Genomic DNA, 57,516 nt, shown 5'->3' on the forward strand with positions numbered 1-57,516 from the left:
GCGTGGGCGTCGTGGCCGCACATGTGGGCGGTGTTCCCCTGGGAGGCGAAGTCCAGGCCGGTGGTCTCCTCCATGGGCAGGCCGTCCATGTCCGCCCGCAGGAGGATGCAGGGGCCGCCCCTGCCGATGACGCCCACCACGCCGGTGGAGGTGGGGGCGTCGGGGTAGCCGGCGAACACCATCTTCTCCCGGTCCTCGGCGGAGTGGACGCCGCAGTCCCGGTGGTCGATGCCCAGCTCCGTCAGGCGCTTCTTCACGTACTCCGCCGTCTTGGGGGTGTACACGCCCACCTCGGGGATCTGGTGGAGGCAGCGGCGGTCGGCCACGATCTGCTCCTGGAGTGCCCTGGCCTTTTCCAGCATCTCTTTCATATCAAAAACGCTCCTTTCCCGCGTTCACGCGCGTTCCGGCGCGCCCTCAGGCGCGATATACCGTCCTGCCGTTGAGGACGGTCTCCAGCACCTTCACCTGGGGGAAGGTGTCCGGGTCGATGGCGAACAGGTCCTGGTCCAGCACCACCAGGTCGGCCTGCTTGCCGGTCTCCAGGGTGCCCCGGACGGCCTCATCCCGGCTGGGCCAAGCTGCATCGGAGGTGAAGAGTCGGACGGCCTGTTCCACGGTGAGAGCCTGCTCCGGCAGATAGGTCTTGGTGCCTGTCCGGTTCTGCCGGGTAATGGCGGAGCGCATATTGTCCAGCACGTTGAAGGGCTCCACCGGGCAGTCGGAGCCGCCGCTGACATGCAGGCCCAGGTCCAGCATGGCCTTCCAGTTGTAGCAGTCCTTGGCGTGCTCCTCGCCCACTCGCTCGGCAATGATGTTCATGTCGGCGTCGATGAAGATGGGCTGGATATAGGCCTGGAGGCCCAGCGCCTTCATCCGCTCCAGCAGCGCGGGGGTGGTGGTCTGGGCGTGAACGATGCCGTGGCGGTGGTCCGCCCAGGGGTTGGCCCCCTCCGCCTGCTCCATGGCGTCGCACACCTTTTTCAGCGCCAGATCGCCGATAGCATGGACCGCCACGTCCATATGGATGACGTGGGCTGCCTGGATGCGGCGGCACAGCTCTTCCTCTGTATAAATAGGAATGCCGTGGTTGTCCCGCTCGTCCACATAGCCGTCGATCATCTCGGCAGACTTGGCACCCAGGGAGCCATCCTGGAGCAGCTTGCGGGGGCCGGTGCGGAACAGGCTGGTGCGGTCGGCCGGGTCGCTGCGCACATCTTTCAACCTCTCAAAGTCCTCCGGCTCCACCAGGCACTGCTCGTAAACCCGCACGGTCAGCTCTCCGTCGGCCTCCATCTCCCGGTAAATGCCGATAAGCCGGATGGGGTCCATGCCGGCAATGGCCATCAGATCGTCGGAGTGGACGCAGGTAATGCCGGCGGCATTCAGTTCCTTCTGGCCCTCCCGGATCAGCTGCTTTACATAGGCGTCGTCTGCCTGGGGCAGCACATCCATATAGAGCCGGGCAGCGTTTTCGCGGAGGATACCATTCTCGAAGTCCACCAGAGCCATGACCTCCGGCTCCACGTTCTTCAGGGCACGGATTTTCTCCAGCATCACCGTGTTGCAGGCGGCGATGTGGATGCAGGTACGCAGCATGCACACCGGGATCTCAGTGGAGATCCGGTCCATATCCTCTTTTGTCAGCAGCCGTCCCTCCTCCATGGTCTCCTGGTTCCAGCCCATGCCAATAAGGTAGTCGGGGTGCTCCGCGTCCATGCGGGCCTTGCAGCGCTCCACCACCTCGTCGATGGTCTTTACCCCGAACAGAGGCACATTCCGCCGGAACATGGCGTAGTGGAGCAGGTGCATGTGGGTATCGTTGAAGCCGGGCAGCACCGCGGCCCCCTTCAGGTCCACTTTTTCGTCCCACTGCTGGTTCAGGGCCTCCTGGTTCGTTCCCAGAAACACGATCTTGCCGTCCTGGGTGCCGATGGCCTCGTAGCGGTTCATGGATCCATCCATAGATGTAACTGCGCCGTTGTAGCGAAGTTTTCTCATATCCATCTTCCTTTCTTGCCGTTGCTTTGTTTTGCCCACTTAACATGCAAGCCCAATACCAACTTGATCAGAGGGCATAAAAAAAGCCGTTCTGTCCGTCTTTTGTGCCGGAATCAGGGGGTTTTTTCCCTCTTCCCAAGACGAACAGAACGGTTTTCTATGAACTGTTTCAGCCTTATCACTGCGCAAGATTTTTTGCGGCGCAAAATTTTTTACAGGTCAAATTTTTGCAGTCTATATTTCAGATTCTGCCGGGACACCCCCAGCAGGCGGGCGGCCTGGGAGATGGAGGTGGACTGGGCCATGGCCTTGCGCACCAGCTCCCGCTCATACTGCTCCAGAGCCTGGGGCAGAGAAAAGCCCTCCCCGATGGCATCACCGTCAGCAGGCCCCTCTTCCAGGTCCATCAGCCCCTGGTCCAGAGTGTCCGCCATGTGGTCCACCATCAGCATCTCAGACCGGGCAGAGACATAGGCCCCCTCCACCACGTTCTGCAGCTCCCGCACATTGCCCGGCCAGCTGTACTGCTCCAGGCGGCGCAGGGCCTGTTCGCTGATGCCCCGGATATCCCGCTTCATCTTCTGATTGTAGCGCTCAATGAAATGGCGGGTCAGCAGGGCAATGTCTCCCTTCCGCTTGCGCAGGGGCGGCAGGGTGATGCGCACCACCCCCAGCCGGTAGTAGAGGTCCTCCCGCAGGCGGTGCTCCTTGATGAGCTGGGCGGGCTCCTCGTTGACCGCCGCCACAATGCGCACGTCGAAGGGAATGTCCCGGCTGCCGCCCAGGCGACGCACCTTCTTCTCCTCCAATACCTTTAATAATTTAGCCTGGAGACTGATCTCCATGGAGTTGATCTCGTCCAGAAAGAGGGTGCCGCCGTCGGCCTCCTCCAGCAGGCCCTTCCGGGTAAGTGCCCCGGTGTAGCTGCCCTTTTCCGTGCCGAAAAAGATGCTCTCCAGCAGATTGGAGGGGATGGCGGCGCAGTTTTGGGAGACAAAGGGTTTGCCCGAGCGGCGTCCCTCACTGTGGAGGGACTCGGCAACCAGCTCCTTGCCGGTGCCCGTCTCGCCGTAGATGAGCACCGAGGAGTCCAGGGGCGCCACGTCCCGGACCCGCTCCTTCAGAGCCAGCATGGCCGGGTCCTGGGTGATGATCCGGTCCAGGGTGGAGATGCCCCCCTTTCCCCGGATGATCCGCTGGTCGATGGAGTGGAACTTGGAGGAGTCCACCACACAGGCCACCCGGCCGTCCACCACAATAGGGATGGTGGTGGACTCCAGCAGCACCCGCTCGCCCCGCCGGTTGTTGATGTCCTGGAGGACATTATAGGTGGCCTTCCCCGTCCTCAGGGCCTGGACAATGGTGCTGCTCTCCTCGTCCAGCTCGGGGTACAGCTCAAAAATGTGCAGCCCCACCGTCTCCCCCGATTTCCACAGGTTGTCCACAAAAACCCGCTGGAATTCCACAATGCCGTCCTGGTTGGCGATAAGCAGCCCGTCGGTATCCTCACACAGGCGGATCACCTCGGCAATCTGTTCTGTAATCGGTTTCTCGTCCATCCCATGCCCCCCTGTTCCCGGCCCCATTCCTTGCTTAGATATGAAAAAAATCTGGATTTCTCCAGATTCTTATCAGACAACCGTTGACTTTTCCAGTGATTCCATGGTATACTAAAACGCTCTTAACTTCCTGACTGCGTTTACCCATTCCACCCCACTGTGTGGTCAGTTTAACACAGCAGGGCGGAAAGCGCAAGAGGAAATCATCGTGTTTTTATCCACGCACCCGGGTGTTCACTCCCGGTGCTCCACCGCCCTTTTTGTATGGTTTGACGGAAAGCAGCAGCATGAGCCGGGGCCGCTCCCCCTGGGCGGCGGCTCCAGACAATGAAATCGAGGTGTTTTTTCTACGATGGTCAAGGACGTCTACTTCGGCAAGACCCTCCGCAAAAGCTTTGCCCGCCATGAAGAGATCCTCCAGATGCCCAACCTGCTGGAGGTGCAGAAGAACTCCTACAAGTGGTTCCTGGAGACAGGCCTGCGGGAGGTCTTCAAGGATGTGGCCTCCATTACCGACTATGCCGGCAATCTGGAGCTCTCCTTCATCGACTACTCCATGGATGAGCCTCCCAAGTACAACGTGGAGGAATGCAAGGCCCGGGACGCCACGTATGCCGCCCCCATCAAGGTGTGGGTGCGCCTGCGCAACAAAGAGACCGGCGAGATGAAGGAGCAGGAGATCTTCATGGGAGATTTCCCCCTGATGACCAAGGCCGGTACCTTCGTCATCAACGGCGCCGAGCGCGTCATCGTCTCCCAGATCGTCCGTTCCCCCGGCATCTACTACTCCCGTACCGAGGACAAGGCGGGCAACGTGGTGTACGCCACCACCGTGATCCCCTACCGCGGCGCCTGGCTGGAGTATGAGACCGATCTCAGCGACATCTTCTATGTCCGCATCGACAAGAACCGCAAGCTCCCCATCACCTGCCTGATCCGGGCCGTGGGTCCCAAGACCGACCAGGAGATCCTGGATCTCTTCGGCGACGATCCCCGCATCGTGGCCACGCTGGAGAAGGACGCCTGCAAGACCTATGAGGAGGCCCTGCTGGAGATCTACCGCAAGCTCCGTCCCGGCGAGCCCCCCACGGTGGACTCCGCCGAGAGCCTGCTCAACGCCCTCTTCTTCGACCCCCGCCGGTACGACCTGTCCGCCGTGGGCCGCTATAAGTTCAATAAGAAGCTGTCCATCTGGACCCGTCTGTCCGGCCAGAAGCTGGCCATGCCGGTGGTGGACCCCATGACCGGCGAGATCCTGGCCGAGCCCGGCGAAGTGCTCACCCGTGAGCGGGCCCGTGAGCTGGAGGCCAAGGGCGTCAACGAGGCCATCCTTGACCTGGACGGCGGCGTGCAGCTGAAGGTGTTCTCCAACAACATGGTGGACATGGCCGGCTTTGTGGACTTCGATCCCGCCGAGTGCGGCGTCACCGAGAAGGTGCGCTTCACCGTTCTGCAGGAGCTGCTGCAGAACTACTCCGGCGAGGAGCTGAAGGACGCCATCAAGGACCGCATGGACGACCTGATCCCCAAGCACATCATTGTGGACGACATCATGGCGTCCATCAATTACCTCAACTGCCTGGCCCACGGCGTGGGCAATGCCGACGACATTGACCACCTGGGCAACCGTCGTCTGCGCTGCGTGGGCGAGCTGCTGCAGAACCAGTTCCGCATCGGCTTCTCCCGCATGGAGCGTGTCATCCGTGAGCGCATGACCATTCAGGATCTGGACATCGTCACCCCCCAGTCCCTGATCAACATCCGCCCTGTCACCGCCGCCATCAAGGAGTTCTTCGGCTCCTCCCCCCTGAGCCAGTTCATGGACCAGACCAACCCCCTGGCCGAGCTGACCCACAAGCGCCGTATGTCCGCTCTGGGCCCCGGCGGTCTGTCCCGTGACCGTGCCTCCTTCGACGTGCGAGACGTTCACTACTCTCACTATGGCCGTCTGTGCCCCATTGAGACCCCCGAAGGTCCCAACATCGGCCTGATCTCCTACCTGGCCTCCTACGCCCGCATCAACCGGTACGGCTTCATCGAGGCCCCCTACCGCAAGGTTGATAAGGCCACCGGCAAGGTCACCGATCAGGTGGAGTATATGACCGCCGATATGGAGGACGAATTCACCATCGCCCAGGCTACCGAGCCTCTGGACGAGAACGGCTGCCTGAAGAACGCCCGTATCACCTGCCGTCACCGCAACGAGATCATCGACGTGGATCGCGAGCAGGTGGACTACGTGGACGTGTCCCCCAAGATGATGTTCTCCATCGCTACCGCCATGATCCCCTTCCTGGAGAACGACGACGCCAACCGTGCTCTGATGGGCGCCAACATGCAGCGTCAGGCCGTGCCCCTGCTGACCACCGAGGCCCCCATCGTGGCCACCGGCCAGGAGCACAAGAACTGTGTGGACTCCGAGGTCGCCATCCTGGCAGAGGAGGACGGCGTGGTCACCAAGGTGTCCGCTCAGTACGTCACCGTCCGCTACGACAGCGGCCGGGTGGAGGAGTACAAGCTGACCAAGTACCTGCGCTCCAACCATGGCACCTGCATCAACCAGCGGCCCATCGTGTCCGCCGGCCAGCGGGTGGAGAAGGGCGAGGTCATCGTGGACGGTCCCTCCACCTCCAACGGCGAGATCGCCCTGGGCAAGAACATCCTCATGGGCTTCATGACCTGGGAAGGCTACAACTACGAGGACGCCATCCTGCTCAACGAGCGCATGGTCAAGGAGGACGTGTTCACCTCCATCCACATCGAGGAGTATGAGACCGAGTCCCGGGATACCAAGCTGGGTCCCGAGGAGATCACCCGCGACATCCCCAACGTGGGCGACGACGCCCTGAAGGATCTGGACGAGCGGGGCATCATCCGCGTGGGCGCCGAGGTCCGTGCCGGCGATATCCTGGTGGGCAAGGTCACCCCCAAGGGCGAGACCGACCTCACCGCTGAGGAGCGTCTGCTCCGCGCCATCTTTGGTGAGAAGGCCCGCGAGGTCCGCGACACCTCCCTGAAGGTGCCTCACGGCGAGAGCGGCATCATCGTGGACGTGAAGGTCTTCACCCGCGAGGCCGGCGACGAGCTGTCCCCCGGCGTCAACATGGTGGTCCGTGTCTATATTGCCCAGAAGCGTAAGATCAGCGTGGGCGACAAGATGGCCGGCCGTCACGGTAACAAGGGTGTTGTGTCCCGCATTCTGCCCCAGGAGGATATGCCCTTCCTGCCCGACGGCACCCCCCTGGACATCGTGCTGAACCCCCTGGGCGTGCCTTCCCGTATGAACATCGGTCAGGTGCTGGAGGTCCATCTGGGCTACGCCGCCAAGACCCTGGGCTGGAAGGTTGCCACCCCCGTCTTCAACGGCGCCGACGAGAAGGACATCGCCGAGACCCTGAAGATGGCCGGCCTGCGCCCCGACGGCAAGAGCTGGCTGTACGACGGCCGTACCGGCGAGCGGTTCGACAACCCCGTCACCGTGGGCTACGTCTACTTCCTCAAGCTGCACCACCTGGTTGACGATAAGATCCACGCCCGTTCCACCGGCCCCTACTCCCTGGTCACCCAGCAGCCTCTGGGCGGCAAGGCCCAGTTCGGCGGCCAGCGCTTCGGCGAGATGGAGGTGTGGGCCCTGGAGGCTTACGGCGCAGCCTACACCCTGCAGGAGATCCTCACCGTCAAGTCCGACGACGTCACCGGCCGTGTGCGCACCTACGAGTCCATCGTCAAGGGCCACAACGTGCCCAAGCCCGGCGTGCCTGAGTCCTTCAAGGTTCTGGTCAAGGAACTGCAGTCCCTGTGCCTGGATATGAAGGTGCTGGACGACCAGGGCAACGAGATCGAGCTGAAGGACGACGAAGAGGATACCTATCAGCCCGGCAGGTTCCGCGACGATGACGACGACTTCTACGGCTACAACGCCGGCGGGGAGTCCGACTTTGCCGCCGCGGGCTACACCCTCAAGGAGGGCAGCGACGATGACGACCTGGCTGTGGAGATCGAGGACGACAGCGACGATTACGACGAGTCGGACGACTACTCCGACGGCGACGATATGGAATAACTGAGGGAGGTCGAGCAGAAATATGAGTTACGCTGAGTTTGACGCCATTAAAATCGGCATCGCCTCCCCGGAGCAGATCCGCGAGTGGTCTTACGGCGAGGTCAAAAAGCCTGAGACCATCAACTACCGCACCCTGAAGCCTGAGCGGGACGGCCTGTTCTGCGAGCGCATCTTCGGGCCCACCAAGGACTGGGAGTGCCACTGCGGCAAGTACAAGAAGATCCGCTACAAGGGCAAGGTCTGTGACCGCTGCGGCGTTGAGGTCACCCGGGCCAAGGTGCGCCGTGAGCGCATGGGCCACATCGAGCTGGCCGCCCCCGTGTCCCACATCTGGTACTTCAAGGGTATCCCCTCCCGGATGGGCCTGCTGCTGGACATCAGCCCCCGTATCCTGGAGAAGGTGCTCTACTTCGCCAGCTATATCGTGACCGATCCCGGCTTCTCCCCCCTGGCCAAGAACCAGATCCTCTCCGAGAAGGAGTACCGCGACATGCGGGAGAAGTACGAGGACGACTTTGAGGCCGGCATGGGCGCCGAGGCCGTGAAGAAGCTGCTCCAGGACATCAATCTGGAGGAACTCTCCGTCCAGCTCCGCGCCGAACTGAAGGACGCCTCCGGCCAGAAGAAGGCCCGCATCGTCAAGCGTCTGGAAGTGGTGGATGCCTTCCGTATCTCCGGCAACAAGCCCGAGTGGATGATCATCGACGTGCTGCCCGTCATTCCCCCCGAGCTGCGCCCCATGGTGCAGCTGGACGGCGGCCGCTTCGCCACCTCCGACCTGAATGACCTGTATCGCCGGGTCATCAACCGCAACAACCGTCTGAAGCGCCTGATCCAGCTCAACGCCCCCGACATCATCGTGCGCAACGAGAAGCGCATGCTGCAGGAGGCTGTGGACGCCCTGATCGACAACGGCCGCCGCGGCCGCGCCGTCACCGGCGCCAACAACCGCGCCCTGAAGTCTCTATCCGACATGCTGAAGGGCAAGCAGGGCCGTTTCCGTCAGAACCTGCTGGGCAAGCGTGTTGACTACTCCGGCCGTTCCGTTATCGTGGTCGGCCCTGAGCTGAAGATCTATCAGTGCGGCCTGCCCAAGGAGATGGCCATCGAGCTGTTCCGTCCCTTCGTCATGAAGAAGCTGGTGGAGGACGGTCTGGCCAACAACATCAAGTCCGCCAAGAAGATGGTGGACAAGGGCAAGGCCGAGGTGTGGGACGCCCTGGAGTTTGTCATCAAGGACCACCCCGTCATGCTCAACCGCGCCCCCACCCTGCACCGCCTGGGCATCCAGGCCTTCGAGCCCGTGCTGGTGGAGGGCCGCGCCATCAAGCTGCACCCCCTGGTGTGTACCGCCTTCAACGCCGACTTCGACGGCGACCAGATGGCCGTCCACGTGCCTCTGTCCGCCGAGGCTCAGACCGAGGCCCGGGTGCTGATGCTCTCCGCCAACAACCTGCTGCGTCCTCAGGACGGCGGCCCCGTCACTGTGCCTACTCAGGACATGGTGCTGGGCTCCTACTACCTGACCTATGAGAAGTACGCCGAGCATACCGCCGAGGAGACCTATGACGACGTCGCCGCCGTCAAGGCCGCCCTGGACGCCGGCACCCTGACGCCCGGCGATCTGGTTTGGGTGAAGAACCCCGGTGCTCTGGACGACATCCCCACCTACGCCGGTATCTGCGCCGAGACCGAGGACGGCCAGCTGCCCCGTGAGGTGCTCCACGTCTTCGGCAGCGATACCGAGGCCCGTCTGGCCTACGACGAGGGTGAGCTGGAGCTCCATGTGCCCATCCTGGTCCGCCGCTCCGCCGAGGTGGACGGCGAGACCCGCTACAAGCTGGTGCGCACCACTGTGGGCCGCCTGATCTTCAACGAGGGTATTCCCCAGGATCTGGGCTTCGTGGACCGCAATGATCCCGAGCAGATGTTTGAGCCCGAGATCAACTTCGTTACCGGCAAAAAGCAGCTGGGCAAGATCATCGACAAGTGTATCGTCAAGCACGGTTTCACCGTTTCCGCCGGCGTGCTGGACACCATCAAGGCCAAGGGCTACAAGTTCTCCACCCGCGGCTCTCTGACCGTCTCCATCTACGACATGACCATCCCCGAGAAGAAGTACGGCCTCATCGAGGCTACTGAGAAGGAGATCGTCAAGATCGAGCGCCAGTACAAGCGCGGCTTCCTGACCAACGACGAGCGCTATCGTCTGGTAGTTGAGGCCTGGGAGAAGACCACCAAGGACGTAACCGACGCCCTGATGGCCGGCCTGGACCGCTACAACCCCATCTGGATGATGGCCGACTCCGGCGCCCGTGGTAGCTCCGCTCAGATCCGTCAGCTGGCCGGCATGCGCGGCCTGATGGCCGACACCTCCGGCCGCACCATCGAGATCCCCATCAAGTCCAACTTCCGTGAGGGTCTGTCCGTGCTGGAGTACTTCATCTCCTCCCGAGGCGCCCGAAAGGGTATGGCTGATACCGCTCTGCGTACCGCCGACTCCGGTTACCTGACCCGCCGTCTGGTGGACGTGTCCCAGGAGGTCATCATCCGTGAGGACGACTGCGGCACCGACGACGGCATCATGGTCAGCGAGATCGTGGAGAACGGCCAGGTCATCGAAACCTTCGGCGAGCGCCTGAAGGGCCGCTATCCGGTGGAGGACATCTGCGATCCTCAGACCGGCGAGGTCCTCTTCGATCACCACACCATGCTGAAGGCGGAGGACGCCGCTGTGCTGGAGGCCCATGGCATCCACCAGGTGAAGATCCGCTCCGTGCTGACCTGCCGTGCCCGCAGCGGGGTATGTTCCAAGTGCTACGGCATCAACCTGGCCATCGGCGAGCCCGTGGGCGCCGGCGAGGCCGTTGGTATCATCGCCGCCCAGTCCATCGGTGAGCCCGGTACTCAGCTGACCATGCGTACCTTCCACACCGGCGGCGTGGCCGGCGGCGACATCACCCAGGGTCTTCCCCGTGTTGAGGAGCTGTTCGAGTCCCGTAAGCCCAAGAAGATGGCTCAGCTGGCCGAGGTTGGCGGCAAGGTCACCCTGGAGGAGGCCAAGCGCAACTCCATGTGCAACCTGACCATCACCGCCGACGACGGCGAGACCGTCACCTATATGCTGCCCTATGCCGGCCTGCGGGTGAAGAACGGCGACGTGGTGGAGAAGGGCTTCGCCCTCACCGAAGGCGCCCTCTATCCCCAGGACGTGCTCCGTGTCCGCGGCATCCACGCCGTGTACGACTACCTGATCCAGGAAGTGCAGAAGCCCTACCGTCAGCAGGGCGTTGATATCAACGACAAGCACATCGAGGTCATCTGCCGCCAGATGATGCGCAAGGTCCGGGTGGAGGACGCCGGCGACTCCGATCTGCTCTCCGGCTCCACCATCGAGCTCATTGAGTTCGAGGACGCCAAGGCGGCCGTCCAGGCCCGCATTGACGCCGGCGAGACCAACGACGGCATCGAGCTGCGCCTGCCCACCTGCACCCGCCTGCTGATGGGTATCACCAAGGCCTCTCTGGCCACCGACTCCTTCCTGTCCGCCGCCTCCTTCCAGGAGACCACCAAGGTCCTCACCGAGGCCGCCATCAAGGGCAAGGTGGACCACCTGCTGGGCCTGAAGGAGAACGTCATCATCGGTAAGCTGATCCCCGCCGGCTCCGGTCTGTCCATGTACCGCAAGTACGACCAGATGGACGACGAGGGCACCGCCCAGAGCGGTGAGACCGCAGAGGAGAGCGCCGAGGTGACCGACGTTGCTCCTGAGGTGGAGGAGACCATTCTGACCGACAGCGCGGATTTCTGATCCCAAGGCTTTTTGGGGGGCGTTGCACCATGCAGCGCCCCCCTTTTTCTATGGTCATCCCCCTTCCATCCATCGACCCCTGAGTGAGGTGACTTCATGCGATCTGCTTCCCCCCTGTCTCTGGCCGCCGGTGCCGGCGGCGCTGCCCTGCTGATAGGTTCCTTCTTTCCCATTGCCGCCCTGCCCCAGGGCGGCACCGGCGCCAAGGCGGCGGTCTTTCTCCTGCTGGTGGCCGTCGCCCTGCTGGCACTTTGGCTGGTCCACCGGGCAGGCTACGCCTCCAGCCCCTTCTGGACCGCGCTGCTCCCCGTAGGCCTGTCCTTTTTCCTGCGGTCTGTCCTGCTGTACTATGTAGCGGACGACTACACCATCTTCCTGTCCCAGTGGGTGGCCACCTTCCGGGACAACGGCGGCTTTGGGGCCATCAAGCTGTCCATCGGCAACTACAATGTGCCCTACCTCTATTTTCTGGCCGCCATCTCCTATCTGCCTGTCCCCGACCTGTATCTCATCAAGCTGTTCTCCATCCTCTTTGATGTGATTCTGGCCTGGGGCGGCCTGCGGCTGGTGCGGCATTTCACTGGCCCCCGCAGCACCCGCCCCCTGATCTGCTTCTGTGCTCTGCTGCTCCTCCCCACCGTGGTGCTCAACGGCTCCCTCTGGGGACAGTGCGACGCCCTGTATGGCGCGCTCACCCTCCATGCCCTGGCCTCCGCCCTGGAGAGCCGACCCAAGACTTCCGCCGCTCTGCTGGGCGTGGCCTTCTCCTTTAAACTCCAGACGGTATTCATCCTCCCCCTGTGGGCAGTACTGTGGATCGCCCGGCGCACCCGGTTCCGGGATCTGCTCCTCTTCCCCGCCGCCTACGCCCTCACCTGCGTTCCCGCCCTGCTGCTGGGCAAGCCTCTGGGCGACATTTTGGGTGTCTACGTGGGTCAGACCCAGGAGGGTGCGGGGGCGCTGAACTACAACTGTGCCTCCATCTTTTCCATGGTCCCCTACGGCACCCAGCTGGACGAGGCCCTGAGCGCCCGGCTGGGCATTCTGGCCGCCTTTGCCCTGGTACTCCTGCTGCTGGTGCTGGCCGCCCTCTTCCGGGACCGGCTGAACGACAGGGCCCTGCTGCTGTGCGGCGTGGTCCTCACGGTGGGTGTTCCCTTCCTGCTGCCCTATATGCACGATCGCTACTACTTCCTGGCCGACGTGCTGACGGCGGCCTGCGCCTGCATTCTGCCCCGCAGCCTTCCGGCGGCGGTACTGGTCCAGCTGTCCTCTTTCAGCGCCTACCTGACCTACCTGCGGATGAAATATACCCTGGTGATCTCCCTGGGGGGACATCTGTTTACCATGCTGCTGGAGAGTCTGATGATCCTTGGGGTGCTGGCTGCCGCTATCTTCCTTTTTACCCGTCAGTTAACCGTAATGCCCCGCTCTTCCGGCGAAAAAAACAAGAAATCCCGGAAAAGCGGTTGACGACTTGGAAACAATGTGTTACAATTTGGTTACAGTTTTTAAAAAGCAGTAACAAATCTATGAAGGAGGCCAAAATGGCTACGCAAACCATCCCTCTGACCTACAAGGGCCATCCGCTTCGCCGTAAGGACAGTCTGATCTACTACGGCAGCATGGCCGAGAAATATATCATCATGCTTCAGATCCTGGACCAGAAGAAGGATCAGGATCTGGATATGGCCACCCGGGTTTCCGTTCAGCTCCAGCTTACCGATCCCGACCTGAAGAGCCGCGACCGCGTGGTGAAAAAGACCGAAAAGGACAGCCTGTACGCCGCCATGGACGTGGCGTCCGTCTGGCTGGACCGGGCTCTGTCCGGCAAGTAAGTACCGATCCACCCAACGAACAGAACGGAGGAATTCTACCAATGATAAAGCCTGCCAAGCTGCTGCGCACCGCACTTCTGACCGTCGCCGTCTCCGCCGCCTGCATGATCGGCGCTTCCGCCGCCAGCGGCGTGGGCACCGTCAACACCGACGCTCTGCGTCTCCGTGACGAGGCCAACACCACTTCCACCATCCTGGCCACCGCTTCCAAGGGCGACACCGTCGTCATCCTGGAGGACGCCGGCAACGGCTGGTACAAGGTGGACTACAACACCGTGGAGGGCTACATGTCCGGCGAGTACCTGACGGTCTCCGCCAAGTCCGACGTGACCATCGGCTACGGCCTGGTCCAGGCCGGCGGTTCCACCCTGAATGTGCGCAGCGGGCCTGGCACCAGCTACAGCAAGGTGACCTCTCTCAGCGACAACACCGTGGTCACCATCGTGGGCATTGACAACGGCTGGTACAAGATCAAGACCGCCGGCGGCACCGTGGGCTACGTCAGCAGCGAGTACATGGTGACCTGCAAGGACTCCGCCGGTTCCCGGGGCGACGGCACCACCGCTGTGGCGGTCAGCTCCAACAGCAGCATGGGCAGCCAGATCGTGGCCTATGCCAAGCAGTTCCTGGGCGTGCCTTACGTCTACGGCGGCAATGGCCCCAGCTGCTTTGACTGCTCCGGCTTCACCAGCTACATGTACCGTCACTTCGGCTACACCCTGAACCGCACCGCCTCCACTCAGCTCTCCAACGGCGTGGCCGTTTCCAAGAGCGAGCTGCAGCCCGGCGATCTGGTGTTCTTCCGTTACAACACTTCTTATCCCGCCTCTCACGTGGGTATCTACATCGGCAACGGTCAGTTCATCCACGCCTCCACCAACAAGTACATGGTGCAGATCGATCAGCTGACCACCGGCCACTACGCCAACGTGTACATCGCCGCCCGCCGCATCCTCTGATTTTTGCTTGGCAGGTAAAAATCATACGACATAATGACAGCCCCGCTTGCAAATGCAAGCGGGGCTGTTTTTTTGCAAAGCATCGCCGCATCGCGGCAGCGTCCTTTTGTCAGTCACTCACCATATTAAGCACAATCCGCTCCACCCGGTCTTCCCGGAAAAAGAACAGGATTGCGGCTCCCCATCCGTCATCCTTATTGTACCAGAGATAATCACCCTCTTCTTCACCCCAGTAGTAGGTATCGTGAAGATGGTCAGGGTAGGCCTCCTCTACCTCCATCCGGGTGGAACCCACCCGAATTCCCCGTGCGGTAAAAAGATCGGTGCGAGTGGTCTCCAGACGATTGACGGCATATCCGCCGCCGGCATTGCAGTAGCACCGGACGGAAAGTCCCTCCCACTCCATCTGCTGCCACCAGTCTCCCTGTTGATAGATGGGTTCGGCCCCCTCCAAAATGGTGACCACAGGCTCCTCCCGGAAAAAGCCCACCTCGCTCCCCGGTCCCGCCGGGTTGGGGTACCCGTCCCGCCACAGGGCCACCTCTGCATCTGCCAGGTGATATCCCTGCTCCAGCGCCGCCTGCTCCACAGTTTCCCTGGGCATGCTCTCACCCAGGACATTGGTGATGTCTCCCCCCTGGCCCAACCGGAACACCAACCACGTGGGAGAAGCGTAGGGATACCAGCTCCCATCTTCGTAGCCGCTGCACACCAGTTGGTAGACTACGCCGTAGGTCTCGTTCAGCCGGGCCAGTCCCAGGTAGTCCGCTTGGTCGATGCGCATGCTGTTCTCAGCCGGCTGCACAGGTGCTTGATCGGCAAAGAAGACAGATACATCTGCGGGTCTGTTGCTGTAAAAATAGGCTGCTGCGGCACTCCGGGCTGCCAGCGGCATCGGTGCATCTCTCAGCATGGCATCCGCTTCCGGGAACGCGGCAAGGATGCCCTGCTCCAGCATCCAATACATGATCCGGTAATTATAGGTACCTACGGCGGCCAGCCGGGTAGGCTCCACCTGTTCAGAAAAATACTCTCCCAATGATCCGATGAAAATACGCTGCTCGCCCTTACGGAAAAAGAGGAGATCTTCACCCATAATGGTACCATTGGCGCCATAGTCAATTCCATAGCACTCCAGAGCTTCCGCACCCCGCCATTCTTCCGCCAGGTCCAGCCGGCTCAAATCATCAAAGCTGGTACGAAGGATCAGCTCCATAGGCGGTTCAGAATAGCCCACATGTTCTGCCATATACTGCAGGACTTGCTCCTCCACCTGGGGAGGAATCTGCTCCATTGCAAAGCCCCCTTCCGGCTCCCCGCCGGACGGTCCCCACTGATACCACAGGGGCTGTCCAAAGGATGCCAGCTCTTCCGCCGGGATGAGCAGCTCCTCCTCCAAAAGGAGGGACGCCTTACAGTGATAGTGACGGTAGCTGCCATCGGCATACACCAGCAGATGCTGCCATCCATCCACAGCATCTGTGGCCGGATCGGCATCGTCTGCCATACAGGTGAAATAGAACTCCACCTCGCCATCGGCACGGATACGAAATCCGGTCACCGCTGCCTCCCGGGCGGTCAGGGCAACCTCCGTGCCTGTCAGTTCCTCGTCCAGGTACCGCTCTGCCCCCCGACAGAGCTCATCTTCCGTGACCCTCGCCAATTCCAACGCCTCCGCCAGAGGGACCACCCGATCCTCCTGCCGGTCATAAACAAGCGTATAAATCTCTCCGTCATTTCCGGAACTGGTAGAATCCAGATAAAAGACCAGATTGTCATATCGACCAGTGATGGCCGGATAGAAGATGCACCGTTTGTCTCCCACCTTATTCATAGGGGCTGCCATGGTGCTCTGATATCGGCTTCGGAGGACCGACAGGGCCTGATTGACCTCCCGGGCGCCCTCACCCACTGCCTCCTGCTTGGGAATCTCAATATAGTTACCCATAACATCATAGTACTGGGCCTCCATGGTCAGCCCACCACGCCCTGCCGCGCTTCGGCAGGCCACCAGACCGCCGCACAGGCAAATACACAGTGTCACCGCCGCCGCCAGGACCAGAGCGGGCCGCTTATGCCTGACAAAAAGGTTGCGCAGCCGCCGCTCCGTCTCTTTGGCCGATCCGCTCATATGGGTGGACAGCCGGGTATGGGGCATGTTCATACAGCTCCTCCTTTTCCATTACCAGCTCAGCTGCCTGTAGCTGATTTGCTCCAGCTTCCCGTCGGCAGTCCAGACATATACCGCTTCTTCCCTACGGCCCACGTCCCCCCGGATGTGCTCTACCACCTGTTGGTTCGCCTCATTCAACGTGGGATCGGAAAACAGGCAGGTAGAGAAGACAAATCTGCTCTCGGCTTCATTCCACAAAAACCATGCGTAAGGCAGGTTGTAGGGAAAGGGATAAACCGCCAGTATCCCCAGGTCGGACGACCCGTCAAAATTCAGGTCCCGTACGTCCAGGCCACCCACAGACCCATTCCGAATCATAAACATCCCTTCGTTCAGATAGAAGCTCTCAATACTCCACACTGCCTTTGGTTCGAAGGTCTGGAGCAGGGTTCCGTTTTCATAGACCCGGATCTGTTCTACGGCCAGATAATTGGGTTCCTGGTACAGAGGCTCCATCTCCAGCTCCACCGACAGCTTTCGTCCAGAGGCAGTAGTCAGGGAAAGGGTCTCCGTCTGCCGGTTTTCCTCTGCCAGAAAATCTTCCACCTCTTCCCGGCTTCCTGTGGCGATCCGGAGCATGCAGGGCACATTGTACGTCCCATCATCATCGCTAACGATATCCAGCAGCACCTCCATCCCCAGCCAGTCAGCCTCATTCCAGACAGAGGTGGCCAGCAGGGTGTACCGCCGGCCGCACAGGGTGTCCTCTCCCGGCGTCACCTGGGCGATCTGCCACTGGGCGGAGGTATTGTTCGCCCGCCATGGGTTGTTCTGATCTCTGGTCGCATCCTCCAGAATATTCCGGAGCCTATCCATAATCTCATCCGGTACGGCCGGCTCCTCTTGGGTAAAGCGGATACGCTGGGAAAAATACCACTGCTTGTCGCCCGGAGACATGGGTACAAAGTGCTCCGACTGCTGGAAGAGCTCCACACCGCCGGGACACAGCAGGGCCAGCTTGTCCTCCCAATAGGCCTGATAGTCAGCCCAGGCCTGGGAGTCCTGCTGCCGCAGGTCCCCCTCCACCGGCCAGACCCAGGTAAAATCGGCTCCGTCAAAGGCAATCAGCCCCGCCTCACCGTAGGTACTGCCCTGGTGGCCCCCGTTGACTGTGTAGAGGAGATAATCCACACCATCCTTTTGAAATGTGGAAATATGCGGCATCCCGCCGGAGGAGCCAGTGGAATACACCGGCCCCAGCAGCTGCGCATTCTCACCCTCTACACCGATGACCAGGGTATAGCGGGGGTAATCGTCGTAATAGTGTCCGGCAACCAGAGTGCCGTTCTCGCCATCGATACAGGTCAGCAGCTCCTGCTGGACATCCTCCCCCAAAGAGGTGCCGGTGGGGTCGTACAGCTCCTCCAACCGGATCTCATCATTCACCGGAAGCATCTTACAGGCCACCAGGCCGCCGCACAGGCAAATACACAACGTCACCGCCGCCGCCAGGACCAGAGCGGGCCGCTTATGCCTGACAAAAAGGTTGCGCAGCCGCCGCTCCGTCTCTTTGGACGATCCACTCATATGGGTGGACAGACGGGTCTCGGGAAAGCTCATGACTTCTCCTTTCTCACCGCCACCACAGCCTGCAAAATGGCTCTGCCGTAGGCGGCGTGTTCCTCCGGGGGCAGGCGCTTCAAGGCGCCCTCGTCACAGGCCAGCTCGGTATCCCGCTCCACCGCCCGCACCATCAGCCACACCAGGGGGTTGAACCAGTGGACGGCATTGACCCACAGCACCAGGGTTTTGAGCCAGATATCCCGGCGACGGTAGTGGATCAGCTCATGGAGCAGGGCGTAGCCCAAGCCGTCGCTCCCGGCGGCATCCTCCGGCAGCAGCAGCACCGGCCGGAACAGTCCCGCCAGCATGGGCACCGCCAGACCGGGGCACACCCGCAGCCTGGGACGGCAGTGGAGAGACAGACTGTCGCACAGCCCGTTGAACAGACGTATGGTGTCCCCCTCCTCCACCGGGCGGCACCACCGGGCCAGATAGCGCCGGAACCGCAGGTGGGCGACCAGGTTATACCCCAGCACCACCGCGCCGCCCAACAGCCACAGGGCCATCAGCAGGTTCCCCGCCGTAATGGTGGGACCGGTCTGCTGAATATAAGCCGGTGTCTGCTCTTCCGGAGCATCGGTGCTTTGGGAGGCTGCCGGGGAGGTCGCCGCCGTCTGCACCGGCTGCGAGGGGGCAGGCCCAGAGGGCCGCGGGGCGGCAGTAGCGTGATAGAGCACCCTGTCCGGGGGCACCTGGATCTGAATGGGGGCGGAGGCATTTCCCTCCGGCAGCAGAGGCAGCGGGACAGCCAGCCGCAGGGCCAGCAGCAGCCAGGCCCAGCACCGCCAGCGGGCTCCGTACCGCCCCCGGGTTACCCGGCCCAGCACCAGCAGCAGGACCACCACCGCCCCGCCGCCCAGGCTCACCCCCGCCATGCGGGTCAGAACATCCGTCATACCTTCTTCTCCCCGCTCAGCTGATCCAGCAGGTCCCGCAGGTCGTCCAGTTCCCGCTCCTCCAGCCCGTTCTTGGCCAGGGCCGCCAGAAAATTGCGGGGGGAACTGCCGTACAGCTTGGAGAGCACTGTCCGGCTGTCAAAGGCCAGGTAGTCTTCCCGGCTCACCAGGGGAGTGTAGAGATTATTCTTTCCCTCCCGGCGGACGGCCACAAAGCCCTTTTCCGCCAGGCGGGTCAGATAGGTATTTACCGTATTGGAGGCCCAGTGGAAGGACTCCAGGGATTGCTCCAGGGCAGCCCGGGGGGTATCCGGCCCGGTAGCCCACAGGGCCTTCATCACTTCCAGCTCGGTATCAGGCAGTCGTTTCATTGCTATCACCAACTTCATTTGTAGTGGATAATATTATACTACATTTGAAGTGGATCTTTGTCCAGTTACAAATCGTTACAGGGCATAAAAAAGCGCCCCGCCGTTCGGCGGGGCGCCTCTGTGATTATTCCTCAGTGTGGTCGATGTGCTCGGCCTGGCTGGTGGCCTGGAACACATCCTCATCGGTGAGCACGCCGTCCTGCTTGAGCTGGGCGATGCGGGCCTTGTTCTCCTCAATGTTGATCTTGGCGGTGGTGATCCGCTGGCAGAGGGCGGCATAGGCGGGGTCGGGGGCGCTGCCCTGCTCGGCGTAGTAGAGTTTGCCGATCTCCATATAGGCCTTGCGGATGGCGTCCTCCTCACCGGAGTTGTTCAGGGACAGCTTGGTGATCTCCATCATCTGCTTGGACTTGGCCATACCTACCCGGCCCAGGTCCGCAGCCTTGTCTCTCAAATCGTCAAAAAAAGCCATGGTTTCTGCCTCCTTGCGGTGTGTTGTCTGAAATACTGGCCTTATTCTAATCCCTTTTCCCAGTATGTGCAAGGGGAGGCCGTCGGATTTCACACAAATTTAACCTGTGGGCTTGTCCTATCTTTTTTGGAAGGCAAAGAAGCGCTGGCCGAAATAGTTGAGGATGGTATACAGGGCCATGCCCCCCAGCTTGGTAAGCCGCTCCTGCCACACCGGGTCCATGCCGGTGTTCCCCAGCACCCAGCCAGCAATGGGCTGAGCCAGGGCGTAGGCAATCACATAGCACACCGCCACATTGACGGCGAATTTCACCGCCGAGCGCAGGAAGGTCTCCTGGCTGTGGAAGGTAAAATGGCGGTTGAGGAAAAAGCTCATGACCGCGCCGGCCACATAGGCGATGGCGGTGGATGGCCAGTAGCCCAGACCCTCCAGCAGGAACATAAGCACCATGGACAGCAGGGTGTTGCCCACGCCCACCAGCAGGAACTTGGGGATGCTTTTATCGATCAGCTTTGCCATGCTCGTCCTCCAGTACCTCCCGGATCAGAAAGCGGGGCCGTTCCTTGGTCTCCAGGTAGATCTTTCCGATATACTCGCCGATGACCCCCAGGGACAGGAGGATCAGGCCGCCGATGGCCCACACGGAGCAGATCAGGCTGGCCCAACCCAGGATGGTCTCCCCCATGGCCCAGCGGACAATGGACCAGATCAGCATGAGGATGCTGATGATAAACACCAGGAAGCCCAGACCGGTGATGAAGCGGATGGGCTTCACCGACAGGGAGGTGATGCCCTCCATGGCGAAGGACAGCATCTTCTTCAGGGGGTACTTGCTCTCGCCGGCAAACCGCTCCCCCCGCTCGTACTCCACGGTGCCGGTGCGGTAGCCGATCATGGGCACGATGCCTCGGAGGAACAAATTGACTTCCCGGAACTGGGCCAAACCCTCCAGCGCCCGCTTGGACATCAGGCGGTAGTCGGCGTGGTTGAAGACGGTCTCCGCCCCCATGGCGTTCATCAGCCGGTAAAAGCCCTCGGCAGTAAATCGCTTGAAGAAAGTGTCCTTCTTCCGGGAGGAGCGCACACCGTACACAATGTCGCAGCCCGCATGATACTGCTCTACCATGGCGTCCACCGCGTCAATGTCGTCCTGCAGGTCGGCGTCCATGGAGATGGCCATGTCACACCGGTCCTTGGCAGTCATCAGCCCCGCCAGCAGGGCATTCTGGTGGCCCCGGTTACGGGTCAGATCCACGCCGGAGAAAATCGGACAGCTCTGGTGGAACTCCTCAATGATCTGCCAGGTCCTGTCTTTGGAACCGTCGTTGACGAAGAGCACCCGGCTCTCCCGGGAAATAGCACCTGCCGCCATCAGGGCCTCCAGCTTTTCTTTCAGCCGCCGGGAGGTCTCGGGGAGTACCTCTTCCTCGTTGTAGCAGGGAACCACAATATAGAGAATCTCTTCCATATTACTCCAACTTCCTTGCGCATTTGTTCTTTCTGGTCATTATACTCCCTTTGGACGAGAAAAACCACCATTAAGTTTCCTCTTATCCAAACAAAGTCATGCTCAGTGCAGAACAAATACACGTCGCCGCCTCCGCATGCCCTCGGTTGCCCTCACTCCTCCAGCTTTTTCCGCAATCGTTCCACCGCCCGGCGCTCGATGCGGGACACCTGGACCTGGCTTACCCCCAGCACCCGGGCCGCCCGCTCCTGGGTCATACCCCGGTAGTAGCGCAGCAGGATCACCTGTCGCTCCCGGTCGGGCAGGGCGGCAATGGCGTCCCGCAGGGATTCCCGCTCCACCACCGCCTCCTCCATGCCGTCGGTACCCAGTACGCTCTCCAGAGTCAGGCCGTCCCCCGTCTCCATCTGGAGGGAGGCCACCGGCAGTCCTGCCTCCTCGGCGGCGGCAATTTCCTCCGGCTCCAGCCCGGTGGCCTCGGACAGTTGTGACAGGGTGGGTTCCCGGCCCAGGGCGGCGGTCAGCTTCTCCCGGACCGCCCGGATGGCCATGCCCCGCTCCTTCAAACCGCGGCTGACCTTGATAGCCCCGTCGTCCCGCAGGTAGCGGCGGATCTCACCGGCGATCTTGGGCACAGCGTAGGTGGAGAACTGGCAGCCGAAAGCGGGGTCAAACCCCCGGACTGCCTTCACAAAACCCAGGCACCCCAGCTGGTATAAATCCTCAGGCTCCACCCCCCGGCCGTAGTAGCGGCGCACGATGGACCAGATGAGTCCGCCGTTCTCCTCAATGAGCCGGGCGCAGGCCTCGTTGTCCCCCTGGCGGGCCTCCTCCAGCAGGGCGGGGGTGTCCGCCACGCTCATCCGGCCCCTCCCATCCGGCGGGAGATCCTGCGGCGCATGGTGACCGTGGTACCCTTCTCCGGTGTGGAGCGCACCTTCAGCAGGTCCATAAAGCTCTCCATGATGGTAAATCCCATACCGCTGCGCTCCTCCCCGCCGGTGGTGTACATGGGTTTTCGGGCCTGCTCCACATCGGGTATGCCCACCCCCTTATCCTTGATCTGGATTTCCAGAGTATGATCCTCAAAGAGCCGCAGCCGCATCTGGATCAGCCCCAGGCTGTCAGGGTATGCGTGGACGATACAGTTGGTCACCGCCTCGCTAACCGCCGTCTTGATATCGTTGACCTCCTCCAAAGTAGGGTCCAACTGGGCCGCAAAGCAGGCCGCCGTGGTGCGGGCAAAACTCTCATTGGCCGACCGGCTGAGAAAGGCCACCGTGGCCTCGTTCATCGCTTTCATTATGTACATCCTCCGTCATTCAAATTTGATCAGCCGGTCCAGACCAGCCGCCCGCAGGACCTTTCCCGCCTGCTCCGGCACATGGATCACCTCCATGGCCCCCTCCAGCTCGCCCATCCGGCGGCTGGCCCGCAGCAGAATGGCGATCCCCGAGCTATCCATAAACGTGACGCCACCCAGGTCCACCGTCAGCTGCCGGGGCATGGTGGTATCGATCTGCCGCACCAGCTCTCCCATGATCTGTCTGGCCCGATGGTGATCCACCTCGCCGTCAATCGCCGCGTACAGCGTCCGGTCCTTTGCTTTACAGAGCACTGCCATGGCTTGTCCCCCCTGTACAAAAAAATCGCAGTATACCAGAATTTGGTATACTGCGATCCTATCATAAATGTACGATATATTTTGTCGAAGAGGTCAACGGACCAGGGAAAAATCGGTGAAGATCCACTTCTCGCCCACTTTTTCGTAGGGGAAGTCAAAGGTCAGGGTGTTCACCACCGCATTGTCCTGCTCCGGGTCCACCACCTCCACCGTCACCCGGACGGTGCAGCGGTCGGGATCTCCGTCCCGCAGGACCTGGACGGTCTCGGCTCCCCGGGTGATATCGGTACCGCGACCGCCGTCCAGACCGTAGAGAACGCCGTCGATGTCGATATACTGGGTGCCGTCATAGGGCAGCAGCATCTCCACCAGATCGTCGGAGAACAGGCTCTTCAAGTAGCCTCGCAGGTTGGCGGTACTGTCGATGCCGGGGTAATCCACCCGATAATATACCTGCCCATTCAGCTCCCGGCTGTCCGCCCGGTCCAGAGGAAGGGTCTCCACCTGGAACCACCAGAAGGCCTCCACCGCCGCCCGGTAGGCGGTCAGTACCTCCTCGTCATTGGGTCCGTCGTAAGACGCGGGGGTGGCTGTGGGCTCCACAGAGGGTGAAGGGTCCGCGCTCTCCACAGGGTCGGGAGTGGGCTCAACCGTGGGGCTGGACGTGGGCACAGCGGAGGGGGATGGGACGGCGCTCTCCTGCGTCTCCGGCGGAGTGGCCCCTCCAGGCGTGGAGGTAGCTACCGCCTCCCCACTGCTGCAGGAACTGGTACATCCACCCAACAACAACAGCAGCGCCAATAGCGGGATTAGCCGCTTCATGCTCCAGCCTCCTTTCTGCCCGATACCCCGGGCTCAATTATACTCCCGTACATTTTATCCGATTCTCGCCGGGAGCACAACCACAGTTGTGTAACAAAGTATGACAAAACAGGCACAGAAACGCCGCCATCCGCATTCGATGGCGGCGTTTCGCAGTTTTTCGTTCTTTATCAGGCCAGAGCGGCGGCAGATTCTTCCAGCTTTACCAGCAGAGCCTTCAGCTTGTTGGCCCGCTCCCGCTCGGCCTCCACCACCTGGGCGGGGGCCTTGTTCACAAATCCGGGATTGTTCAGCTTGGTCTCCAGCTTGTCCAGCTCCTTGCGATTCTTGCCCAGCTCCTTCTGGATGCGGGCCTTCTCCTTTTCCAGATCCACCAGCTCAGCCAGGGGCAGATACAGCCGTGCGGCGTGGGTGGTTACCACCACCATGCCCTGGGCGTCCACCGTATCGGTGGCCTCCACCACCTTTACGTCGCTGGCGTAAGCCAGCCGCTTCAGGAAGGGGATGCCCTGATGGAATACGGCCTGCTCCAGGGTGGAGATGGTAAGCTGGGCCTTCTTGGAGGGGGGCACGTTCATCTCGGCACGTCTCGCACGGATGGCGCGGATGGCGTCCATGATGAGCTCCATGGCCTTCTCCTCCTCGGGGAAGTCCAGGCTGACGTGGTGCTCCGGCCACTGCTGGAGCATCAGGTAGTCGCCCTCGTGGGGCAGGGCCTGCCAGATCTCCTCGGTGATGAAAGGCATGAAGGGATGGAGCAGCTTCAGGATCTGGGTGAGCACGTAGCACAGCACCTGCTGGGCCCGGATCTTGCTGTCCTCGTCGTCTCCCTGGAGGCGGGTCTTGGTCAGCTCGATATACCAGTCACAGTAGGAGTCCCAGATGAAGTCGTACACCTTCTGGGCGGCCACGCCCAGCTCGTACCGCTCCATGTTCTCGGTGATCTCGGGAATGACGCTGTTGAGCTTGGACAGGATCCACTTGTCCTCCAGCTCCAGCTTCTCGGGCAACTCACACTTGTCGATGGTCAGATTCATCATCAGGAAGCGGGAGGCGTTCCAGATCTTGTTGGCAAAGTTGCGCATGGCCTCGCACCGCTCGGTGTAGAAACGCATGTCGTTTCCGGGGGAGTTGCCGGTGACCAGGTTGAAGCGCAGGGCGTCGGCGCCGTACTGGTTGGCCATCTCCAGAGGATCGATGCCGTTGCCCAGAGACTTGGACATCTTGCGGCCCTTGTCATCCCGCACCAGGCCGTGGATAAATACGGTGTGGAAGGGAGGCTTGCCGGTGTGCTCGCAGCCGGAGAAGATCATGCGGGCCACCCAGAAGAAGATGATGTCGTAGCCGGTGACCAGCACGTCGGTGGGATAGAAGTACTTCAGATCCTCGGTCTCCTGAGGCCAGCCCAGGGTGGAGAAGGGCCACAGAGCGGAGGAGAACCAGGTATCCAGCACGTCCTCCTCCTGCTTGATGTTGTGGGAGTGGCAGTGCTCGCACTCGGTGGGATCATCCTCGGACACGGTGATGTGGCCGCACTCCTGGCAGGTCCAGGCGGGGATCTGGTGACCCCACCACAGCTGGCGGGAGATACACCAGTCGTGGACGTTCTCCATCCAGTTGGTGTAGATCTTGGAGAAGCGGTCGGGCACAAACTTGACCTCGCCCTCGTTGACCACCCGCAGGGCCTCCTCGGCTAGGGGCTTCATCTTCACGAACCACTGGGCGGAGATCAGGGGCTCCACGTCGTTGTGGCAGCGGTAGCAGGTGCCCACGTTGTGCTGGTGGGGCTCCACCTTCACCAGCCAGCCGCCGGCCTCCAGGTCCTCCACGATGGCCTTCCGGGCCTCGTAGCGGTCCATGCCGGAGTAGCGGCCGTAGCCCTCCACCACGCGGCCATTGTCGTCCAGCACACGGATGGTCTCCAGGTTCTGCCGCAGGCCCACCTCAAAGTCGTTGGGGTCGTGGGCGGGGGTCATCTTCACGCAGCCGGTACCGAACTCCATGTCCACGTACTCGTCGGCCACAATGGGCATCTCACGGCCCACCAGGGGCAGGATGCATTTCTTGCCCACGATGTCCTTGTACCGCTCGTCGTTGGGGTTGACCGCCACACCGGTGTCGCCCAGCATGGTCTCGGGCCGGGTGGTGGCCACGATGACATAGCGGCCCTCCTCCCCCTGGATGGGGTAGCGGATGTGCCAGAAGGAACCGGGCTTGTCCTGATATTCCACCTCGGCGTCAGACAGAGCGGTGACGCAGTGGGGGCACCAGTTGATGATGCGGCTGCCCTTGTAAATGAGGCCCTTCTTGTACAGGGAGACAAACACATGGCGGACGGCCTTGCTGAGGCCCTCATCCATGGTGAACCGGGCACGGGACCAGTCACAGGAGGCGCCCAGCTTCTTCTGCTGCTCCACGATGCGGTTGCCGTACTTGTGCTTCCAGTCCCACACCCGCTCCAGGAATTTCTCCCGGCCCAGGTCGTAGCGGGACAGGCCCTCGTTCTTGCGCAGCTCCTCCTCCACCTTGATCTGGGTGGCGATGCCGGCGTGGTCGGTGCCAGGCACCCACAGGGCGGCGTAGCCCTGCATCCGCTTGAAGCGGATCAGGATATCCTGGAGGGTGGAGTCCATGGCGTGGCCCATGTGGAGCTGGCCGGTAACGTTGGGGGGCGGCATGACGATGGTAAAGGGCTTCTTGTCGGGATCACGGTGACCCTCAAAGCAGCCGTTCTTTTCCCACATCTCGTAGACGCGGCCCTCCACCTCCTGGGGTTCATAGACCTTGGGAAGTTCTTTTTTCATCTGTTACACTCCTTTTCGGGGCAAAAAAGGTTCGCCCCAAGCCTTTGCTCAGGGCGAACCGAAATCAGTCCGCGGTACCACCTGAATTTCCCTTGCGGGACACTCATTGCCTCTGTAACGGGAGAACCCGCCGCCCCTTACTGTCATTCGGGGACAGAGCTCCGGGACGACCTTCCCCCCACCACCGGAGAGCCTTGCACCAAACCGGCTCCTCTCTGTACCTTTTGCGGGGGTACTCCTTCCCTTCCAAGCTGTTTACCATGACAGTATAGGCGAATACAGGCAAATTGTCAAGAAAAACGTAGCTCACGAGGCAGAAAGCAGCTCATCCAGCTCCTCTTGAAGCTGCTCCATACCAGCGTTGAACCACGGCAGTTCCACAATGCCCCGCCACATCTCCTCCCGGAACTGCTGGGCATCCAACTGAGCCATGGCAGAAACCTCACCACACTGCAGTGCCAGGCACACTTCTTCCTGATTGACCCACACCTCTGCATACCCAAGTTCCTCCGGCGTGCCTCCCACAATCAGATAGGCCGGCAGGCCGGCGTTCTTTCCTGCATAGAGATAGGGTGTGTCCTGATCGATCTGATCGGTGATATCGACCTCTTCCCTGCCAACAGTAAGCAGCACCCGTCCATTTTGTGTCCGGACCGGAGCCGAAACCGTGCTGAAGTCCACCGAAAAATGTTGGTCATTCTGTATTACGCCAGCCCCGATCCAAAGCCGGAAATGTTGCAGGATCCCCGCCGCTCCCATCAGACACAGAGCCGCGGCAACAACAGCCGCCAAAAGAAGCACCCGCTTGCTTGGCGCAACACCATGCCCTCCGGGCCGATCCGCCGCCTCCACCAGTGCCGGGTCCAGACAGTTCGGCGCCTCCTGCACCGTGTGTTCATCCATTCCAAAGCCCCTCCTGTCTCAAAAACTCCCGCAGCTTGTTCCGAGTTCGAAAAAGGACTGTTTTTGTCTTGCTGACGCTCCAGCCCATGTGGGCCGCCGCCTGCTCCACACTGTCGGCATACCAGTAGCGGCGGAGAAACACATTGCGTACCGGCAGCTTCTGCGACCAGAGAAACCGGGAAATCGCCTGGCCCAGCTCCCTGGCCTCCGCCTGTCCGTGGGGGGATCCCCTTCCGGCAGGCATGGAGCCAGCTCCAGCGCGGTCTCCTCCACCGTAGGCGGGCGGCGGCCGTTCTCCCGGCCAATGGCCAGGGCCCGGTTGCGGACGATGGCCCCCAGCCAGCCCTTGAAATGCTCCGGATAGGCGGGAGGGATGGCGCTCCAGACCGCCATGGCACAGTCGCTGAGGCATTCCTCCACATCCCGGTCATCTGAAAGCAGTCGGCGGGCGATAGCGGCGCAGTAGGCCCCATATCTGGCTTTGGTCTCCTCCACCGCACGGGGGTCTCTGGCCTGATAAAGCCGGATCAGTTCCTCGTCCGTCATGGGTCTCCCCCTCTCCTGTTTTTGAAAGGCCCTTCTGTCTCTATAGAGTGCGCCGGCAGTCAGTTGGTTGCAAAAAGAGTCTGACTTTTACGCACAGCATAAAAAAGCCGGGCGGCCTCCGGCCGTCCGGCTTTCCATTCTGTTTAGTGCAGTTCCTTGTCGCAGTAGGCGCAGCAGTCCACGCCGTTCGCTTTAGCAAGGATATAAATAGCGTTCAGTCCAGATCACGCGGCTGCTCAAGCAGCACGTTACGGATATCAGCATCAAGTTTTCGGATATCCTTCAACGATCCTCTGGGGGCCTCCGGCCACTCATCTACCGCCGGTCCCCAGTAGGCACGCGGGGTATCAGGGTAGCGGGCCACCACATGCGCATGGAGATGATCCACTCCTTCGCCTATGAAAAAGGCGTATACATGCGCCGCTCCCAGCACCTGCTTCATGGCCCGGCTCAGTCGGCGCAGCATTACACCAACGGCTGCCATCTCTTCCTCTGTGGCATCATACATTCCCTTGACATGCCGACGGGTTTCCAGCATGTAATAGCCCAAGTAATTGTCCGTCCCATCCGGATGACGTACCATGTGGCTGATGGAAACCAACTCATCCTGCCACACAATATCAGGGCTGTTGGCCTGCTTTGCGCAGATGATACAAGTATTTTCCATCATGGCTCCTTTCTATTTGCAAGGCGTCTATCTTACTATAAGAAAGGGAATCTTCCATACGGGGAAAACAACGAGTGGCCACAGTCTGTCCCTACATCAGGATATGATGTTTGACCATCATTACCTATCTCAGTGCAGTTCCTTGTCGCAGTAAGCGCAGCAGTCCACGCCGCCGTTCTTCTTCACCAGAGGGGGCAGATAGTGGTCCGTCTGGGTAATGCAGTTGGGGTTGGAGCACACCGGCTTGGTGCCGATCTCCACCGCATCAGGACGCATACGCTCCTGGTTGGCCAGGTCGGTGAGCAACGCCATACGGGCGAACATGCCGTAGCGGGCCTGCTCAAAATAGACCGCCCGGGGATCGTCGTCCACGTCGATGGCGATCTCGTCCACACGGGGCAGGGGATGCATCACCAGCAGGTCCTTCCGGGCCCGATCCAGCTTGCGGCGGGTGAGCACGTAGATGCCCTTGCAGCGCTCGTACTCCAGAGGATCCACAAAGCGCTCCCGCTGGATACGGGTCATGTAGAGCACGTCCAGCTGGGGGATGACGGCTTCCAGGCCGGTGACCTCGGTAAACCACATGTTGTTCTCCCGCATGAAGGCCCGCATATACTCGGGCACCGCCAGCTCACGGGGGGCGATGAGGAAGAACTTGATGCCGTTGAACTTAGCCAGCGCCTTAATGAGAGAGTGGACGGTACGGCCATTCTTCAGGTCGCCGCACAGACCCACAGACAGGCCGTCCACACCGCCCCGCAGGCGGGTGATGGTGGTCAGGTCGGCGGTGGTCTGGGTGGGATGCATATGGCCGCCGTCGCCGGCGTTGATCACCGGCACGTCGGAGTAGAGGGAGGCCGCCTTGGCAGCGCCCTCTCTGGGATTGCGCATGACCACCACATCCGCATAGCCGGACACCATCTTGATGGTGTCCTTCAGGGTCTCGCCCTTGGCGGTGGAGGTGGACTTGGGATCAGCAAAGCCAAACACCGTGCCGCCTACCCGCAGCATGGCAGTCTGGAAGGAAAAGTTGGTTCGGGTGGAGGGCTCATAGAACAGGCTGGCCATCACCCGCCCCCGGCAGGCGTCCATAAAATCGGCGGGGTGGTCCATAATATCACTGCACCGCTGGTACAGGGACTCCCACTCCGCCCTTGACAGGTCTCCAAAGTCGATCAAATGCCGCATGACGCTTCATTTCCCCTTTTGAATTTTTTCTATCGTATCATATTTTCCCCTCTCACAGCAAGAGCAGAATGGACAAATTTCTCGCTTTTTTCACATGCCTCCTTGACACCTCTTATTCCGAGGCATATAATGCCTCTGAACAAGAGGTGTATTTATGAAGCTGAACAAAGAATTATCCAAGGGCAGCCACAGCCTGATCCTGCTGAAACTGCTCTCTGTGCGGGATATGTACGGCTATGAACTGATCCAGGAAATGGCTCGCCGTTCCGAGGGTGTTTTCGCCATGAGTCAAGGCAGTCTGTACCCCCTCCTCCACACGCTGGAGAGCCATGGGGAGATCTCCTCCTACCTCCAGTCGGATACCGGCCGGGAGCGGCGCTTTTACCATCTGACCGATACCGGGCGGGCCGTGCTGGCAGAGCAGGAGCAGGAGTGGGCCCGCTATACCCGGGCCATGGGGCTGATTCTGGAAGGAGGAAAGGCATGAACTGGATGGAGGAGCATGCGGAGCTTATTGTGGAGCCGCTGCGTAACCGCCGCTATCAGGCCCGGGTACGGGCCGAACTGCTGGACCATATGGGCAGCCTCTATCAAAGCTGTCTGGAGGAAGGGATGTCGGAGTCGGAGGCCCGGGGAGAGACCCTGTCTCAGCTGGGCAGCGTCCGTCAGCTCCGCCGGGAGTACCGGCAGGCGGAGCTTGTCCTGCGCAGCCAGAGCCTGGGCTTCTGCGTGAGCCGGGTCTGGCTGGGGGCCTGCCTGATGGGAATTCTGTATATCCTGGTCACCCTTATATTGGGACAGATCGTCAGCCGGATTGCCGGTCCCCTTGCTAACGACGGGCTTTCTCATTTGGGCGGACTGGTCCCACATGCACTGTCCGGTACTCCCGCCTATTGGCAGGAATATGACAAAATGATTGCCCTCACCGGTCTCATTTATCAAATTCCTTTTCCCATCGGCGCTCTGTTCCTTCGCTGGCTCTTCCGGCGGACCCAGCATCCCCTGCGTCCCATTGCCGCCGGGATGCTGCTGGCCTGGGCAGGAGAAAAGCTGGCCATCCTCTCCATCAGTGCCCTGATCTATGGGATGCCTCTTTGGAATCTGCCTCCTCTTCTCCAGCGCATCCACACCGGCGGAGATACTACCGCAGGCTTCTTTACCGCTCCCTACATTGTCTGGACCCTCTTTTTCACGCTGGTTTTAGCTCTGCTGGCCTCACTCATCCCCACCAGCGCGCAAAAAAAGCAGCTTTGTTAAAACCTGCATCGTATGAACCGCCCCCCTTCGTCCCATGATAGAAAAAACGGACGAGGCGGGGCGATTTTTTGACTTGGTTCTGGTACTTTCTCATTTACAGTTTTATCGGCTTTCTCATTGAGGTCTGCTATGTCCGCGTGATCGGAGAGACCAAGCGGGACCGGAAGTGCCGGCTGTTCCTGCCCATCTGCCCCGTCTATGGCCTGGGGGCCCTGGGGCTGCTCCTTCTGCCGAAAGAAATTCAGCAGACGCCCTGGCTGCTCTTTCCCGCCGCGGTGGTTATCTGCACGGGGGTGGAGTGGCTCACCGGACTCTTTTACGAAAAGGTCTTTCGGGTCTGCTTCTGGGACTACTCCCACCTGCCCCTGCATCTGGGCCGGCACGCCTGCCTGCGCTTTGCTCTGTACTGGGGAGTGCTGGCCCTGCTGATCTACTACCTGCTCCACCCCTGGGTGACCTGGCTGGTCATGCACATCCCCGTCTGGCTGGCGCCGCCGGTAGCAGCACTCCTGCTGGTGGACACCCTTCTCACCGCCGCCCTTCTGCGGCGTACCCGGGATACCGGCGTTCTGCGATGGTATCTATGCCTGGCCCGCCGCAGAACCGCATAGAAAAGTACCCCCGCTTAAACTTCCTGCGCTTGAGCGGGGGCATGTTTACGCCCGTCTCAGGTCATTGAGGGTCTCATCGATCTTCTTTTGCGGTACGTAGGCCTGGGCCACCGCCAGAATCTGCTCCAGGGTAATGGAGCGGGCCGCGCCCAAAATGGGGTGCTTGAAGAGCATGGGAAACCGGCGCTGAAGCACGGCCCGGCTGCCCGGATGGTCCAGCAGTTCCCCCACGGTGATCTGGTTGCGTTTGAGTTCCATGGGTCTCACCTCCACCCCATTCTATGCTGCCGCTCCACAGATTTGACTTGTGGTTTGTGTACAGGCGGGCTATAATGGTGTGAAGATTCCAGATTCTCATATAGGAGGAGGAACTTTTTCCCATGGTACGACCCTTTGAGTCCTCATTTCCCCGCCTCCATCCGGAGTCCTGGCTGGCAGAGAACGCCACTGTGGTGGGGGATGTTCTGGTGGAACGGCAGGCCAGCATCTGGTACGGCGCGGTACTCCGGGGCGACGAGTGCCCCATCCGGATCGGCCAGGGCTCCAACCTCCAGGATCAGGCGGTGGTTCACGGAGATCCCGGCTTTCCCTCCATCATCGGCCGGGACGTAACGGTGGGCCACGGGGCCATTCTTCACGGCTGCACGGTAGAGGACGGTTCCCTCATCGGCATGGGGGCCATCCTGCTCAACGGCTGCGTCATCGGCGCAGGCAGTCTGGTGGCCGCCGGCGCCCTGGTCACCCAAAACATGGTGGTTCCTCCCGGCAGTCTGGTGGTGGGCTCCCCTGCCAAGGTGGTCCGCTCTCTCACTGAGGAGGAAGCCGCCTCCCTTCCCCGCTCCGCTCAAACATACCGGGATCTGGCCAGGGCCCAGCTGCCCCACGCCGCTCCCCAGGAGGTACAGCAATGAAAAAGCACGAACATGAACGGGGGCAGCGCAGACGCGCCCTGAAGGCACAGATCAAGGCCAAGCCCGGCCTTACCGCCGTCTATCTCATTCTGCGCGCTCTGGTGATCGTGGCCCTGGTGGCCCAGGTGTTCAACCGCAACTTTGAAAACGTGTTCCTCTGCGTCCTTACCCTGTTTCTTTTCACCCTGCCCTCCTTCATTGAGCGCACCATCCGCATTGAGATCCCGGACACCCTGGAGGTCATCATCCTGCTGTTCATCTTCGCGGCGGAGATTTTGGGTGAGATCCAGGCCTACTATGTCCAGTTCCCCTACTGGGACACCATGCTCCACACCCTCAACGGCTTCCTGTGCGCCGCTATCGGCTTCTCCCTGCTGGACATTATCAACCGCAATGAGAAGCTGAAGTTCAGCCTGTCCCCTGTTTATCTGTCTGTCGTGGCGTTCTGCTTCTCCATGACCATCGGCGTACTGTGGGAGTTTTTTGAATTTTCCATGGATCAGCTGTTTCTGCTGGACATGCAGAAGGACACCATTGTACATACCATCGGCTCGGTAATGCTGGACCCCACCGGCGGCAACACCCCCACCGCCATCAAGCACATCACCGACGTCATTGTGGTCACCGCCGACGGGGCCCAGCAGTCTCTGGGATTGGGCGGCTATCTGGACATCGGTATCGTGGATACCATGCAGGACCTCTTCGTCAATTTCATCGGTGCCGTGCTCTTCTCCTTTATCGGCTTTTTCTATGTGAAAAATCGCGGCAAGGGCAAATTTGCTCCCCGGTTTATCCCCACAGTGGTGGAGGATGGGGAAAACTCCACTGCTGAGGAAGGCTCTTCCGGAGAATAACAGATCGTTGGCATCTGTTATTCCACATCAAATTTTTGTGAACAGACACGCATAGTTTCCTCCCTTCCGGCCATACTAGGAGCGTACCACGGTAACAAGGAGGAAATTGCGATGAACCAGACCCCTAACAACAGCATCAAGTGCACCGTGTCCAACTGTGCCCATCACTGCAGCGGCCAGAACTACTGCACCCTGAACGAGATCAAGGTGGGTTGCTGCGAGCCCAACGCTACCAAGTGCGCCTCCACCGAGTGCGCCTCCTTCCAGCTGGGCCAGCACTAAGCACCTGAAGGGCAAAAAAACAGGACCTGCTTTCGCAGGTCCTGTTTTTTTGCATTTGGAATTACTCCTTGGGCTCGGCGGGCGCCTCGGCCTTGGGAGCCTCCGCCTTGGGGGCGGCGGCAGCCGCGGGCGCGGCAGCGGGAGCAGCCTTGGGAGCCGCAGGCTTCACCTCGGGCACCTTGCCGTCCACGGTGATCAGCTTGCGGGGGCACTTCTGAGCGCAGATGCCGCAGCCGATGCACTTCTCGTAGTCGATGACAGCCAGGTTGTTGACCATGGTGATGGCTTCCTTGGGGCAGTTCTTGGCACACAGGGAGCAGCCGATACAGCCGTTGTCGCACACCTTCCGGGCATCCACACCCTTGTCGTGGGAGGAGCAGGGAATGGTGACGTGACGCTTGGTCTTGTAGGGCTCCAGGGCGATGATGTGGCGGGGGCAGATGTCCACGCACTTGCCGCAGGCCTTGCACTTCTCCTCGTCCACCTTGGCCACGCCGTCGATGACGTGGATGGCGTCGAAGGGGCAGGCCTTCTCACAGGAGCCCAGGCCCAGGCAGCCGTAGGCGCAGGACAGCGCGCCGCCGCCGGGCACCTTGGAGGCCGCCACGCAGTCGTGGAGGCCCACGTACTCATACTGCTTGTAGTTCTGGCCGCAGCCGGTGCAGTGCACCTGGGCCAGCTGCTTGACCATGGCGCCGGCGGACACGCCCATGATCTCGGCGATCTGGGCGGCAACCGCCTCGCCGCCGGCGGCGCAGGCGTTGACCGGGGCAGCGCCCTTGGCCACGGCGGCGGCATAGCCGGAGCAGCCGGCGAAGCCGCAGCCGCCGCAGTTGGCGCCGGGCAGGCAGCCCAGCACGGCCTCTTCCTTGGGATCCACCTCAACGGCGAAGACCTTGGCGGCGAAGCCCAGCACCAGTCCGAACAGGGCGCCCAGGGCAGCCAGGATCACCACCGCGATGATAACAATCTGAAAATTCATATTCTTCCGCCCTCCTTAAAAGACCTTCAGGCCGGAGAAGCCCATGAAGGACAGAGCCACCAGGCCGGCGGTCATCAGAGCGATGGGGAAGCCCTCGAAGGCCTTGGGGCACTCGGAGAAGGTCAGACGCTCCCGGATGCTGGCGAAGATCACGATGGCCAGCATGAAGCCCAGGCCGCCGGTGATGCCGTACACCACGCTGGTGATGAAGTCGTAGCCGTTCTGGGTGTTCTGGAGCACCACGCCCAGCACCGCGCAGTTGGTGGTGATCAGAGGCAGGTAGATGCCCAGGGCCTCATACAGGGAGGGCATGGACTTCTTCAGGAACATCTCGATGAACTGCACCAGGGCGGCGATGACCAGGATGAAGACCACGGTCTGCATGAAGGCCAGATTGGGGCCGCCCTCGCCGTAGATGGCGGGGTTCACCAGCAGGAACTGGTTGATGGGCCAGCAGATGGCGGAGGCCAGACCCATGACGAAGGTCACGGCGATGCCCATGCCGGCGGCGGTGTCGATCTTCTTGGACACGCCCATGAAGGGGCAGATGCCCAGGAACTGGGAGAAAATGAAGTTGTTGACCAGAATGGCGCCCAGGGCCACGCTGAACAGGTTAGCAAGATCAAATCCCATTACTTGGCCACCTCCTCAGTCTTTTTGTCCTTCTTGGGCTTGTTCAGGATGTACTGCATGGCGGCGATCAGGCAGGCCAGGGTGAGGAAGCCGCCCACCGGCAGGATCATGCCCAGGGCGGGGAAGGCCTCAGGCAGGATGCGGATGCCGGCGGCAGTGCCCAGGCCGAAGACCAGCTGGCCGTTCTCGCCGATCTCCAGCAGGCCGCCCATGATGGTGCCGGCGCCCAGGAACTCACGGATGGCGCACATGATCACCAGGATGATGGTGTAGCCCAGGCCCTGGAAGATACCGTCCAGGGTGGAGGCGGCGATGGTGTTCTTGTAGGAGAACGCCTCGGCGCGGCCCAGGATGATACAGTTCACCACGATCAGGGGGATGAACAGGCCCAGGCTCTTGGACAGGGCCGGGATGAAGGCCTGAAGCATCAGATCCACGATGGTCACGAAGCCGGCGATCACCACGATGAAGCAGGCGATACGGATGTTGTTGGGGATGATCTTCCGCAGCGCGGCGATCAGGATGTTGGACAGGGTCAGGATAATCAGCACGGACACGCCCATGCCAAGGCCGTTGAACAGGGTGGTGGTGATGGCCATGGTGGAGCACATGCCCAGCAGCTGGACGGTAACCGGGTTCTGGAAGAACAGGCCGTCCATCAATTGCTTTTTCGGATTCACGTTCTTACCTCCTTAACCCATGCTCTCGGCCACGGCGATGGCGGAGTTGACCGCCTCGCACACGCCGCGGGAGGTGATGGTGGCGCCGGTGATGGCGTTGATGTCGCCGCCGTCCTTGGTGACGGCCACGGTGCCGGTCTTGCCGATGAACTGATCGGCGAAGGAGGGCCGGCTGGCATTGGAGCCCAGACCGGAGGTCTCACCGGTGCTGGTGACGGAAATGCCGGTGCAGGCGTAGCTGGAGTCCACACCCACCATGATGGTCAGGTTGCCGCTGAAGGAGGTGGGCGGGGAGACCTGCACCACATAGCCGGCGTCGCCGGCCTGATAGACGGCCTCCACCGTGGCGTCGCCGCCGGCGTAGTCGGCGGTCACGTCGGTGTACTCGTCGGCGGGCAGAACAGCGTTCATGGCCTCCTGGGTGGTCTTCCAGTTATTCGCCTCGATAAAGGGTGCGGTCACCTCGTTGGTCAGGCCCAGCAGCAGAGAGGTCACCAGGCAGATGAGGAACAGGACCACCACGAGAGTGGCAGTGCCGGGATCTTTTTTCGTCTCAGTCATGGTTAACCCTCCTTCCCGGCTTTTTTGGCCGCCTTCTCGGCGGCGCGCATCTCTTTGGTCACGCCGTAGCGGTTGGGCTTGCCCACCTTGTCGATGAGCCACACGCAGCAGTTCATGATCAGGATGGAGTAGCTCACGCCCTCGGGGTAGCCGCCGAAGTAGCGGATGAACACGGTCAGCAGGCCGCAGCCGATGCCGTAGATAATCTCGCCCTTCTTGGTGACGGGGCTGGTGACATAGTCGGTGGCCATGAAGAAGGCGCCCAGGAACAGGCCGCCGGTGAACAGCTGATACAGCATCCAGGCCAGACGGTCAACGTCGCCCTTGGGGAAGATGAAGGTGAGCACCGCCACGGTGGCAATGTAGGCCACGGGGATGCGGGCGCGGATCACGCCCCGGGCGATCAGGTACACCCCGCCCAGCAGCAGAGCCAGGGCGGAAATCTCACCGATGCAGCCGCCCACGTTGCCCACAAAGGCGTCCAGCAGAGACGCATCGGGCAGCAGGCCAGAGTGCATGAAGTCCACACTCAGGGGGGTGGCGCCGGTGACAATGTCGGCGCCGGCCATGGTGGTGGTGTTGCCCAGCACATTGGCCCACTTGTCCGCGCCGATGCCGGGCACAATCCAGGTGGTCATGGCCACGGGGTAGCACAGCATCAGGAAGGCGCGGCCCGCCAGGGCGGGGTTCAGGAAGTTCTGGCCCAGGCCGCCGAAGAGCTGCTTGACCACCACGATGGCGAAGAAATCGCCGATGATCAGCATCCAGTAGGGCAGGGTGGGCGCGCACACGAAGGCCAGCAGCACGCCGGTGACGGCGGCGGACAGATCCTTGTTGGCGCAGGATTTCTTCATAATCTTGCGGTAGGCCCACTCAAAGAACTCGCAGGCCAGCACAGAGATGATGGTGGCCACCAGAGCACGGGGGCCGAAGAACACCACGCCCATGACCATGGCGGGCACCAGGGCGATGAGCACGTCCCGCATCAGGTTCTGGGTGTCAATGGGAGAGGCCACGTGGGGGGACGAAGCCACCGTGAGTCTCAGGTTCTTTTCCTCGTTCATGCTTTGGCCGCCTCCTTCGCCGCTTTTTCCTTGGCCGCCAGAGCCCGCAGCTCACCCTTGGTCACACGGAAGGACTGAACCAGGTGGATACGGGCGGGGCAGATGTAGTTGCAGGAGCCGCACTCGATGCAGTCCATGACGTTGAGGGCCTCGGCCTCCTTCCACATGCCCTTCTCGGCGTACAGGTGCATGTACACCGGGGTCAGGTGCATGGGGCAGACGTTGACGCAGCGGGCGCAGCGCAGGCAGGTCTCCTCCTCCACCACGGGGGCGGCTTCCTTCTTGGTCAGGCAGAGCACGGCGTTGGTGCCCTTGATGCAGGTAACGTTCAGGTCGTACTGGGCGATACCCATCATGGGGCCGCCGGTGAGGATGCGCTCAGGCTCCTCCTTGAAGCCCTTGCCCTCGTCGATGAGCTGCTGGAAGGACACACCCAGAGGCACCATCAGGTTCTTGGGCTCCTGGATGGCATCGCCGGTGACGGTGATCACACGGTGGGTGACGGGCTTGCCCTCCACCACGGCGTCATACACGGCAGCGGCAGTACCCACGTTGAACACCGCGCAGCCCACATGGGCAGGCAGGCCTCCGGGGGGCACCTCACGGCCGGTGATGCGCTGGATCAGCTGCTTCTCAGCGCCCTGGGGGTACCGGGTGCGCAGAGACTCCACCGTAATGTCGTTGCGGCCGCCCACCAGAGCACGCAGATGCTCAATGGCATCCTCCTTGTTGGCCTCAACGCCGATGACGCCGGTCTGCAGACCGAAGGCCTGCAGCAGGATGCGCAGACCGCCGATGACCTTCTCGCCCTGCTCCAGCATGAGGCGATGGTCGGCAGTGATGTAGGGCTCACACTCGGCGCCGTTGAGGATGACGGTGTCCACCTTGCCGATACCGGAGCTGATCTTCACATGGGTGGGGAAGCCGGCGCCGCCCATACCGGTAATGCCAGCCTCCTTGACGATGTTGACGATCTCATCCGTGCTCAGCTTGCTGTAGTCGGGATGGGGGGTGAGCTCAGATCCCCAGGTGTCCTGGAAATCGTTCTCAATGACCACAGACATTGCCTTGCCGCCGCCCACGTAGGGACGGGGCTCCACCGCCTTGACCTCGCCGGAGACAGAGGCATGGATGGGAGCGCCCAGTCCGGCGATCTCACCGATCTTCTGTCCCACCTTGACGTGGTCGCCCACTGCAACAATGGGCTTACAGGGCGCACCGATATGCATGGACATAGCGATGACAACCTGCTTGGGAGCAGCGCTCAGCGGCGCTATCTCCTTGTGGCGTGCCAGCTCCTTCCGGTCATGGGGGTGCACGCCGCCGTAAAAGCTTTGCTTCATAGGTCCACCTCGCAAATCTGGCCCACACACGGGCCATTTTTCTGAGTTGTTTGACCGGTATCTCAAACAGATTTATCATATCGCAAAGCACACAAATTGTCCAGTTAAAACCGTCAAATTTCTCCCCATTTTTTATGCTAAACTTACAAGTTTTATCAAAAACCAGTATTCTTATGTCCTTTTTGAACTCGAAAGTAAGGTTATACCCATCAGTTCGCTTCTTGACAGAACTGTGGATTTCCTTTGCCCGCCCCAATACTTTACTTGTTTAAAATGCAGAAGTTTGAAAACGGTAATTGACAAAGCAGTGCGGGAAAGTTATGATAATACCCAACAACTTACCCGTTCCCCAGCCGCCCCGCGGCAGGTGCGGGTACAGAGAAATGCGATGACCGGGACAGTACGGGCGGCGTATCAGCGCAGAGAGGGAGCGGTTGGTGTAAGCTCCTGTGAGACCGCTTCGGAAGGTCACCCGGGAGCGGCCCTGCCGAACAAAGTAGGCGGGGACGGTCACCCTCCGTTACCGGGGCGAGAGTGCGCGGGCATGCCCGCGAAATTAGGTGGTACCACGGAGTGTCATGGCGGCTTCGTCCTATGGGACGAAGCCGCCATGTTGTTTTTCTTCCATACCAGCCAAAGGAGGTCTTTTCCACCATGAGAATGAAAACAGCCCAGATCCTGATGGAATGTCTGCTGGAGCAGGGGGTGGATACCGTATTCGGTTACCCCGGCGGCACCATCCTAAACGTATATGACGAATTTGAGCTGCACGGCTATAAGAATAAGATCCGCCATATTCTGACCGCCCACGAGCAGGGCGCATCGCACGCCGCCGACGGCTATGCCCGGGCCACCGGCAAGGTGGGCGTGTGCTTCGCCACCTCCGGCCCCGGCGCCACCAACCTGACCACCGGCATCGCCACCGCCTACTATGACTCCTCCCCCGTGGTGTTCATCACCTGCAACGTCAGTGAGAACCTCATCGGCAAGGACTCCTTCCAGGAGGTGGATATCACCGGCATCTCCATGCCCATCACCAAGTGCAACTACCTGGTGAAGGACCCCAACCAGCTGGCCGACGTGATCCGTGAGGCCTTTGCCATTGCCCGCACCGGCCGCCCCGGCCCCGTGCTGGTGGACATCGCCAAGAATGTCACTGCCGCGGAGGCGGAGTACGAGCCTCTCCCCCTGGCCGAGCACCCCAACCACGGCCGTCTGGCCGCCATGCTCCGCCGGGCCAGCCACGAGCTCAAGGCCCCCGAGCCCGACGCCGGCGACATCCAGACTCTGCTGGACATGATCGAGGAGGCCCGCCGGCCTCTGGTGCTGGTGGGTGGCGGCGTGATCCGCTCCCGCGGGGCAGTGCCTCAGTTCCGCAAGTTCATTGAGATCCTCAACGCCCCGGTAGCCTCCACCATTATGGGCGGCGGCGCCTGCCCCGGCAACCATCCCCTGTTCACCGGCATGATCGGCATGCACGGCTCCCACGCCTCCAATATGGCCAGCGACCAGTGCGACCTGCTCATCGCCATCGGCTGCCGCTTCTCCGACCGGGTGGCCACCGACCCCGCCACCTTCGCACCCAACGCCAAGATCGTCCACATTGACATCGACCGGGCCGAGATCGACAAGAATGTGGTCACCGACCACCACATCATCGGCGACGCCCGCCGGGTGCTGGAGCTGCTCAACGCCAGGCTGCCCGCCCATGACTATCCCGAGTGGAAGGAATGGGTCTTCTCCCACAAGGAGGTCCCCCTGAAGAAGGACGATATCCTTCACCCCCACGAGATCCTGGAGACCATCCAGGCCGTCACCGACGGGGACGCTATCATTGCCACCGACGTGGGCCAGCACCAGATGTGGTGCGCCCAGTACTACCATTTCTCCCGCCCCGGCCAGCTCATCACCTCCGGCGGCTTCGGCACCATGGGTTTCGGCCTGGGAGCCGCCATGGGCGCTGCCGTGGGCAACCCCGGCAAGGTGGTGGTCCAGTGTACCGGCGACGGCTGCTTCCGCATGAACTGCCATGAGCTGTGCACCGTGGAGCACTACAACATCCCGGTGATCACGGTCATCTTCAACAACCGTACTCTGGGCATGGTGCGCCAGTGGCAGAACCTGATCTATCAGAAACGCTTCTCCCAGACCGACCTGGATCGCGGTCCCGACTTTGTCAAGCTGGCGGAGGCCTACGGCATCCAGGGTGAGCGGGCCGCCACCCAGCAGGAATTTGAGGCAGCCTTCCGCCGGGCCGTAGCCACCGGCCGCCCCTATCTGATCGAGTGCGCCATTGACAAGGACGCCATGGTCCACCCCATGGTGTCCGCGGGTACTCCCGTCACCGACTTTATCCTGGACTGAGGAGGGTGTGGAATGATGAATGAAATGAATGCCACCCGCCGCACCCTTTCGGTGCTGGTGGAAAATGCCGCCGGCGTCCTGTCCCAGGTCTCCCGGCTGTTCTCCCGCAAGGGCTACAACATTGAGTCCCTGGCCGTGGGCACCACCGACGACCCCTCGGTGTCCCGTATCACCATTGAAGTATGGGCCGACGGCCCCATGATCGAGCAGATCATGAACCAGCTGCGCAAGCAGTACCCCGTCTACTCCGTCCAGGAGCTGAAGCCGGAGCGCTCCATCCGCCGTGAGCTGGTCATGTTCAAGGTCAAGGCGGAGACCCACGACATCCGCAACGAGGTCATCCAGATCGCCAATATCTTCCGGGCCTCCATCATCGACGTGTCCCTGAAGTCCCTGACTCTGGCCCTCATTGGCGATGAGAGCAAGGCGGAGGCCATGCAGAAGCTGCTGGAGGCCTTCGGCATCCTGGAGCTGGTACGTACCGGCATGGTGGCCCTGGAGCGGGGCGCTTACACCATCGGCGACGAGACCAAGGAGCAGACCGAATTTAACTTGGGCAAGAACATTCTGTAAGGACTACCGCCCTCTCCGAAATCTTTCTGGAGATTGTATCATGCTTATCATTCTTTTGGTCCCTACTGTGTTACTATGGGTCCATCAAACATATCCGACAAAGGAGTGCAAAGACTATGGCTAAGATGTATTATGAGAAGGACTGCGACCTGTCCTACCTGAACGGCAAGAAGATCGCCATCATCGGCTTCGGTTCTCAGGGCCACGCCCACGCCATGAATCTGAAGGATTCCGGCTGCGACGTCTGCGTGGGTCTGCGCCAGGGCTCCAAGAGCTGGGCCAAGGCCGAGCAGGCCGGTCTTCAGGTCAAGACCGTGTCCGAGGCTGCCCAGTGGGGCGACATCGTGATGATGCTGGTCAACGATGAGGTCCAGGCCGACGTCTATAAGAAGGATATCGCCCCCTACATGACCGAGGGCAAGGCCCTGGCCTTCGCCCACGGCTTCAACATCCGCTACCAGCAGATCGTCCCCCCCGCCGGCGTGGACGTCTTCATGGCCGCCCCCAAGGGCCCCGGCCACACCGTCCGTTCCACCTATGTCAACGGCAAGGGCGTGCCCTGCCTGGTGGCCGTGGAGCAGAACGCCACCGGCAACGCCTATAAGATCGCCCTGGCCTACATCGCCGGCATCGGCGGTGCCCGTGCCGGCGTCATGGAGACCACCTTCCATGACGAGACCGAGACCGACCTCTTCGGTGAGCAGACCGTCCTGTGCGGCGGCGTGGTGGACCTGATGCGCTGCGGCTTCGAGGTGCTGGTGGAGGCCGGTTATGAGCCGGAGAACGCCTACTTCGAGTGCATCCACGAGATGAAGCTCATCATCGACCTGATCAACAAGGGCGGCGTGGCGGCCATGAACTACTCCATCTCCGACACTGCCGAGTACGGCGAGTATGTCTCCGGTCCCCGGGTCATCCCCCACGAGGAGACCAAGGCCAACATGCGCAAGGTCCTCGCCGACATCCAGGACGGCACCTTCGCCGGCAAGTGGATCGCCGAGAACAAGAACGGCCGCACCTTCTTCAACTCCAAGCGTGCTCAGCTCAAGAAGCACCAGATGGAGATCGTGGGTGAGGAGCTGCGCAAGAACATGATCTGGGGCGGCGACAACGACCTGGACACCGCCTCCAACTGATACCGACAAAAAGCGGCGCTGCATAAGCAGCGCCGCTTTTTTTATTCCTTTTGAATTCCTTTCTGCACACGCTCCAGTCCCCGGTGGAGTAAAATGCCCAGCACCAGATTGATGGGATAGGCAATGAGATAATAGGTAATATGGAGGGGATCGTGGTCCAGCCAAGGGGCCAGCAGATCAAATTCCCGGGTGACAATCACATTGAGGAGGTAGATCTCCAGGCTACTGCTCCCCACTGCCCGCAAAAAGCTGTGGAGCCACCGGCCAGGCAGCCGGTCCAGCAGTCTGCCCAAAATGAGGCACACCGGAACCACCCCTGCGGTAATGGCAAGGGTCAACGGAAAAATAGTTGGTTGGCCCCGCCAGCAGGGCACAACAGTCAGACCCAAAACCACCGCTGTACTCCATACTGCCAGGTGCCTGGCACTGAGCTTTTTACCCTCTATCACATAGAAAGCCACCAAAAACCCCATGGCAAAATCCGGGATACGCAACAGAAAATCCGGCAGGTGCAGCACCCCGGCGCTCCAGGTCACCCGGTAGAGCCAGTAGCCCGCCAGATACATGCCCAGGGTCAGCAGCTCCTTATATGGGCAGCGACGAAACAGCTTGTAGTACAGCGGAGCCGCCAAGTAAAACACCAGGATGGCGGAAATATACCAGTTGAATCCGCCGGGCACATTCAGCCAGTAATACAGAGTGGATAAATTCCAGAAGATCACATCCGGGGTAATCCGCCCCACCGCAGCCAGGACCACACTGTAAACCCCTACCACCAGCCAGAACGCGGGCAGCAGCCGTTTCAGCCGCCGGCCCAGGTAGCGCCCATAGGGCTCTTGCTCCCGACGGGTCAGGGAGCAGCAGATCCCCATGCCGGAGAGCAGCAGGAAAATATCCACACCAGAAAACCCCATAGCCCGAAACAATTTGAAGGGCAGAAATTCCACATTCAGCTCATAGGCGTGGAAGAGCATGACATACAGCATGGCAATTCCCATCAGTTCGCCCCGATAGCGGCTCAGCAGCTCATAGCCGCCGCGGCTTTGCTCTGTCATCTCTCCACCTCCTGTCCGCAGCATCGTAATGATGCTATTATACGTTTCCCCCTCCGCTCCGTCAATCCCGGCAAAAGGCGGGCCTGTCCTCTTCCGGACAGGCCCGCCTTTTGGTCCTTTACTCCTCCAGCCCCATCACATCCATGCTGTGGCGCATGTGGATGGCCATGGCATAGCCGGCACCCTCCCCGTCACGCTTGCGGAAGAACTCCATCAGCAGAGCGTGGTCCCGGCGGGTGTCCTCGGCCAGCTGCTCCTGATGCTCTCCCGCCGTCAGGGCGGAGGCCACCGCCTGATCGATGAGGGGGAGCAGCCGCACCAGAAATTCGTTGTGGGCCCCCCGGACGATGGCGGCATGGAACGCCCGGTCAGCCTGGGTCCGGTCCCGCCCGACCCGAATGCACTCCTCCACCTCCATGCCCCGGCGGAGGATCTCCTCCAGCTCCTCCGCCGTGGCCCGCCGGCAGGCCAGCTCCGCCGCCCTGGGCTCAAAGATGGAGCGCAGCTCAAACAGGTCCCGCAGCTGGCCTCGGATCTGCTCCAGACTGGAGAAGCCGAAGTCGTCCATCTCCGCCACCTGCTGGGCCACAAAGGTACCCTTGCCTCGGCGCACCTCCAGCACTCCCTGGGCGGTCAGGGTGCGAATGGCCTCCCGCAGGGTTGCCCGGCTTACCCCCAGCTCCCGGGCCAGCTCCACCTCGTTGGGCAGCTTCTCTCCCGCATTCAGCCCCTTCTCCAACACAATACGGCTGTACAGCCGTTCCGCCGTCTGCTGGGCCAGATTTTTCCTTTCCATACCCTACTTCCCTTCTGGTCAGTCCTTGACAGTTCTCCTACTATCATATAATATATAGTCAGACAATGCAAGCGTCATCATACAACGCAAGCGATAGATAGAAGGAGGTCATTCCCCATGCGCAGCGACAATGTTACCAAGGGCGTGGAACGCGCCCCCAACCGCTCCCTGTTTTACGCTCTGGGCTACACCAAGGAGGAGCTGGAGCGTCCCCTCATCGGCGTGGTGTGCTCCTACAATGAGATCGTGCCCGGCCACATGAATCTGGACAAGATCGCCGAGGCCGTGAAGGCGGGTGTCCGCGCCGCCGGCGGCACTCCGGTGGAGTTCCCCGCCATTGCCGTGTGCGACGGCATCGCCATGGGCCACATCGGCATGAAGTACTCCCTGGTCACCCGTGACCTGATCGCCGACTCCACCGAGGCCATGGCCATCGCCCACCAGTTTGACGGCCTGGTCATGATCCCCAACTGCGACAAGAACGTGCCCGGCCTGCTGATGGCTGCCGCCCGTGTCAACATCCCCACCATCTTCTGCTCCGGCGGTCCCATGCTGGCCGGCCGACTCAACGACGGCCGCCGCTCCTGCCTGAGCCATATGTTTGAGGCGGTGGGCGCCTACAAGGCGGGCAAGCTGGACGAGGCCGGCGTGGAGGACTACGAGAACAACGCCTGCCCCTCCTGCGGCTCCTGCTCCGGCATGTACACCGCCAACTCCATGAACTGCCTCACCGAGGCCATCGGCATGGGCCTGCGGGGCAACGGCACCATTCCCGCCGTGTGGTCCGCCCGTCTGCGGCTGGCCAAGCACGCCGGCATGCAGATCATAGAGCTGGTAAAGAAGGACATCAAGCCCCGGGATATCATGACCCCCGCCGCCTTCCACAACGCCGAGGCCGTGGACATGGCCCTGGGCTGCTCCACCAACACCATGCTCCACCTGCCTGCCATCGCCCACGAGTGCGGCATTGAGCTGGATCTGGACATGAGCAACGAGATCTCCTCCAAGACCCCCAACCTGTGCCACCTGGCCCCCGCCGGCGACACCTACATGGAGGATCTGGAGGGCGCCGGCGGCGTGTACGCCGTCATGAAGGAGCTGACCAAAAAGGGCCTGCTGGACACCAGCGTCATGACCTGCACCGGCAAGACCCTGGAGGAAAATCTGGAGGGCGTTGTCAACCGCAACCCGGAGATTATCCGTCCTGTGGAGAATCCCTACTCCGCCGACGGCGGCATCGCCGTGCTCAAGGGCAACCTGGCCCCCGAGGGCTGCGTGGTGAAGCGCTCCGCCGTGGCCCCCGAGATGATGGCCCACACCGGCCCCGCCCGTGTCTTTGACTCCGAGGAGGAGGCCATCACCGCCATCTACGCCGGCAAGATCGTCCCCGGCGACGTGGTGGTCATCCGCTACGAGGGCCCCAAGGGCGGCCCCGGCATGCGTGAGATGCTCAACCCCACCTCCGCCATCGTGGGCATGGGCCTGGGCGAGAGCGTGGCTCTCATCACCGACGGCCGCTTCTCCGGCGCCACCCGGGGCGCTGCCATCGGCCATGTCTGCCCGGAGGCCGCTCAGGGCGGACCCATCGCCTTCGTGGAGGAGGGCGACATCATCTCCATCGATATCTCCGCCTGCAAGATCGAGGTGCAAGTGGACGAGGCCACCCTGGCCCAGCGTAAGGCCAAGTGGGTGTGCCCCGAGCCCAAGGTCAAAACCGGCTATTTGGCTCGTTATGCCAAGCTGGTCACTTCTGCTTCCCGCGGTGCGGTGCTGGAATAAGCCAAACAACAAAAAGCGGACCTGCCCATTGGCAGGTCCGCTTTTTATTATAAATTAGATCAATACAGCTTGGCGCCGGCGGGGATGTGGTCATCCACCATCAGGCAGTGCAGCTTCTCCTGGCCCTCCTCATAGTGGATGGCGGAGATGATCATGCCGCAGGAGTCGATGCCCATCATCTTGCGGGCGGGCAGGTTGGTGATGGCGATGAGGGTCTTGCCCACCAGCTCCTCAGGCTCATAGGTGTCGTGGATGCCGCTGAGGATCACGCGGTCGGTGCCGGTGCCGTCGTCCAGGACGAACTTCAGCAGCTTCTTGCTCTTGGGCACCGCGGTGCACTCCTTCACCTTGACGGCCCGGAAGTCGGACTTGGAGAAGGTGTCAAAGTCCACCTCATCCTTGAACAGAGGCTCGATCTCCACCTTGGAGAAGTCGATGGGACCGGCCTCGGCCCGGGGCACGTCCACAGAAGCGGCGGGAGCAACGGCGGCCTTGGGGGCCTCCACCTTCTCCAGGGGCTTCATGGTGGGGAACAGGATGACGTCGCGGATGGAGTCGGAATTGGTGAGCAGCATGACCGCGCGGTCGATGCCGATGCCCATGCCGCCCGTGGGGGGCAGGCCGTACTCCAGAGCGTTGATGAAGTCCTCGTCCATCATGCCGGCCTCGTCGTTGCCCATGTCCCGCAGGGCCAGCTCGTGCTCGAAGCGGCCGCGCTGGTCGATGGGGTCGTTGAGCTCGGAGAAGGCGTTGGCGAACTCACAGTGGTTGATGAACAGCTCAAACCGCTCGGTAAGCCGGGGATCCTTGGGGGAGCGCTTGGTCAGCGGGGAGACCTCCACCGGGTACATGGTGATGAAGGTGGGCTGCACCAGCTTTTCCTCCACCCGCTGGTCAAAGGCCTCGTACAGGGCGGTGCCCCAGGTGCGCTCACAGCCCTCCATGTCGATGCCCTTGGCCTCCACAGCCTTGCAGGCCTCCTCGTCGTCGGAGATGGCGTCGAAGTCCACGCCCACATACTCCTTGACGGCGTCGATCATGGTCAGACGCTTCCAGCCGGGAGTCAGGTCGATGTCCACGCCCAGCCAGTTCACTTGGTAGGAGCCCAGGATGTCCTTGGCGGCGGTGGACAGGATGCCCTCGGCGATGTCCATCATGTCGTGGAAGTCGGCATAGGCCTCGTACAGCTCGATGGTGGTGAACTCCGGGTTGTGCTTGGGGTCCATGCCCTCGTTGCGGAAGATGCGGCCGATCTCATACACCCGCTCAAAGCCTCCCACGGTGAGCCGCTTCAGGTTCAGCTCGGTGGCGATGCGCATATACATGTCGATGTCCAGGGTGTTGTGGTGGGTGATGAAGGGCCGGGCGGTGGCGCCGCCGGAGATGGTGTTCAGAACGGGGGTCTCCACCTCCAGATAGTCCCGGTCGTCCAGGTACTTGCGCACGTGCTTGATGAAGGCGGTGCGGATCTGGAAGGTGCGGCGCACGTCCTCGTTCATGATCAGATCCACATACCGCTGGCGGTAACGGGTCTCCTTGTCGGTCAGGCCGTGGAACTTCTCGGGCAGAGGCTGAAGGGACTTGGAGAGAAGGGTCACCTTATGGGCCTTCACAGAAATCTCGCCCCGCTTGGTCTTAAAGACCTCACCTTCCACACCCACGATATCGCCGATGTCGATCTTTTTGAATTTGGCAAAGGCCTCCTCGCCCAGCTCGTCGATGCGGACGTACAGCTGGATGCGGCCCTTCACGTCCTGCAGATCGCAGAACATGGCCTTGCCCATGCCGCGCTTGGACATGATGCGGCCGGCAATGGAGGTCTCGCTGCCCTCCAGGGCCTCGAAGTTCTCCTTAATATCGGCAGAGTGATGCTTGACCACGTATTTGGTGATCTGGAAGGGGTCCTGGCCCGCCTCCTGCAGCTCTTTGAGCTTGGCGCGGCGAATCAGGCGCTGTTCGGACAGGGACTGCTCTTCGGGCTGATTGACGCTTCTCTCTTCAGTACTCATTGTTCTTGCTCCTTACTTTTGAATCTCTAGGATACGATACCTTAATACACCGGCGGGAGCTTCCACCTGGACCTCCTCGCCTACCGCGCAGCCCAGCAGGGCTTTTCCAAAGGGGGAATCCTCGGAAATGCGGCCGTTCATGGGGTCGGCCTCCTGAGAGCCCACCACCTGGTAGGTCTCCTCCTCCTCAAACTCCAGGTCCAGCACCTTGACGGTGGAACCCAGACGGACGGAGTTGGGGTCGGTCTCATGCTCCTCGATGACCACGTAATTGGCCAGGATGTTCTCCACCTCCGCAATGCGGGAGTAGAGCTTGCCCTGCTCGTTCTTGGCCTCGTCGTACTCGCTGTTCTCAGACAGATCGCCGAAGGAACGGGCCTCCTTAATCTGATCGGCCACCTCTTTTTCACGGACGGTCTTCAGATAGTTCAGCTCCTGTTTCAGCTCCTCCAGGCGCTCAGCGCTGAGTTTGAATTCTTTTGCCATGTCGATCGTGCACACCTTTCCTTGATTGCTTTACTCTATAGGCACGGGGCCAGCACCGGCCCCCGCAAATTCAGAACGGAAACACTCCGCCACGTTAATACGATATTATATGTAGTTTACCCCCTCCTGTCAAGTCAATAATTTGGTATTAGGTGGCAGAAATTGCAGCTCTTCGCCCTTGATTTTTCCCTCCTCCCACAGCACCGCCAGCAGAGGCAGCCGGTCCAGTCCGGCGGGGAGTCCGCAGTGTGCCAGCGCGGGCAGAAAGCCCGCCAGATCGGGCCGGTGTCCGTACAGGTGAAACACCGTCCGCCCTGCCGGAGCCTCCGGGCCGAAGGCCAGCACCACGTCGGCCTGTCCTACCTCCGGCGGCCGCACCGCCGCTCCGAACTCCGCCCGCAGCCAGCCGGCCAGCTCTTCCCCCTCCGCTCCGGCGTCCACCGCCAGGTCACGCACCCGGGGGCACAGCTGCTCCGCCGCCCAGAAGAGGGCGTGGCTTACCCGCTGCCCGTACAAAAGTACCGATGCCCGCTCCGGCCTGCACTCCTGCCATGCCAGGGCAGCCAGGGCCAGCGGCGCGGCCAGAGCCTGACAGAAGGTCTCCGGCTCCACCGGACGCAGCCCCGCCCGGCGCAGCTCCTCCCAATAAGGAAAGTCCGCCGCCGTCAGCACCCGCCGTACGCCGGAGCGGAAGAGCAGCGCAGCTCCCCGCTCCACCCGTTTGCGCAGCCTGCGCTCCCCCATGCCCGCCTTGACCGGCACCTCCACCCAGAGGCTGCATAGTCCCAGCAGCCACCGCCGTTCCGCCCGGGGCTTCCGTCCCCGCCCCTCCGTCAGCTCCAGTACACCGATCATACCTGTCTTCACCTCAGAAAAGCCTATGCGTTCCGCCACGCCTTATGACCCATCCCTTTTCAGATCCTTTACAATGTCTTACCCCGGTTTTGCATTCCTTTACCGGACCATGATAGCGGCACCCCAAATCTTTCGGGTATGATGCATATGTCTCTGGAGAGATTAAGATTGAACCTGATTTTGGAGGAATCAAGCATGAACTGGAAACGTCCCCTGGCAATCACTCTGGCTGCCGCCACCTTCGGCGCCACCCTGGCCGCCTGCGGCGCTCCCGCCGCCTCTACCCCCGATGCCAGCGCCACCCCTGCGGCGGAGGCTCAGAACCTGTCCGCCCAGGCCGTCAAGGCCCCCAAGTATGTCTTCCTGTTTATCGGCGACGGCATGAGCTATCCCCAGATCCAGTCCACCGCCGACTATCTGGGCGCCCTCGAAGATGCCGACTACTGGCAGGCCGAGCCCAGCCTGGACGACAACGGCGGTGCCGTGCTGGACGGCCCTTCCTACCTGAACTTTATGAACTTTGAGGCTGCCGGCTCCGCCGTCACCTACGACTCCAACAGCTTCTGCCCCGACTCCGCTTCCACCGCCACTTCTATTTCCACCGGTCACAAGACCTACTCCGGCACCATCAACATGGACGAGACCGGCACCACCGCCTATGAGACCATCGCCGAGAAGGTCCACGACCAGCTGGGCATGAAGGTGGGCATCATCTCCTCCGTCAACCTGAACCATGCCACCCCCGCCGCCTTCTACGCCCATCAGGCCAGCCGCAACGACTACTATGAGATCGGCCTGGAGCTGGTAGAGTCCGGCTTTGAGTACTTCGCCGGCGGCGGCCTGCTGAAGCCCACCGGCGCTGAGGGTGACCAGGCCGACCTGTACACCCTGGCTGAGGAGGCCGGCTACAACGTAGTCAAGACCCAGGCCGAGGCCGAGCAGGTCACCGAGGGCCCCGTGGTCATCGTGGACGAACATCTGGCCGACGGCGACGCCATGGCTTACGAGCTGGACCGCACCGACGACATGTGGGCGCTGGCCGACTATGTGGAGAAGGGCATCGAGGTTCTGGACAATGACAAGGGCTTCTTCATGATGTGCGAGGGCGGCAAGATCGACTGGGCCTGCCACGCCAACGACGCTGCCTCCTCCATCCACGACACCAAGGCCATGGCCGACGCGGTGCAGGTAGCTATCGACTTCGCTGAAGAGCATCCTGACGAGACTCTGATCCTGGTCACCGGCGACCATGAGACCGGCGGCCTGACCATCGGCTTCGCCGGCACCGACTACGACACCTACCTGAACCTGCTGGAGAGCCAGAAGATCTCCTTCGCCAAGTATGACAGCGACTATGTGGCCGCCTACAAGGAGAACAAGACCTCCTTCGAGGACGTGCTGACCGACATCGAGACCCTGTTCGGTCTGAAGACCGAGGGCGAGGAGGGCGACAAGCTGGTGCTCACCCCCTACGAGCTCAGCCAGCTGAAGACCGCCTACGAGAAGAGCATCAATGAGACCGCCACCGGCATGGACGAGCAGCAGGAGTACGTGATGTACGGCACCTATGAGCCCCTCACCGTCACCATCACCCACATCCTGAACAACAAGTCCGGCGTGTCCTTCACCTCCTACAGTCACACCGGCCTGCCCGTGGCCGTGCTGGCCCACGGCCTTAATGCCGAGCAGTTCAACGGCTACTACGACAATACCGAGATCTTCAACAAGCTGGCCGATATGCTCAGCGTTCAGTAAGTTTCCCCTTCCTTCCAACTCCGCCCATACAGACAGCAGAGAGGATGCGGCGCATGCCGCATCCTCTCTGCCCATGCGAAAGGACCGATACATTGATGAAATCCCTTCTCCTGGACGCCGAAAAGCGGCGCTATTACACCCCCCTGGCCATCTGCCTGGCCCTGATCGTCCTCCTGCTGCTGGCTCCCACCGGCTTCGAGGGGGCCCTGCAATACCAGCAGGCCGACCGCTGCACCGCCCTGGTGACGGCGGTGGACGACTCCGCCATCATCGACACCGGACTGGTCCGCTCCGGTGAGCAGCGCTGCACCCTGGAGCTGCTGGGCGGACGCTTTGAGGGACAGACGGCCACCGGCGTCAATATGCTCAACGGCTCCCTGGAGCAGGATAAGCTTTTCGCCCCCGGCGACAAGGCCATGGTGGTGGTGAGCTATCAGGGTGACGAGATTCTCTCGGTCACCATGACAGACCACTACCGCATTGGCAAGGAGGCTATCCTGGCAGGTATCTTCGCCGTGTTTCTCATTCTCTTTGCCGGCCGCACCGGGCTGCGAGCCATCGCCTCCTTCGTACTGACAGTACTCATGCTGTGGAAGGTGCTGGTCCCACTCTACCTCAACGGCTGGAACCCCATCTTTATGGGGCTGCTGGTGACTTTGGTGCTCACCCTGCTCATCATCGCCCTGGTCTACGGCTTTGACCGGCGGTGCCTCTCGGCGGTATCGGGGGCTTTTCTGGGGGTGCTGGTAACCTGCGTGCTGGGCATTCTGTTCACCGACCTCTTCCAGATCCACGGCGCGGTGATGGCTTACTCCGAGAGCCTGCTCTACGCCGGCTATCAGGACCTGAACCTGACCCAGATCTTCATGGCCTCCATCTTCATCGGCTCCTCCGGCGCAGTGATGGATCTGAGCGTGGATATCACCTCCGCCGTCCATGAGGTGGTGGAGAAGCGTCCCGACATCTCCCGGTGGGAGGCTGTACGCTCCGGTCTGAATGTGGGCCGGGCCGCCATGGGTACCATGACCACCACCCTGCTGCTGGCCTACTCCGGCGGCTATATCGCCCTGTTGATGGTCTTTATGGCCCAGGGCACCCCCATCTGGAACATCCTTAACTATAAATATGTGGCCTCCGAGATCGTCCACACCATCGTGGGCTCCTTCGGTCTGGTCACGGTAGCCCCCTTCACCGCCCTCACCAGCGGATTTCTGCTGGCGGGGCGGCAAAAAGGGCAGGCTCTTCAGGAGGCGGAATGATCCGCCTCCTTTTTGCTCGGCCTCTTGCTTTTTTTCCAGTTCCGGGGTAAAATATTGGTTCGTATTAAGATAAAGGAGTGAAACCAAATGCCAGAAGAGCTGAACCCCACCATGACGCAGAACTTCATCCATGATTTCATCGACGAGGACATCGCCCAGGGTGGTCAGTTCCAAGGCATGACCGTCCACACCCGGTTCCCCCCGGAGCCCAACGGCTATCTGCATATCGGCCATGCCAAGGCAATCTTTGTAGACTTCGGCACCGCCGAGAAGTACGGCGGTCTGTGCAACCTCCGCATGGATGACACCAACCCCACCAAGGAGGATGTGGAGTACGTGGAGGCCATCCAGGAGGACATCCACTGGCTGGGCTACGACTGGGGCGACCGCTTCTATTTCGCCTCCGACTACTTTGAGAAAATGTATGAGTACGCCGTGGAGCTCATCAAGAAGGGCCTGGCCTACGTGTGCGAGCTCACCCCCGAGCAGTTCAAGGAGTACCGGGGCGACGTGAACACCCCTGCCCGCTCCCCCTACCGGGACCGGCCCATTGAAGAGTCCCTGGATCTGTTTGCCCGGATGCGTGCCGGTGAGTTTGAGAACGGCCGCATGACCCTGCGGGCCAAGATCGACCTCAGCAGCGGCAACTTCAACATGCGTGACCCCGTCATCTACCGCATCAACCACATGCACCATCATCGCCAGGGGGACAAGTGGTGCATTTATCCCATGTACGACTTCGCCCACCCCATCGAGGACGCCCTGGAGGGGATCACCCACTCCCTGTGCTCCCTGGAGTTTGAGGACCACCGTCCCCTGTACGACTGGGTCATCGCCAACTGCCCTGTGCCCGCCAAGCCCCGTCAGATCGAGTTCGCCCGGCTGGGCATCAACTACACCGTCATGAGCAAGCGCAAGCTGCGCCAGCTGGTGGAGGAGGGCCGGGTGTCCGGCTGGGACGACCCCCGCATGCCCACCCTGTGCGGCCTGCGCCGCCGTGGCTACACCCCCCGGGCCATCCGCAACTTCTCCGAGCGCAACGGCGTGAGCAAGGCCGCCTCCACCGTGGAGTACGCCTTCCTGGAGCACTGCCTGCGGGAGGACCTGAACCTGACCGCCCAGCGTGTCATGGCGGTGCTGCGCCCCGTCAAGCTGACCATCACCAACTACCCCGAGGGTCAGAGTGAGACCTTCTCTGTGGAGAACAACCCCAACGATCCCGAGGCCGGCAGCCGTGAGATCACCTTCTCCCGCACCCTGTATGTGGAGGCCGAGGATTTCCTGGAGACCCCGGTGCCCAAGTACAAGCGCCTCTACCCCGACGGCCCCGAGTGCCGCCTGAAGGGCGCCTACCTCATCAAGTGCACCGGCTGTGCCAAGGATGAAAACGGCAACGTCACCGAGATCTTTGCCACCTATGACCCCGACAGCCGGGGCGGCGACCCCGCCGACGGCCGCAAGGTGAAGGGCGCCACCATCCACTGGGTGGACGCCGCCACCGCTGTAGACGCCGAGATCCGGCTGTACGACAACCTGTTCACCGACGCCGATCCCGACGCCGGCGACAAGAATTTCCTGGATTGCCTCAACCCCGGCTCCCTGGAGGTACTCTCCAACGCCAAGGTGGAGGCCGGCCTGGCCAACGTGGAGGCTCCCGCCTCCTTCCAGTTCCTGCGGCAGGGCTATTTCTGCGCCGACAACAAGGATTCCAAGCCCGGCCATCTGGTATTCAACCGTTCTGTGAGCCTGAAGGACAGCTTTAAATTCTAAATTTTAAAGAGTGGCGCGGGGCTATGCCCCCGCGCCATCCGTTTGGAGGTCATGAACATGAAATTCTGGTTCCGCAACGACTACTCCTTTGGCGCCCATCCCAAGGTGATGGAGGCGGTGTGCGCCGCCAACCTGGAGGGCAACATCGGCTACGGCGACGACAAGTACAGCGACATGGCCAAGGCCCGCATCCGTGAGGTGTGCGGTCTGCCCGACGCCATGGTGGAGTTCGTGGCCGGCGGCACCCAGGCCAACGTACTCACCTGTGCCTTCCTGCTCAAGCCCTGGCAGGCGGCCATCTGTCCCGACTCCGGCCACCTGAACGGACACGAGGTGGGCGCCTTCGAGGCCACCGGCCACAAGATCCTCACCGTGCCCGCCACCCCCGATGGCAAGATCGCCCCCGAGCAGCTGGTGCCCCTGCTGAAGCTCCACCAGGACGTGCACCTGACCGAGCCCGGCCTGGTCTACATCTCCAACGCCACCGAGAACGGCGCGGTATACACCAAGGCGGAGCTCACCGCCCTGTACACCTTCTGCCGTGAGAACGGCCTGTACCTCTTTATCGACGGGGCCCGGCTGGGCTGCGCCTTGGCCTCCGACGCCAACGACATGACCCTGCCTGAGTTCGCCCACCTGTGTGACGCCTTCTACATCGGCGGCACCAAGAACGGCACCATGTATGGCGAGGCTCTGGTCATCACCCGGCCCGAGCTCACCAAGGGCTTCTTCCGTATGAAGAAGCGCCTGCTCACCGTCATGGAGAAGGGCTGGATCCAGGGCGTGCAGTTCCTCACCCTCTTTGAGGACGACCTGTACTTCAAGATGGGCCGCCAGTCCAACGAAATGGCCGCCCGGCTCCAGAAGGGTCTGAAGGCCAAGGGCTGGAAGCTGTGGGTGGAATCCCCCACCAACCAGGTCTTTGTCATCGCCCCCAACGACAAAAAGCCGCTGCTGGACGAGGTGTGCCAGTACGAGGACTGGTGCCCCTACGACGAGACCCATACTGTGGTGCGCTTTGTCTGCTGCTTTCATACCACTGAGGCCGACGTGGATGGTTTCCTCGCCGCCCTGCCCGACCTCCAGTAAAGCCGAAAAAATCCCTCCGGGACCAGTCCCGGAGGGATTTTTTTGCTTTCAATTACTCTTTGCCGTCACCCAGCGGAGCGATGACCTCCCGGAAGATCCGGCGCAGGAACAGCAGCGCCATAGCCAGGGAGGCAATCTCTGCAATGGGGAAGGCCCACCAGACGGCAGTCACATCGCCGGTGAGGGAGAGCAGATAGGCGGCGGGGAGCAGCACTACCAGCTGACGGCCGATGGACATGATCATGCTCAGCACACCGTTGCCCAGGGCCTGGAAGGTGGAGGAGCAGATAATGTTGAAGCCGGCAAAGACAAAGCACAGGCTGATGATCCGCAGGGCGGGCACGCCGATGCGCAGCATCTCGTCCGAAGCCTCAAAGATCCCCAGGATAGGAGCCGGGAAGAGCTGGATGACGACCAGGCCCACCAGCATAATACCCACCGCCAGAATGGCGCAGAACCGCACCGTGTCGGTCAGGCGCTTACGCTTGCGGGCGCCGAAGTTGTAGGAGACAATGGGCACCATACCGTTGTTCAGGCCGAACACCGGCATAAACACGAAGCTCTGCAGCTTGAAGTAAACATTGAAGACAGCCACAGCGGTAGAGGTGGAGATGGCGCCCAGGATCAGGTTCATGCCGAAGGTCATCACCGAGCTGATGGAGTTAAGCACAATGGTGGGGATGCCCACACTGTAGATCCGCCCGATGATACTGGCTCTGGGCCGGAATCCCTTCAGACTGGGCTGGATCTCATGGTTGCGGGTGATGTTGAAGATGAGGGCCAGAATGGCGGCCACGATCTGACCCATGACGGTGGCGGCAGCAGCGCCGGCCACACCCATCTCAGGGAAGGGTCCGATGCCGAAAATGAGCACCGGGTCCATAATGATGTTGATGATGGCGCCCACACCCTGGGTGATCATAGTGTAGAAGGTGCGCCCCGTGGACAGGAGCAGCCGCTCGAACATGATCTCCAGGAACAGTCCGAAGGACAGGCCCGCACAGATGCGCAGGTAGGCCACGCCCTTGCTGACGATATCCGGATCCGTGCTCTGGGCCTGGAAGAAGGGCTGGGCAAAGACCACGCCCACGAAGGAAAAGACCAGGGTACTGAGCACCGCCAGCAGCACGCCGTTTTCCGCCGTGCGGTTGGCCGTGTCAAAGTCCTTGGCTCCCAGGCTGCGGGAGAGCAGGGCGTTGACACCCACGCCGGTGCCCACGGCCACAGCGATCATCAGGTTCTGGTAGGGGAAGGCCATACCAACGGCGGCCAGGGCATTTTCACTGACCTTGGCCACAAAGTAGCTGTCCACCACGTTGTACAGCGCCTGCACCAGCATAGAGATCATCATGGGCAGGGACATGGAGAGGACCAGCCGCTTGATGGGCATGACTCCCATTTTGTTTTCTTGCAGTTGTGACATACAAACCTCCCAACCGAAAAGAGAGCCGCAGCGGTCCGCTGCGGCAAAAAAGGATACATTTCGTTGTTATTCTAACGGATTATATATGGTTAGTCAATAGATTTTCAGTATACGAAGCAGTTTTCTCAAGGCACCTTCCCTCCCATCCCGCAATAGGATAGGGTGTGGAGGCCTGCAACGGTCTGACGGCCCCGGCCTCCCCCATTTCATCCGACAGCGAGGAGCGTTTTGATATGAGTACCATTACCTTGGATGCCCTTC

Annotated in this window: 52 protein-coding genes and 2 other annotated features (2 of these 54 only partly in view); of the genes, 20 read left to right on the forward strand and 32 right to left on the reverse strand. The window is 61.3% G+C overall.

Annotation, left to right across the window (positions count from 1 at the left end; translation table 11 throughout):
- The 3 genes from B5G34_RS07720 to B5G34_RS07730 form a co-directional block, all read right to left on the reverse strand.
- A protein-coding gene (locus B5G34_RS07720; protein ID WP_242956925.1) for a M20 family metallopeptidase crosses the window boundary here: on the reverse strand, nt 1-371 show its 5' end (the start). Its footprint begins 853 nt before the window's first position; the window shows 371 of its 1,224 coding nt (coding positions 1-371); it begins with the start codon at nt 369-371; its stop codon lies beyond the left edge, outside the window.
- 46 nt (nt 372-417) lie between these two features.
- The gene (locus tag B5G34_RS07725; RefSeq protein ID WP_087335807.1) at nt 418-2,001 is read right to left on the reverse strand and encodes an amidohydrolase; all 1,584 of its coding nucleotides are present in this window, start codon (nt 1,999-2,001) and stop codon (nt 418-420) included.
- 212 nt (nt 2,002-2,213) lie between these two features.
- Complete coding sequence (locus B5G34_RS07730) at nt 2,214-3,560, reverse strand: sigma 54-interacting transcriptional regulator (protein WP_087335810.1); 1,347 nt, start codon at nt 3,558-3,560, stop codon at nt 2,214-2,216.
- A 352-nt stretch (nt 3,561-3,912) separates the two neighbouring features.
- On the opposite strand from B5G34_RS07730, the gene rpoB reads away from it, so the two are divergent.
- The 5 genes from rpoB to B5G34_RS07755 all read left to right on the forward strand — a co-directional run bounded on the left by rpoB (nt 3,913) and on the right by B5G34_RS07755 (nt 14,231).
- On the forward strand, nt 3,913-7,623 hold the full coding sequence (gene rpoB / locus B5G34_RS07735) for a DNA-directed RNA polymerase subunit beta (protein WP_087335812.1): 3,711 nt from the start codon (nt 3,913-3,915) through the stop codon (nt 7,621-7,623).
- Nucleotides 7,624-7,645: 22 nt separating this feature from the next.
- Nucleotides 7,646-11,434 (forward strand): DNA-directed RNA polymerase subunit beta', encoded by a 3,789-nt coding sequence (gene rpoC, locus B5G34_RS07740; RefSeq protein ID WP_087335814.1) that lies wholly within the window; start codon nt 7,646-7,648, stop codon nt 11,432-11,434.
- A gap of 96 nt (nt 11,435-11,530) precedes the next feature.
- Nucleotides 11,531-12,907, forward strand: a complete 1,377-nt coding sequence (locus B5G34_RS07745; RefSeq protein WP_140397216.1) for a glycosyltransferase 87 family protein — start codon at nt 11,531-11,533, stop codon at nt 12,905-12,907.
- Nucleotides 12,908-12,981: 74 nt separating this feature from the next.
- Nucleotides 12,982-13,272, forward strand: a complete 291-nt coding sequence (locus tag B5G34_RS07750; RefSeq protein WP_087335816.1) for a hypothetical protein — start codon at nt 12,982-12,984, stop codon at nt 13,270-13,272.
- Nucleotides 13,273-13,313: 41 nt separating this feature from the next.
- On the forward strand, nt 13,314-14,231 hold the full coding sequence (locus B5G34_RS07755) for an SH3 domain-containing C40 family peptidase (RefSeq protein ID WP_087335818.1): 918 nt from the start codon (nt 13,314-13,316) through the stop codon (nt 14,229-14,231).
- 109 nt (nt 14,232-14,340) lie between these two features.
- On the opposite strand, the gene B5G34_RS07760 is transcribed toward B5G34_RS07755, so the two are convergent.
- The 16 genes from B5G34_RS07760 to pyrB form a co-directional block, all read right to left on the reverse strand.
- On the reverse strand, nt 14,341-16,395 hold the full coding sequence (locus tag B5G34_RS07760; RefSeq protein WP_087335819.1) for a hypothetical protein: 2,055 nt from the start codon (nt 16,393-16,395) through the stop codon (nt 14,341-14,343).
- 18 nt (nt 16,396-16,413) lie between these two features.
- Nucleotides 16,414-17,964 (reverse strand): hypothetical protein, encoded by a 1,551-nt coding sequence (locus B5G34_RS07765; protein ID WP_087335821.1) that lies wholly within the window; start codon nt 17,962-17,964, stop codon nt 16,414-16,416.
- Nucleotides 17,961-18,863, reverse strand: a complete 903-nt coding sequence (locus B5G34_RS07770; RefSeq protein WP_087335822.1) for a M56 family metallopeptidase — start codon at nt 18,861-18,863, stop codon at nt 17,961-17,963. Before B5G34_RS07770 ends, B5G34_RS07765 begins: the two co-directional genes overlap by 4 nt.
- A complete protein-coding gene (locus tag B5G34_RS07775; RefSeq protein ID WP_087335824.1) occupies nt 18,860-19,234 on the reverse strand; it encodes a BlaI/MecI/CopY family transcriptional regulator in 375 nt (124 codons plus the stop codon). The genes B5G34_RS07770 and B5G34_RS07775 overlap by 4 nt, the downstream gene beginning before the upstream one ends.
- A 124-nt stretch (nt 19,235-19,358) precedes the next feature.
- Nucleotides 19,359-19,706 (reverse strand): serine proteinase, encoded by a 348-nt coding sequence (locus B5G34_RS07780; protein ID WP_242956927.1) that lies wholly within the window; start codon nt 19,704-19,706, stop codon nt 19,359-19,361.
- Between the two features lie 117 nt (nt 19,707-19,823).
- Entirely contained in the window at nt 19,824-20,225 is a 402-nt protein-coding gene (locus B5G34_RS07785; RefSeq protein ID WP_087335825.1) for a GtrA family protein, read from the reverse strand.
- Nucleotides 20,206-21,174 (reverse strand): glycosyltransferase family 2 protein, encoded by a 969-nt coding sequence (locus tag B5G34_RS07790; protein WP_087335828.1) that lies wholly within the window; start codon nt 21,172-21,174, stop codon nt 20,206-20,208. Before B5G34_RS07790 ends, B5G34_RS07785 begins: the two co-directional genes overlap by 20 nt.
- A gap of 152 nt (nt 21,175-21,326) precedes the next feature.
- Nucleotides 21,327-22,037, reverse strand: coding sequence for a sigma-70 family RNA polymerase sigma factor (locus B5G34_RS07795; protein WP_087335830.1), 711 nt, complete (start codon nt 22,035-22,037; stop codon nt 21,327-21,329).
- The gene (gene spoIIAB / locus B5G34_RS07800; RefSeq protein WP_087335832.1) at nt 22,034-22,477 is read right to left on the reverse strand and encodes an anti-sigma F factor; all 444 of its coding nucleotides are present in this window, start codon (nt 22,475-22,477) and stop codon (nt 22,034-22,036) included. The genes B5G34_RS07795 and spoIIAB overlap by 4 nt, the downstream gene beginning before the upstream one ends.
- A 15-nt stretch (nt 22,478-22,492) precedes the next feature.
- Nucleotides 22,493-22,798: an STAS domain-containing protein gene (locus B5G34_RS07805; RefSeq protein WP_087335834.1), complete on the reverse strand. Its 306-nt coding sequence runs from the start codon at nt 22,796-22,798 to the stop codon at nt 22,493-22,495.
- A gap of 93 nt (nt 22,799-22,891) precedes the next feature.
- A complete protein-coding gene (locus B5G34_RS07810) occupies nt 22,892-23,620 on the reverse strand; it encodes a hypothetical protein (RefSeq protein WP_087335836.1) in 729 nt (242 codons plus the stop codon).
- A 170-nt stretch (nt 23,621-23,790) separates the two neighbouring features.
- The gene (locus B5G34_RS07815) at nt 23,791-26,424 is read right to left on the reverse strand and encodes a valine--tRNA ligase (protein ID WP_087335838.1); all 2,634 of its coding nucleotides are present in this window, start codon (nt 26,422-26,424) and stop codon (nt 23,791-23,793) included.
- A gap of 46 nt (nt 26,425-26,470) precedes the next feature.
- Nucleotides 26,471-26,682, reverse strand: a binding site (T-box leader).
- A gap of 48 nt (nt 26,683-26,730) precedes the next feature.
- Nucleotides 26,731-27,327, reverse strand: coding sequence for a hypothetical protein (locus B5G34_RS07820; protein WP_087335840.1), 597 nt, complete (start codon nt 27,325-27,327; stop codon nt 26,731-26,733).
- Between the two features lie 18 nt (nt 27,328-27,345).
- On the reverse strand, nt 27,346-27,873 hold the full coding sequence (locus B5G34_RS07825; RefSeq protein WP_087335841.1) for a sigma factor: 528 nt from the start codon (nt 27,871-27,873) through the stop codon (nt 27,346-27,348).
- Nucleotides 27,874-28,087: 214 nt separating this feature from the next.
- Nucleotides 28,088-28,543, reverse strand: a complete 456-nt coding sequence (locus B5G34_RS07830) for an HIT family protein (RefSeq protein WP_087335843.1) — start codon at nt 28,541-28,543, stop codon at nt 28,088-28,090.
- A gap of 126 nt (nt 28,544-28,669) precedes the next feature.
- Nucleotides 28,670-29,728, reverse strand: coding sequence for an aspartate carbamoyltransferase (gene pyrB, locus B5G34_RS07835; protein WP_087335844.1), 1,059 nt, complete (start codon nt 29,726-29,728; stop codon nt 28,670-28,672).
- Between the two features lie 154 nt (nt 29,729-29,882).
- On the opposite strand from pyrB, the gene B5G34_RS07840 reads away from it, so the two are divergent.
- The 3 genes from B5G34_RS07840 (at nt 29,883) to B5G34_RS07850 (ending at nt 31,596) form a co-directional block, all read left to right on the forward strand.
- Nucleotides 29,883-30,215 carry a helix-turn-helix transcriptional regulator gene (locus tag B5G34_RS07840; protein ID WP_087335845.1) on the forward strand — a complete coding sequence of 111 codons (333 nt, stop codon included), beginning with the start codon at nt 29,883-29,885 and terminating at the stop codon, nt 30,213-30,215.
- Nucleotides 30,212-30,985 carry a permease prefix domain 1-containing protein gene (locus B5G34_RS07845; protein ID WP_087335847.1) on the forward strand — a complete coding sequence of 258 codons (774 nt, stop codon included), beginning with the start codon at nt 30,212-30,214 and terminating at the stop codon, nt 30,983-30,985. The genes B5G34_RS07840 and B5G34_RS07845 overlap by 4 nt, the downstream gene beginning before the upstream one ends.
- A 68-nt stretch (nt 30,986-31,053) precedes the next feature.
- A complete protein-coding gene (locus B5G34_RS07850) occupies nt 31,054-31,596 on the forward strand; it encodes a putative ABC transporter permease (protein ID WP_087335849.1) in 543 nt (180 codons plus the stop codon).
- Between the two features lie 45 nt (nt 31,597-31,641).
- On the opposite strand, the gene B5G34_RS07855 is transcribed toward B5G34_RS07850, so the two are convergent.
- Nucleotides 31,642-31,854 (reverse strand): hypothetical protein, encoded by a 213-nt coding sequence (locus tag B5G34_RS07855; protein ID WP_087335851.1) that lies wholly within the window; start codon nt 31,852-31,854, stop codon nt 31,642-31,644.
- A 122-nt stretch (nt 31,855-31,976) separates the two neighbouring features.
- Between B5G34_RS07855 and B5G34_RS07860 the strand changes: the two genes are divergently transcribed.
- The 3 genes from B5G34_RS07860 to B5G34_RS07870 all read left to right on the forward strand — a co-directional run bounded on the left by B5G34_RS07860 (nt 31,977) and on the right by B5G34_RS07870 (nt 33,643).
- Nucleotides 31,977-32,507, forward strand: coding sequence for a gamma carbonic anhydrase family protein (locus tag B5G34_RS07860; RefSeq protein WP_087335852.1), 531 nt, complete (start codon nt 31,977-31,979; stop codon nt 32,505-32,507).
- The gene (locus B5G34_RS07865) at nt 32,504-33,361 is read left to right on the forward strand and encodes a hypothetical protein (RefSeq protein ID WP_087335854.1); all 858 of its coding nucleotides are present in this window, start codon (nt 32,504-32,506) and stop codon (nt 33,359-33,361) included. The genes B5G34_RS07860 and B5G34_RS07865 overlap by 4 nt, the downstream gene beginning before the upstream one ends.
- 111 nt (nt 33,362-33,472) lie before the next feature.
- Nucleotides 33,473-33,643, forward strand: coding sequence for a DUF1540 domain-containing protein (locus B5G34_RS07870; protein WP_087335857.1), 171 nt, complete (start codon nt 33,473-33,475; stop codon nt 33,641-33,643).
- Nucleotides 33,644-33,704: 61 nt separating this feature from the next.
- Here B5G34_RS07870 and B5G34_RS07875 read toward each other — a convergent pair whose 3' ends face one another.
- The 6 genes from B5G34_RS07875 to rsxC are packed head-to-tail and all read right to left on the reverse strand — an operon-like array spanning nt 33,705 to nt 38,906.
- Nucleotides 33,705-34,625, reverse strand: a complete 921-nt coding sequence (locus B5G34_RS07875) for an RnfABCDGE type electron transport complex subunit B (RefSeq protein ID WP_087335859.1) — start codon at nt 34,623-34,625, stop codon at nt 33,705-33,707.
- 15 nt (nt 34,626-34,640) lie between these two features.
- Entirely contained in the window at nt 34,641-35,258 is a 618-nt protein-coding gene (locus B5G34_RS07880) for an electron transport complex protein RnfA (RefSeq protein WP_087236753.1), read from the reverse strand.
- Complete coding sequence (gene rsxE, locus B5G34_RS07885) at nt 35,258-35,938, reverse strand: electron transport complex subunit RsxE (RefSeq protein WP_087335861.1); 681 nt, start codon at nt 35,936-35,938, stop codon at nt 35,258-35,260. The genes B5G34_RS07880 and rsxE overlap by 1 nt, the downstream gene beginning before the upstream one ends.
- 12 nt (nt 35,939-35,950) lie before the next feature.
- Nucleotides 35,951-36,499, reverse strand: coding sequence for an RnfABCDGE type electron transport complex subunit G (locus B5G34_RS07890; protein ID WP_087335862.1), 549 nt, complete (start codon nt 36,497-36,499; stop codon nt 35,951-35,953).
- A gap of 2 nt (nt 36,500-36,501) precedes the next feature.
- Entirely contained in the window at nt 36,502-37,563 is a 1,062-nt protein-coding gene (locus B5G34_RS07895) for an RnfABCDGE type electron transport complex subunit D (RefSeq protein WP_087335864.1), read from the reverse strand.
- The gene (gene rsxC / locus B5G34_RS07900; protein WP_087335866.1) at nt 37,560-38,906 is read right to left on the reverse strand and encodes an electron transport complex subunit RsxC; all 1,347 of its coding nucleotides are present in this window, start codon (nt 38,904-38,906) and stop codon (nt 37,560-37,562) included. Before rsxC ends, B5G34_RS07895 begins: the two co-directional genes overlap by 4 nt.
- 379 nt (nt 38,907-39,285) lie before the next feature.
- Nucleotides 39,286-39,504: a binding site (T-box leader), on the forward strand.
- A gap of 56 nt (nt 39,505-39,560) precedes the next feature.
- On the opposite strand from rsxC, the gene ilvB reads away from it, so the two are divergent.
- From ilvB to ilvC, 3 genes are all read left to right on the forward strand, one after another.
- Nucleotides 39,561-41,270: a biosynthetic-type acetolactate synthase large subunit gene (ilvB, locus tag B5G34_RS07905; protein ID WP_087335868.1), complete on the forward strand. Its 1,710-nt coding sequence runs from the start codon at nt 39,561-39,563 to the stop codon at nt 41,268-41,270.
- Nucleotides 41,271-41,285: 15 nt separating this feature from the next.
- A complete protein-coding gene (gene ilvN, locus B5G34_RS07910; protein ID WP_087335919.1) occupies nt 41,286-41,843 on the forward strand; it encodes an acetolactate synthase small subunit in 558 nt (185 codons plus the stop codon).
- Between the two features lie 92 nt (nt 41,844-41,935).
- The gene (gene ilvC, locus B5G34_RS07915; protein ID WP_275532291.1) at nt 41,936-42,979 is read left to right on the forward strand and encodes a ketol-acid reductoisomerase; all 1,044 of its coding nucleotides are present in this window, start codon (nt 41,936-41,938) and stop codon (nt 42,977-42,979) included.
- Nucleotides 42,980-43,020: 41 nt separating this feature from the next.
- On the opposite strand, the gene B5G34_RS07920 is transcribed toward ilvC, so the two are convergent.
- Complete coding sequence (locus B5G34_RS07920) at nt 43,021-44,034, reverse strand: acyltransferase (protein ID WP_162609446.1); 1,014 nt, start codon at nt 44,032-44,034, stop codon at nt 43,021-43,023.
- Between the two features lie 118 nt (nt 44,035-44,152).
- Nucleotides 44,153-44,830 (reverse strand): FCD domain-containing protein, encoded by a 678-nt coding sequence (locus tag B5G34_RS07925; RefSeq protein WP_087335876.1) that lies wholly within the window; start codon nt 44,828-44,830, stop codon nt 44,153-44,155.
- A gap of 117 nt (nt 44,831-44,947) precedes the next feature.
- On the opposite strand from B5G34_RS07925, the gene ilvD reads away from it, so the two are divergent.
- Complete coding sequence (gene ilvD, locus B5G34_RS07930; protein WP_087335878.1) at nt 44,948-46,609, forward strand: dihydroxy-acid dehydratase; 1,662 nt, start codon at nt 44,948-44,950, stop codon at nt 46,607-46,609.
- A gap of 59 nt (nt 46,610-46,668) precedes the next feature.
- Here the strand turns inward: ilvD and lysS are convergent, their stop codons facing one another.
- The 3 genes from lysS to B5G34_RS07945 all read right to left on the reverse strand — a co-directional run bounded on the left by lysS (nt 46,669) and on the right by B5G34_RS07945 (nt 49,959).
- Entirely contained in the window at nt 46,669-48,618 is a 1,950-nt protein-coding gene (gene lysS, locus B5G34_RS07935) for a lysine--tRNA ligase (protein WP_087335880.1), read from the reverse strand.
- A gap of 12 nt (nt 48,619-48,630) precedes the next feature.
- On the reverse strand, nt 48,631-49,104 hold the full coding sequence (gene greA, locus B5G34_RS07940) for a transcription elongation factor GreA (protein ID WP_087335881.1): 474 nt from the start codon (nt 49,102-49,104) through the stop codon (nt 48,631-48,633).
- Between the two features lie 129 nt (nt 49,105-49,233).
- Nucleotides 49,234-49,959 (reverse strand): hypothetical protein, encoded by a 726-nt coding sequence (locus B5G34_RS07945; RefSeq protein WP_087335883.1) that lies wholly within the window; start codon nt 49,957-49,959, stop codon nt 49,234-49,236.
- Nucleotides 49,960-50,154: 195 nt separating this feature from the next.
- Here B5G34_RS07945 and B5G34_RS07950 point away from each other — a divergent pair, with 195 nt between their 5' ends.
- From B5G34_RS07950 to B5G34_RS07965, 4 genes are all read left to right on the forward strand, one after another.
- Nucleotides 50,155-51,714 (forward strand): alkaline phosphatase, encoded by a 1,560-nt coding sequence (locus tag B5G34_RS07950; protein ID WP_087335884.1) that lies wholly within the window; start codon nt 50,155-50,157, stop codon nt 51,712-51,714.
- Nucleotides 51,715-51,809: 95 nt separating this feature from the next.
- Nucleotides 51,810-52,973: a YibE/F family protein gene (locus B5G34_RS07955; RefSeq protein ID WP_087335886.1), complete on the forward strand. Its 1,164-nt coding sequence runs from the start codon at nt 51,810-51,812 to the stop codon at nt 52,971-52,973.
- An 87-nt stretch (nt 52,974-53,060) separates the two neighbouring features.
- Entirely contained in the window at nt 53,061-54,743 is a 1,683-nt protein-coding gene (locus B5G34_RS07960) for a glutamine--tRNA ligase/YqeY domain fusion protein (protein ID WP_087335888.1), read from the forward strand.
- Nucleotides 54,744-54,800: 57 nt separating this feature from the next.
- Nucleotides 54,801-55,832, forward strand: coding sequence for an aminotransferase class I/II-fold pyridoxal phosphate-dependent enzyme (locus tag B5G34_RS07965; protein WP_087335889.1), 1,032 nt, complete (start codon nt 54,801-54,803; stop codon nt 55,830-55,832).
- Nucleotides 55,833-55,884: 52 nt separating this feature from the next.
- Here B5G34_RS07965 and B5G34_RS07970 read toward each other — a convergent pair whose 3' ends face one another.
- On the reverse strand, nt 55,885-57,255 hold the full coding sequence (locus tag B5G34_RS07970) for an MATE family efflux transporter (RefSeq protein WP_087335891.1): 1,371 nt from the start codon (nt 57,253-57,255) through the stop codon (nt 55,885-55,887).
- 233 nt (nt 57,256-57,488) lie between these two features.
- Here B5G34_RS07970 and B5G34_RS07975 point away from each other — a divergent pair, with 233 nt between their 5' ends.
- Nucleotides 57,489-57,516, forward strand: the start of a protein-coding gene (locus B5G34_RS07975) for a FeoA family protein (RefSeq protein WP_087335921.1). 215 nt of this gene lie beyond the right edge of the window; only the first 28 of its 243 coding nucleotides appear in the window; it begins with the start codon at nt 57,489-57,491; its stop codon lies off the right edge, out of view.

Source organism: Flavonifractor sp. An82, assembly GCF_002159265.1.
Classification (GTDB): domain Bacteria; phylum Bacillota; class Clostridia; order Oscillospirales; family Oscillospiraceae; genus Flavonifractor.

Coding starts and splice junctions, on each gene's coding strand:
- B5G34_RS07725 (WP_087335807.1), bottom strand. CDS start 2,001: ATGAGAAAACTTCGCTACAACGGCGCAGTTACATCTATGGATGGATCC.
- B5G34_RS07730 (WP_087335810.1), bottom strand. CDS start 3,560: ATGGACGAGAAACCGATTACAGAACAGATTGCCGAGGTGATCCGCCTG.
- rpoB (WP_087335812.1), top strand. CDS start 3,913: ATGGTCAAGGACGTCTACTTCGGCAAGACCCTCCGCAAAAGCTTTGCC.
- rpoC (WP_087335814.1), top strand. CDS start 7,646: ATGAGTTACGCTGAGTTTGACGCCATTAAAATCGGCATCGCCTCCCCG.
- B5G34_RS07745 (WP_140397216.1), top strand. CDS start 11,531: ATGCGATCTGCTTCCCCCCTGTCTCTGGCCGCCGGTGCCGGCGGCGCT.
- B5G34_RS07750 (WP_087335816.1), top strand. CDS start 12,982: ATGGCTACGCAAACCATCCCTCTGACCTACAAGGGCCATCCGCTTCGC.
- B5G34_RS07755 (WP_087335818.1), top strand. CDS start 13,314: ATGATAAAGCCTGCCAAGCTGCTGCGCACCGCACTTCTGACCGTCGCC.
- B5G34_RS07760 (WP_087335819.1), bottom strand. CDS start 16,395: ATGAACATGCCCCATACCCGGCTGTCCACCCATATGAGCGGATCGGCC.
- B5G34_RS07765 (WP_087335821.1), bottom strand. CDS start 17,964: ATGAGCTTTCCCGAGACCCGTCTGTCCACCCATATGAGTGGATCGTCC.
- B5G34_RS07770 (WP_087335822.1), bottom strand. CDS start 18,863: ATGACGGATGTTCTGACCCGCATGGCGGGGGTGAGCCTGGGCGGCGGG.
- B5G34_RS07775 (WP_087335824.1), bottom strand. CDS start 19,234: ATGAAACGACTGCCTGATACCGAGCTGGAAGTGATGAAGGCCCTGTGG.
- B5G34_RS07780 (WP_242956927.1), bottom strand. CDS start 19,706: ATGGCTTTTTTTGACGATTTGAGAGACAAGGCTGCGGACCTGGGCCGG.
- B5G34_RS07785 (WP_087335825.1), bottom strand. CDS start 20,225: ATGGCAAAGCTGATCGATAAAAGCATCCCCAAGTTCCTGCTGGTGGGC.
- B5G34_RS07790 (WP_087335828.1), bottom strand. CDS start 21,174: ATGGAAGAGATTCTCTATATTGTGGTTCCCTGCTACAACGAGGAAGAG.
- B5G34_RS07795 (WP_087335830.1), bottom strand. CDS start 22,037: ATGAGCGTGGCGGACACCCCCGCCCTGCTGGAGGAGGCCCGCCAGGGG.
- spoIIAB (WP_087335832.1), bottom strand. CDS start 22,477: ATGAAAGCGATGAACGAGGCCACGGTGGCCTTTCTCAGCCGGTCGGCC.
- B5G34_RS07805 (WP_087335834.1), bottom strand. CDS start 22,798: ATGGCAGTGCTCTGTAAAGCAAAGGACCGGACGCTGTACGCGGCGATT.
- B5G34_RS07810 (WP_087335836.1), bottom strand. CDS start 23,620: ATGAAGCGGCTAATCCCGCTATTGGCGCTGCTGTTGTTGTTGGGTGGA.
- B5G34_RS07815 (WP_087335838.1), bottom strand. CDS start 26,424: ATGAAAAAAGAACTTCCCAAGGTCTATGAACCCCAGGAGGTGGAGGGC.
- B5G34_RS07820 (WP_087335840.1), bottom strand. CDS start 27,327: ATGGATGAACACACGGTGCAGGAGGCGCCGAACTGTCTGGACCCGGCA.
- B5G34_RS07825 (WP_087335841.1), bottom strand. CDS start 27,873: ATGACGGACGAGGAACTGATCCGGCTTTATCAGGCCAGAGACCCCCGT.
- B5G34_RS07830 (WP_087335843.1), bottom strand. CDS start 28,543: ATGATGGAAAATACTTGTATCATCTGCGCAAAGCAGGCCAACAGCCCT.
- pyrB (WP_087335844.1), bottom strand. CDS start 29,728: ATGCGGCATTTGATCGACTTTGGAGACCTGTCAAGGGCGGAGTGGGAG.
- B5G34_RS07840 (WP_087335845.1), top strand. CDS start 29,883: ATGAAGCTGAACAAAGAATTATCCAAGGGCAGCCACAGCCTGATCCTG.
- B5G34_RS07845 (WP_087335847.1), top strand. CDS start 30,212: ATGAACTGGATGGAGGAGCATGCGGAGCTTATTGTGGAGCCGCTGCGT.
- B5G34_RS07855 (WP_087335851.1), bottom strand. CDS start 31,854: ATGGAACTCAAACGCAACCAGATCACCGTGGGGGAACTGCTGGACCAT.
- B5G34_RS07860 (WP_087335852.1), top strand. CDS start 31,977: ATGGTACGACCCTTTGAGTCCTCATTTCCCCGCCTCCATCCGGAGTCC.
- B5G34_RS07865 (WP_087335854.1), top strand. CDS start 32,504: ATGAAAAAGCACGAACATGAACGGGGGCAGCGCAGACGCGCCCTGAAG.
- B5G34_RS07870 (WP_087335857.1), top strand. CDS start 33,473: ATGAACCAGACCCCTAACAACAGCATCAAGTGCACCGTGTCCAACTGT.
- B5G34_RS07875 (WP_087335859.1), bottom strand. CDS start 34,625: ATGAATTTTCAGATTGTTATCATCGCGGTGGTGATCCTGGCTGCCCTG.
- B5G34_RS07880 (WP_087236753.1), bottom strand. CDS start 35,258: ATGGGATTTGATCTTGCTAACCTGTTCAGCGTGGCCCTGGGCGCCATT.
- B5G34_RS07890 (WP_087335862.1), bottom strand. CDS start 36,499: ATGACTGAGACGAAAAAAGATCCCGGCACTGCCACTCTCGTGGTGGTC.
- B5G34_RS07895 (WP_087335864.1), bottom strand. CDS start 37,563: ATGAACGAGGAAAAGAACCTGAGACTCACGGTGGCTTCGTCCCCCCAC.
- rsxC (WP_087335866.1), bottom strand. CDS start 38,906: ATGAAGCAAAGCTTTTACGGCGGCGTGCACCCCCATGACCGGAAGGAG.
- ilvB (WP_087335868.1), top strand. CDS start 39,561: ATGAGAATGAAAACAGCCCAGATCCTGATGGAATGTCTGCTGGAGCAG.
- ilvN (WP_087335919.1), top strand. CDS start 41,286: ATGAATGAAATGAATGCCACCCGCCGCACCCTTTCGGTGCTGGTGGAA.
- B5G34_RS07920 (WP_162609446.1), bottom strand. CDS start 44,034: ATGACAGAGCAAAGCCGCGGCGGCTATGAGCTGCTGAGCCGCTATCGG.
- B5G34_RS07925 (WP_087335876.1), bottom strand. CDS start 44,830: ATGGAAAGGAAAAATCTGGCCCAGCAGACGGCGGAACGGCTGTACAGC.
- ilvD (WP_087335878.1), top strand. CDS start 44,948: ATGCGCAGCGACAATGTTACCAAGGGCGTGGAACGCGCCCCCAACCGC.
- lysS (WP_087335880.1), bottom strand. CDS start 48,618: ATGAGTACTGAAGAGAGAAGCGTCAATCAGCCCGAAGAGCAGTCCCTG.
- greA (WP_087335881.1), bottom strand. CDS start 49,104: ATGGCAAAAGAATTCAAACTCAGCGCTGAGCGCCTGGAGGAGCTGAAA.
- B5G34_RS07945 (WP_087335883.1), bottom strand. CDS start 49,959: ATGATCGGTGTACTGGAGCTGACGGAGGGGCGGGGACGGAAGCCCCGG.
- B5G34_RS07950 (WP_087335884.1), top strand. CDS start 50,155: ATGAACTGGAAACGTCCCCTGGCAATCACTCTGGCTGCCGCCACCTTC.
- B5G34_RS07955 (WP_087335886.1), top strand. CDS start 51,810: ATGAAATCCCTTCTCCTGGACGCCGAAAAGCGGCGCTATTACACCCCC.
- B5G34_RS07960 (WP_087335888.1), top strand. CDS start 53,061: ATGCCAGAAGAGCTGAACCCCACCATGACGCAGAACTTCATCCATGAT.
- B5G34_RS07965 (WP_087335889.1), top strand. CDS start 54,801: ATGAAATTCTGGTTCCGCAACGACTACTCCTTTGGCGCCCATCCCAAG.
- B5G34_RS07970 (WP_087335891.1), bottom strand. CDS start 57,255: ATGTCACAACTGCAAGAAAACAAAATGGGAGTCATGCCCATCAAGCGG.